Genomic DNA, 57,671 nt, shown 5'->3' on the forward strand with positions numbered 1-57,671 from the left:
CGGACAGCTGCTCGTTGTTGGCATTCACGGTCACGAGCTGGGCATTGAGGTCCTGGTTGGTACGACGGGCGACGTAGTAGCTCCTGGCAGGCGAGTAGAGCATGGCCCCTGCGACGAGGAGCACGCCGACCACCATGAGGAAGCGCACGAGATGGGGCGAGACCGAGCGGGACTCCCCCCGCGCCGCCTTGGCCTTGGCCTTGGCTGTGGCCGTGACGGCGCGCGCCGAGCGGGCCCTGTCATGACGGGATGCGAGCGGCAGGGGCTCGGGGGTGTCCTCGGACGCCTCGGACGTATGGGTGCGCCGGCGGGAGGGACGGCCCTGTGCCCTGCGGGAGTCGGCCTGAGCCTGGCCGGTAGCCTCGCGGGACCCCGGGACGGTCCGCAGCGGCACCGTCGCCGTCCTCGTCACGGGGCGTGCCTGGACACGCGGCATCTCGGCGGTCGAGGCGGCGCCCATGGGGACACGTGCGGCCTGGGAGGCCTTGGCCTTCTCGTTGGTGAGGCTCGTGCGAGGGGTCGGACGGTTGGCACGATGGCGTTGGACGGACGTGGTCGAGTGCGACGCCTGCTGGGGCGTTCTTAGAGCTATGGCGTTGTTGCTGCTCGCACTCATACCGGGGTTCGTTTCTCGTGTGTGTGGTTGAGGTGCCGCGTCCTGCGATTGGCTGCTAGCTTACACCAGTTTGGGGGTCACGCACCTCCAGCGCCTTGGCCCTCTGCCAAAGTTCCTCCAACTTGTCGCGATCGAGGTCGGAGATGTCCCTCTCGTCCGCGGCAGCCATGTGCTCCATGGCAGACCATCTGTTCCTGAACTTCGTGTTGCTCGAGCGTAGGGCCGCCTCCGCGTCGATGCCCTCCTTGCGGGCGACGTTGACGAGCGCGAAGAGGATGTCACCGAACTCCTCCGCCGCCGGCGTGCTCCCCGAGGCCTCCGCCTCGAACTCGCCACGCTCCTCGGCGACCTTGTCCCAGACGCCTGCCGTCGAGTCCCAGTCGAAGCCGCAGGCCGCCGCCTTCTTGGAGACCTTCTGCGCCTCCATGAGGGCCGGGAGCGCCCGTGGCACGTCATCGAGGAGGCCCACCGACCGCTCGGTGTCGTCGCGACGCTCCTCGAGCTTGACGTCGCTCCAGATGCCGGCGACCTCGTCGGCGGAGGTGGCCTCGGCGTGGTCGCCGAAGACATGGGGATGCCTCCGCACGAGCTTCTCGTCGAGCTGCCGGGCGATGTCGTCGATGGAGAACTCGCCGTCGTCGTCGGCTATCTGGGCATGGAGAAGGACCTGCATGAGGACGTCGCCCAGCTCCTCCGAGAGGTGCGCAGGCGCCCCCTCCTCGATGGCGTCGACGGCCTCGTAGGCCTCCTCGACCATGTTCTTCGAGATGGACGCATGCGTCTGGACCTTGTCCCAGGGGCAGCCGTCAGGCTGGCGGAGGCGCCAGATGGTGCGGATGACGGCATCGAGGTCGGGGTGCGTGGTCGGGGCGTCCGCCCGTGCCGCCGTCTCCTGGTCGACCCGAGCGAGCGGGTCCACCTCGTCGGGCTCGGGAGGCTCGTCGACGACGTCGTCCGAGGACGGGTCGGTCGACTCCGAGACGCAGGGACGCGAGGTGGCGGCGCCCACGGGGGCCGCGTACCTGATGCTCCTCTCGAGCACCTTGTCGTCCTGCGACAGGAGCGCGTCGAGGATGTTGTCGGCCAGGATCTCGGTGCCGATCGAGTTGGGGTGCAGGCGCTGGTCGGCCATGAGCCTCTCGTCGTGCGGGAGCGCGGCCCAGCCGTCGATGACCTTGAAGCCCTTGCGCCCCTTGCACTGGCGGCGCAGCATCTTGGCGACCCACGTGAGGCGCTTGCCCGAGGGCATGGCCTCGTCGACGTCGCCCCTCCACAGGGGCGTGAGCATATAGACCGGGATGCCGGGGAAGAGCTTGGCGAGGCGGTCGAAGTACGCCTTGGCGTCGGCCTCGATGCGCTTGGATGAGCCCTTGTGCGCCCAGTCGTTGGTGCCGTACGCCACGAGGATGAGCGTGGGCCTGTGGCGGCGCATGCGGAACATGCCCACGAGGGTGCGCACGTCGAAGTAGTAGCCCGCGATCGCCTGGTTGACCATGTCGAGCCCGAGGCCGCGCGCCACGCGGGCGGGCCAGGACTGCGAGGGGCATCCCACCACGAAGCCCTGCGTGATGGAGTCGCCCAGGGCGAGGAGGTAGTCCCGCTGCGGGGCGGGACGGATCTGGCCTGTCGAGGCGAGGTCGCCCACCGCCAGCGACATGATGCAGGGCAGGTAGATGACGACCTCGAGGTCGTCATGCGAGGGGTTGTCGATCTCGAGGCGGTGCGTGCCGGTCTGTGCCGGGAGGGTGAACACATGCCCGCCGACCATGACGTCGATGCCGTCGAGGACGCCGTTCTCGGCCTCGCCTATCTGGCCCAGCGACCGCACGACGTTGTCATAGGTGGGGTTGTCCTGGTCGAGCGGGCGCGTGACCTTGCATTCGAACGAGATGGCGTCGCCGTCGGTCACGAAGTCTATGGTGATGCCCGCCGTGGCGACCGAGCGCTTGGCGCGGCCGAGCTCGTCCAGGGTCTCCATCTGCGCCGCCGAGAAGCGATACGGCTGCACGAGGCCGTCGTCGCGCCGCTCCAGGCGCATGGCGCCCCGCACGTAGCGCCCCACGGGCACATGGGTCCAGGTGACGTCCTCGTCGGGGTCCCGCCTCTTGCCGAAAGCCATGCTATGCGCGCTCCTCGGGATAGGTGACGCCCCAGTCCGAGCGGAGCTGGGTCATGAGGGCCATGACGTCCGACGAGACGCCCAGGTTGTCGAGCTCCTGCGGACGTCCCGCCACGGCAGCCTCGAGGTCGGCGATCACGTAGGTGAGCGCCTGGTCGGCGGAGCCGGCGCGCACCGTCTCGCGCTCGCCGGTCCCGGTCCAGACGATGTCGGCCGCGTCGGCACGCGGGTACTCCATGACCTCGAGGTAGGCCTTGTCGCACGACACCATGGCGCGCTTGGGCTGCTTGGAGTGGAGCGTGAGCGAGAGGACCACGAGCTGGCCCTCGGCGTTGCGCATCACGATGCCGCTCGACTCGTCCACGCCCGTGGGCGCGGGGTTCTCGAGCGAGACCACCTCGGTGGGCTGGGAGGCCAGGAAGAGGCGGGCCAGCGTGATGGAGTAGACGCCGATGTCGAGCATGGCGCCCCCGGCGAGCGCCGGGTTGAAGAAGCGGTTGGACATGTCGTAGGCCTTGTAGGAGCCGAAGTTCTCCTGCACGAGGTTGACGCGGCCGAAGTCGCCCGCGGCGGCACGGCGCGCGAGCTCCTTGTAGAGGGGCATGTGCAGCACCGTGCAGGCATCCATGAGGACCACGTGGTTGGCCTCGGCAAGTGCGCGCGCCTCGGCGAGCTCGGCGGAGTTCAGCGTGATGGCCTTCTCGCACATGACGTGCTTGCCGGCCGAGAGGGCGGCGCGGAGGTAGGTGATGTGCGTGTTGTGCGGCGTCGTGATGTAGACGGCATCGATGTCGGGGTCGGCGAACAGGCCGTCGATCGTGTCATAGACCTTGGGCACGCCGTGGCGCTCGGCGAAGGATACGGCCTTCTCGTGCGTGCGGTTGGCGACACCCGAGAGCGTACGGCCCTGCGCGGCCAGGGCCTCGGCCATCTGGTTGGCGATGACGCCGCAGCCGAGCACGCCCCAGCGCAGGCAGGGCACGTCGCCCATGGGGTCGACGGGATCTGATGACATGGGAGCCTCCAAGCCGGCGGACGGGATTCATATTGTGCTAGATACCCACCAAGCTGCAAGGATAGCGCTTCGCGTGGGGTTTCACATGCCGTGCGGCCGGGTGCTACTCGTCGTCGCCCCCGGCCTCCTCGAGCACGCCCAGCGCCGCGGCGAGAAGGTCCTCCTCGCCCTTGCGGAAGGGATAGGTGAGCTTGCCCGACTTCGGGAACACCAGGGCCCCGCGCGCCTTGAGCTTGAGCTGCGCCTCGCGGGAGACCTTGAGCCCTAGGTAGACGAGGCGACCGCCGGTGAGCGAGACGGACGTGACGCCCAGCCGGCCCGCACGGATCCGGATGCGCGTGCGGTCGAGCAGGTTCCGCGCGGCGGCAGGGAGCGCGCCGCACCTCTCGGAGAGCTCCTTCTCCAGGACGTCCACCTCGGCGAGCTCGGTCGCGCTCGCCAGGCGGCGGTAGGCCAGCACCCGACGGTCCACGTCGGGCACGTACTCCTCGGCCAGGAAGAAGTCGGCCGGCAGGTTGATGGTGACCTCGCTGACCTCGGCGTCGGCCACCTCGCCACGGGCCTCGGCCACGGCCTCGCCCAGCATCTGGGTGTAGAGGTCGAAGCCCACGCTGGACAGGTTGCCGTGCTGCTCGGCGCCCATGAGCGAGCCGGCCCCGCGGATCTCGAGGTCGCGCATGGCCACGCGCATGCCGCTTCCCAGCTCCTGGTACTCGTTGATGGCGGTGAGGCGGTCGGTCGCCTCCTGGGTGAGCGGCATCTCGCCGGGGAACATGAAGTAGGCGTAGGCCTGCACGCGACCGCGGCCGACGCGGCCCTTGAGCTGGTAGAGCTGCGCCAGGCCCAGGCGCTGCGAGTCCTCGATGATGAGGGTGTTGGTGTGGGGGTTGTCGATGCCGCTCTCGATGATGGTCGTGGCCACGAGGACGTCGATCTCATGCTCCTCGAAGCGCATCATCACGTCCTCGACCTCGGCGGCGCTCATCTTGCCGTGCGCCACGCCCACGCGGGCCTCGGGCGCGGCCTCCATCACCCGCGCGACGGCGTCGTCGATGGTGGTCACGCGGTTGCTCACGTAGTAGACCTGGCCCTTGCGGGCGAGCTCCTCGCGTATGGCCGAGGAGACCACGTCGGGGTCGTACTCCCCCACCGCGACCTTCACGGCGAGGCGTCCCGGCGGCGGCGTCATGATGAGGCTCATGTCGCGCACGCCCGAGAGCGCCATCTGCATGGTGCGCGGGATGGGCGTCGCGGAGAGCGTGAGCACGTCGACCTGCTCGCGCATGTTCTTGAGCTGCTCCTTGTGGGCGACGCCGAAGCGCTGCTCCTCGTCGATCACCACGAGGCCCAGGTCGTGCGGGTTGACGTCGGCCGAGAGGAGCCGGTGCGTGCCGATGAGGACGTCCACCGTGCCGTCGGCGAAGCCCTCCAGGCTCTTGCGCTGTTGCGCCGAGGTGCGGAAGCGGCTGAGCACGGCGACCTTCACGCCGAACGGCGAGAAGCGCCCGAAGAAGGTCTCGTAGTGCTGTTGGGCCAGGATCGTGGTGGGGCAGAGCACCATGACCTGCCGGCCGTCCATGACGCACTTGAAGGCCGCGCGCAGGGCCACCTCGGTCTTGCCGAAGCCCACGTCCCCGCAGAGCAGGCGGTCCATGGGCTTCGCCGTCTCCATGTCGGCCTTGATGTCGGCGATGGCGCTGGCCTGGTCGCCCGTGAGCTCGTAGGGGAAGTTGGCCTCCATGTCGGCCTGCTCGGGCGCGTCGGGCGCGAAGGCATGGCCCGCCACCGCGGCGCGGCGCGTGTAGAGGTCGACGAGGTCGAAGGCCAGGCGCTTGGCGTTCTTGCGCGCCTTGCCGGTGGCACGCGACCAGTCCGCGGTGTTCAAGCGGGTGAGGCGCGGGGTGGCGCCGTCGGGGCCGACGTAGCGCGTGATGCGGTCCACCTGCTCAAGCGGCACGAAGAGCTTGTCGCCGTCGGCGTACTCGAGCAGGAAGTAGTCACGCTCGCGGCCGGCGACCTCCTGGCGCACGATGTCGGCGAACAGGGCGATGCCGTGCGTGGCATGGACCACGTAGTCGCCCGGCTTGAAGGGGAAGGTCACCGTGGTGGGGTCCACGCGGCGATGGGCCTTGTGCTTGGCCATGCGCGCCGTGAGGTCAGAGACCGACAGCACCGCGAGGTGTGCCGAGGGAACGATGATGCCGGCGGGCACCGGAGCGTCGAAGAAGGTCACCTGGGCGCGGTCGAGCAGGTGGGCCTTCCCCTGGGCCGAGGGGTCCAGGACGGAGACGTCGTTCTCGGGGGCGGAGGCGAGCGACTCCGAGAAGGGCACGCCCTCGTCGGTGAAGGTGAGCTCCAGGTGGGCGCGGGCCTGGCGGTCGGGCACGGCGAAGGCCACCGAGAAGTCGTCGGCCACGAACTGGCGGACCCGTCCCAGGAGCTTGGTGTCGGCACCGGCGATGGCAGGCTGGCGCACGGGGAGCTCGGCGGTGACCGAGCCGGCGCCGGCCCGCAGGATCGAGGCGAACGAGAGGCGCTGCTGGTGGCCGAAGTCGAGGTCCTTGGGCGCGGTGTAGAGGCCGTCCAGCGAGACATGGGCCGAACCTGCCATGGCCGAGACCTCGTCGTTGGCACGCTGGCAGTCGTCGAAGAGGGCCCGGGGCTCGGCCAGGACCACGAGCGCGTCGTCCGAGACGTGCTCGATCGGCGTGGCCGAGCCGCCATAGAGCAGGGGCAGGTAGCGGTCGAGCGACGGCGCCGGCATGCGGCTCTCGATGAGCTCGAGGTCGGCGGCCACGTCGGCATCGTCCTGGGCGGGCCGGAAGAGGACCTTCTCGGCACGGGCCACCACGTCGTCGGTCAAAGCGATCTCGCGGCAGGGGCTTATGGTCACGGAGTCGAGCTCGCCGATGGTCTGGCCGGTGGACGAGACCATGCGGCGCACGCGGTCGATCTCGTCACCGAAGAACTCGATGCGCACGGGGGCCGTGGCCTGCGCGGGGAACACGTCCACCGCGTCGCCATGGATATGGAAGCCACCCGGTGCGTCCGCCTCGCCCGTGTCGGCATAGCCCAGGCCCACGAGCAGCGGGCCCACGTCCTCGAAGGGGCACTCGTCGCCCACGGCGAAGGTGCTGCTGGCAAAGTAGCCGGAGCCCACGGGGGGCACGCGGCGCAGGAGGGCGCGGGCGCTCGCGACGACCACGCAGGGCTCGCCAGCCGCCAGTCGCGAGACGGCCCGGCAGCGGGCCCCGATGACGGCACCGTCGGGGGCGACGTCGGCCCAGGGGTAGTCCTTGCGCTCGGGGTAGCGGCACACCACGTCCATGCCCAGCCAGGACGCGAGCGTACGGGCGGCTCGGTCGGCCGCCTCCTCGCCCGAGACCACGAACAGGCACGGACGGGGGCGCTCGGCCCAGACCGAGGCGAGCGCGAGCGGACGGGCGCTCTGCGAGATGGCGAGCGTGGCATCGTTGCCGGCATGGAGCTCCTGCATGAGGGGCACAAGCTCAGGGGCCGAGAGGAACTGACGGGCGACACGGTTTACGAACATGGGGACCTCTCGATGGCGGAGAAGCCCACGGCCGAGTCGACGGCGCGCGGGCGGATGGGTGCCGGTTCATTCTAGCGGGTATGGGCGAGGCCGATGGCTGCCGTCGGGCCGGCGCTCGACACGCGCGACGGCACGGGGCGCAGGGCGTCGCGGGATGCTGCGGACACCGCGGGTACGCGCACATCTCGGGTGGAGGGACTTCTCGGCACGCACGGAATTCTCGCCGCACGGGGCCTCTTCTCCCTTGCACATCTCTCAAGTAATGGACGACCGAGTCCAAGTCGCGATGGTCGACGCGCCTCTCGACTCCCCTGCATCCAGCACTCGGTCGTCCATTACTTGAATTTTTCTGCCGTCGGGCCGAGGTCAGCACGGACGCCCCGGCACGCATCTGACGCCTTTTGCCGATGGGCTCACCATGGCGTATGTCAGGTCTCTTACAATGAGCTGTCAGGTTCACGTCGGGAACCGAGGCCGACCCACCGGCCACCATCGCAGCCGACCAGAACGCACAAGAGACGCCCGTCAGATGGAGGCCCCACATGTCGCCCAGACGCAGGCTCGCAACCCTCACTCTGGTGGTCGCCGCCATCCTCGCGGCCACGATCGCAGCCCCCTCCACCGCACTCGCCGAGGGACGCTCAATCGCCTGCATGGGACGTGACACCGCAGCGGCGACCGTCGCGGACCAGCCCGACGACCTCGTGTGGGAGAGCCTGATGGACCTCCCGACCGGCACGGTCGATGACTCCTACACCACCAAGACGGACGCCCTCGAGGCGACCTCCGACGAGGGTGGCACCACGCTCGTGCTCGTGACGTCGGAGACGCTCTCCTCCGAGGACCTCACCTGCCAACTCGAGCAACGCGATGACGTCCTCTTTGCCGACGAGGACGAGGCGACGGACGCCGAGACGGACGACGACCAGGTCACGACCCAGGGCGACACGACCTCCCAGGATGACTCCGACGTCGTCTCACCAAGCCGCACCTACCTTTCCTACCAGTGGTTCCTCAAGAACACGGGACTCATGGCATCAGGCGTGGCCGGCGCGGACATCGACCTGCCGAGCACCACCACCCGCGGCTCGGGCACCGTGGTCGCCGTGATCGACGGCGGCGTCGACGGCACCAACCCCAACCTTGCGGCCAACATGGTCGACCTCACCACCTACCCCGGGCTCCAGTCCGAGACGGGTTGCGGCACCTGGGGCTACGACGCCACCACCTCGGGGAGCGACCACTCCCAGATCGTCGCCAGCGACCATGCCACCCATATCGCCGGCATCATGGCCGCCTGTGGGACTGGCGGGGTGGAGGGCATTGCCTCCAACGCGAAGATCGTGTCCGTGCAGGCCAGCCCGATGCCGGCCTCCCTCATCAGGGGTTACAACTGGCTGATCGAGGCGAAGGAGGCGGGCCTCAACGTCTGCGCGGCCAACCAGTCGATAGGCATGACCATGACGCGCGCGGTAGGGGCGGCGTACCACGCCCTCTCAGATGCGGACATAGTTCTGACCTGCTCCTCGATGAACGAAGGTACGGACGTCGACGGCATGGGCACCTTCTATGGTCCCACCACCGCGACCAACGTCCTCGTGGTGAATGCGCTGCAGTCCGATGCCATGGCTGCTCCCTACTCCTGCTACGGCCAATATTCCACATGCCTCTTTGCCCCCGGCAGCGCCCTCCTCTCGACCTCCACCGTCGCGGGGTCGACCTTCAACGCGTTCACGGCCGCCGGCAACACGCGCTCCGGCTCCACGGGTACCCAGGCGCTCGTCTACGAGGGGTTCGAGGCGGACTCCTCCTCCCAGGTGGACGGCGACATCGATGGGGGCCTCACCTTCACGCGCGTGACGCTCGACGAGAACGGCGCGCCCGCAGGCACCTCTGCCGAGGCCGCACCTGAGACGTCGTCGGACCAGTGGTTCCTCGGCTCTGGCTCGCTCAAGGTCGAGCAGGACGGTGACGCCTCGGCCGCGCTCCTCTCCGACCCCGTCGACCTCTCGGGCAAGGTCGCGAGCGGCACCACGCTCTACGTCGGCCTCTCCGCCCTCACCGACAAGGGCAGCTCCGGCCTGGCCACGGTGAGCTTCAAGCTCATGGATGGCACGTACTCGAGCCCCCAGAAGGTCTGCCAGGCCCAGTACCAGTGCTGGCGATCGACCACGTCCCTCTCGAGCGTGGACCTGACGCAGGCCCTCCCCGATGACGTGGACCTGGAGCACTTCCAGATGCTCGTGAGCATCGACTTTGACGGGAACACCACCGATGCCACGGCCTGGCTCGACTGCGTGGGCGTGGGATACGGGCGAGAGGCCATGGTCACCGCAACCGGCACCTCCATGGCCGCCCCCACGGTGGCAGGTGCGGTCGCCGTGGTGGCGGCCCAGTACCCCAGCGAGTCCGCGGAGGAGTGGTCCGCCCGCATCAAGGGAGGCACCACCAAGGAGGACCGCCTCGACGACCTCTGCCAGACGGGCGGCACCCTCGACGTGGCGAAGGCCCTCGAGGACCCCGACCCCGTACCCATAGCCATGAGCGTGAGCGGACGCACCGCCACGATGAGCGGCTGGTTCTTCTCGGAGGGGGACACCATCCTGGTCAACGGGACGGACGTGGGTCACGTCTCATGGTCGACCGATGGCGAGGGCCGGACCGTCGCGACCTTCACCCTTCCCGCCGACACCACCGACGGCTACAACAGGTTCGCCGTCACCACCACCTCCGGCAACCAGGGACATGCCTTCCTCGACGTGGGCACGCTCGAGCGCTCGTCGGGCTACGAGGACCTCACCGTCCCGGACGAGACGGATTACTCCGACGCGTCAGGCTCATCATCGCTCGTGGCGACAGACGGCGCGATCTATCTCCTGCAGGTGTCATCGGCGTACACGGGGGCCACACTCCAGCGCTATGACATCGCATCGGACACATGGGGCGATGGCGTCGACGTCCCCGCCATCCCATCCGGCATCACAAGCTATGTGTCATACAACCTGACAGCCATCGGTTCGAAGATCTACCTCATGGAGCAGGTCATGGGTTTCCCGACCCAGTCCTGGCTCTGCACCTACGATTGTGAGAGCGGGACGTGGGCCCAATCGGAGGTCAAGGGGTCAGACCTCTCCACCTTGACGTTGCTCTCGTGGGACGGCAAGCTCTGCCTGGCCAGTCAACACGCGTCAACGGATACCATCACCATCTACGAGGTCGACAGCTCGACCGGCTCCCTCACGGCCCTTTTCGACGTTCCCATGGAGACGGGCGTGTATACGCAGACCAGCATCACCTCACTCGATGACGAGCTGGTACTCTTCGACTCCTATAGCTCCTCCCTGATGGTCTACAAGAACGGGACGGCCACCTCCTACAGCCTCCCCGCGGACGTCGACAAGACGCTCGGGCAGAGCTGCGCCATCATCCCGACAAAGGACGGCATCATGTGCGTGGGGCTGGCCAGGAGGGACGGCACCGTCCAGACCGACACGGCGCTGCTCGACACCGAGACGGGCACGTGGAGCTGGACAGGCAGGCTCTGCTCGTCCCAGCCCCTGGTCAACCCCATATCCGTCATGTATGACGGCAAGGTATACGTGATGGCCCTCACGGGAGACGCGGACGGCATCCTCGTCTTCCGTTCGACGGACGTCAGCACGCCCGAGCCGGACTCACCCACGACCGCGACATCACCTGACTCCCCCGCCGCGACGTCCGTCACGAGCGCAGTGACGCAGGTAGGAGAGGACGTCACGGACGACCAGCAGGCAACGCCCGCGGCCATCCCCCGCACCGCGGACACGACCCTGCCATGGGTCCCCCGTGCGCTCGCCCTGGCAGGGGTGGGGCTCATGGGCATCGCCCTGGCTCGGCGGCGGCCAGCACGAACACGAGGGACACGGCCCCGCTGACGACAAGGGTGACGAACGAGACGATCATGGCTGCACCGGACCGTGTAGCGGCCAGCCTCGTCAGCGAGAGCCAAGCAGCTCGCTGCGCGCGCTCCTCACCGTGACACCGTCAGCCGTATAGTCGTCGCCGACGCGAGCGACGACGGCCCTTCTCTCTGGCGGGACACCGAGCGTCTCCCCCACGGTCCCAAGATGCCGCGCGAACCTCGGACGATACGTCTCGGATGATTTGATCTCCATGAGCTCAGGCGAGGCTGCGTCGGTGAGATCGAGCAGGTCGACCTCGACCTTGCTGTCATCGCGATAGAAACAGAGCTCGGGTTCATCGCCACCGTTGAGATGACGTTTCATGCGCTCTGCGATGACGAGGTTCTCGAACACCGCCCCGAGCATGGGATGAACCAGCAGCTGCTCCAAGGTCTTGATCCCCAGCAGGTAGCAGAGCAGCCCCGTGTCATAGAAGTAGAGCTTGGGCGTCTTGGTGAGCCGCTTTCCCAGGTTTGCGTGGTAGGGCCTGAGCATGAACGTGACATAGCTCGACTCGAGCATCGAGAGCCATGCGCGAGCCGTGTCATGCGAGATCTGCGCCCCCTGCTCGAGCGTCACGTATCTCAGCAGTCTCCCACAGTTGCGCGCGCAGAGCCCCAGAAAGGTCCTGAACGCCGCAAGGTTCCGCACGTCGAGATAGCCGGAGACGTCACGCTCGAGGTAGGTGCTCACGTAGTTCTCGAAGAACGTCCCAAGCGGGAGACCGACGTCATAGATACGGGGGTAGCCGCCCGCGAGCATGAACGCATCACCCGAGAGGGAAGGGTCAGCACGCAGAGCCTCATGATATGAGAGCGGGAGGAGCTTGAGCATGCCCACGCGTCCCGCAAGCGATTGCGTTATCGCCTTGAGCATGAGGAAGTTCTGGGATCCGGAGAGGATGTATTGACCCATGCTCCCACGCTCGTCTGATGCCACCTGCACCATCGAGAAGAGCTCTGGGGCATACTGTGCCTCGTCGATGATGAGGTGATCGGGACGATTCTTGATGAAGCCCACCGGGTCGTCGAGCGCAGCGCCCCTCACCTGAGGATCCTCGAGATTGACGTAGTCATAGCCGTCAAAGACGCTACGCACGAGCGTCGACTTGCCGCTCTGCCGGGGACCCGTCACCGACACGACGGGGAACCAGGTGGCGAGCCCCCGTGCCTGCTCCGCTATGTCCCTCTCGATCATCTGGCATCGCCCCAGTTACCACGAATCACTAGTAGTGACTACCACAATTCACGAGTAGAATATACCACGAATCGCTAGTAGCATAGACCACCATTCACGATTAGCGCAGCTTAATAAGGCTTAAGCAAAAGTATGAGACAAGACGTGCTGTCTCGTACGCTGCTCGGTACGCCGAGCTATATGCGTTCATCCCCAGCGCCGCATACACAGGTCGGTTGCCCGCAAAACATAAAACGGTTCTTCCGCATTCCCTAAAGCGCAATGGGACAGCTAGTAGGTACCTACCGGTACGTGATGAGCGTGTCGTACCTGTCCCCGCCCATGACACCCTGGTTGGGCACGGGGACGGTCTGGACGTTGAGGATGGCGAGGCCCGCCTGCTGGAGCTCAACGAGCACCTGGTTCACCTGGTCGTTGTACTTGGTGTCCGCACCACCCACCGACCCATGGAACGCCTGGCCAAACGAGCGGAACAGCATCACGTGGGTGAGACCGTCGGATGCGGGGACACGGTCGAGCGCCTTCCTTGCGTCCTGCGATGCGACGTTCTCACGGGTCTGCTTACCGAATGCCATCAGAACCACCATCCAATCAAGAGTCGTCTTCCATGTCTACAAGCCAAGGGCCGCAGCCCTCCTAGAAACCTAGCTCTTAAAGGCGAGCGAGAGGATCCCCGCCACGACGGCGAGCGGTGCGATCAGGATATACGCGAGCACCTTCAACATGTCTGCCACCTCCAGCGGTTGAGGTCGTTGTTGCAACCGCATGGTAGATGAGGTGGCGGACATAAACTCAGGGTTGGAAAGTATAGTTAAGCGATGTATCCAACTCTGGACACGCTGATAAGCCCTCGCTTTACCACAGTCATCTGAATTGTGCTGGGCGTAAAGACATCAAATGAGAACTCGTCGAAAGCAGAATCTTCCTTCTCGCCACCATCGAGATTGAGTTCGTCAAACTCGAAGACGTCCAAACCAGCCTCCTTGAGCATGGCCGCAGGAAGCTCATAGTCTTGATCGACCAGTCCAAACACGACTAGCCCCTGCTCGACGCAGAGTGATACAAACAGCCTCTCACCAGCACTATAAAGAAGACCAGCAAAGGTCGATCCTACAAAGCTCCCGATTAGATAACCGAAGATCGGCAGCTCGATAAGCATGGCTTGTCCCACAAAACCTGCAACCAGTGAACAAGTGCTCACGAACAGATCACGCATGAGCCTATCAACCAGCTCGGCACTCTCCATCTGACCCGATGCGACCTTGATGCTGTTCTCAAGCATATCGATGGCAATGACGGACACAGCACCGATAACGCTGGAATCAAGAGCCTTAACCGCTCCACCAAGCAGACCGATTCGAGCGGTCTCGGTAACTGCCGCTGCTACTGAGCCGATGAGAAACCCGTGAGCTCCGCCCGCAACCGCATCAGAGCTGCCCGACTTCAATAGCTCGAGGTCAATCTCCCCAGTGCGAATCAGATGCTCTATTGTCTCGAGCACCGCAGGGGCTGCAGAAAGAGCGGCAGAAATCATCGCAGCAGTCATGCCAGCCTTAACGGAGCTTTGGAGTGTCTCCTTGATGCTGGTAAACTGCGCTGGAGTTAGGCCGTACTTCGCAGGATCGAACCTACCGTTTTTGGTATCAAGAGCCAGCTGCTTTGACTCCATACGCGTCAGCGGCTTCGAGGAATTGCCTTGGTCATCGCGAAGAACGGTGTCAAGGTGATCAAGAGCATCCTTGTAGCGCTTAACTTGCTCGGGACGAGTAGCTTGTTCTTTAGCTATCTTTCTCTCAAGGCTGTCGCGAGCCTCATCAAACTGGCCATCCGCAATAAGCCTAACCATTTTCTTATAAATCGGATCGTTCGGATCGATACCAGCTTGGTCCAAAGCACATTGGGCCGCAGGTTGATGTCTGGCCGCCTGATCGAAGGAGACAGCCTGGGCCTTCGCCGCAGCCTCTCCGTTGCGATAGTACTTCACCTGTGCCTTGGCACCATAGTTCGTTTCAATGTCAGGAGAAGCGAAGTCATGCGAGCGAGGAGCCCATGCCTCATGCGAGGAGCCGTTTCTCAAAGAGTCCATGTTGAAGGTGCGTACGTGCCAGCACTCAGCCAGGTCGCCACTAAGGGTGTCGATTGTCTTTCCGCTCGTCTCGAAGTTTGCCAAGTCCGATTCAAGAGCTGCAATCTCCGTCTCAACCTTTGGGACCCATTCCATATCCTCGGAAGCTTGCTGCGCCGCAGCGGCCGCGTCACAGTTCTTTACGAAGTACTCGTAGCCCTCCCTGAAATCGTCCATGTCCTAGACCTTAAAGAACTTAGGCAATACATCCATGTAGACGATAAGAGTCAGTAGATTGTATTGCTGGTCTTTCGCTAAGTCAGCTTTGAACATATCACCCGCGAAGTCCACGACCTGCTTACCACGTTGGAATGCGCCGCCTGCTAGATTTGCAGCAGCATCTGCCACGGGAGAGAGAGCTTCTAGACCAACCCTTGAAAGTTCACTCCCTACGTCAGGAATGCTCGTTTTCTCAGAGGGGCTGTAGCGAAGGTCAAGCTTCTTCTCAAATCGCTTGCCATACTTCTCGCAGAGCGCGCAGAAGTCCTTGTAGTTGTCCTTATTCATGCTGTTGTTCTCAACATACATGTAGCTCTGAGTCCCAAGCATCCCGCAATGCATACCAGGCTCATAGCAGACGTCCTTGACGTTCGCTCTGACCGTCTTACCAAGATTGGTATCGCCAATGAAAAGCACATGATTCAAGGAAGTCAGCTTGACCAGATTGTCCTGGTATTGCTTACCGTTCCAGATGACAGCCTCAACACCGCCATCCTTTGTGCCCACTTGCTTGTTCTCTTCGTCATCCCGCGCGCTCACAAGTTGCCGAAGATAGGTTGCATACTTCTTCTCCCCGTCTTCGCAGACGATGATGAGCTTGTCCGTCATGCGTCGCTCCTTCACACGATAGATTGATACCTTGCTCGCTACCTTGACATTGATTGTAGGTCACGGCGTGGACCAAAAGCCCCAGGCCTGCTTGATGACGATGCCACTCTCAGCGGAGCGACCATCTAGCTCGACAAGCGCGCAAACGTCGCCATGTATACCCGGATTCGCCATGTCAGAACAACGTCACGAACAAGCTTGGTGCGCGTACCGGGGCATTTGGTGTGGAACCAGGGAGGGGGATGCATTACTCCAACTTTTGCATACGGAGGATCTCGACCGTGTCAGGAGACAGAGACCATACTCGAACTCATCAACAAAGACATCATCATGGCCAATGGCTCTAATAGAAACCGCACCCATCCGCGACGGAGGATCCACGACGGCTGCTACATGAAGGTGTAGTCTGGGCAGCACCGCGACACCGTATATGTACTAAAGGTTGGAGCATGCCATGCCCGACTATGCATATGGAAAGACCAACGACAAAACAAGGCGAGTCAGAGTCCTAATTGAACAAGTCTCGTCTCTGGGAGAATTAACGACGATCAATTTGCCTGCAGCAAGGGCATTGCTCGATGAGATTCAAACCGACTATTCCTCCGTCGATGATGTGTTTGTCTCTTCGGCCAGGAAGATGCTCAGCGACATCGTTTCCGATGGCACGATAGACAATGAGGAGCGAGCCCTGCTCAGGAACCTAGCAGCCACCCTTTCAAATCCCATATCCGATGAGCCCGTTTCATCATTTGACAACCAAGCATTTGTACTAACTGGTGACTTCGAAATGGAAGGCGGCAAAGAAACCGCGAAGGAAATGATTGTTGCCGCCGGAGGGATCATCAAGTCATCTGTGTCGAGAAAGACGCAGTATGTTGTGGTTGGTGCCAAGGGATCGGACGCATGGGGATACGGCAACTTTGGCAATAAGACCAAGGATGCGCTCGATCTCCAGCTTACCGGTAAATCAAACATCAAAATCGTGTCTGAGAAGGCGTTAACAGAGGCGCTAAAGTCCGCCAGTCCGGAGGCCACCAAAGTCCTTCAGGATAAGGCCGAGCTTTTCAAGAAGCAGTGGGAGTCTGCCAAGGTCGTCACGAATGACTTCACTGGGCTTACCGCAGGCCAACAGAGAGCTTTTGACCTTGTAAAAGACGGTCGAAATGTCTACCTTACTGGGCTTGGAGGCACTGGTAAATCATACGTTCTGAATCAGATAATTGACTGGGCACATTCAATAGAAAAGAACGTCATCGTCTGTGCCCCCACTGGCATAGCGGCCCTCAACGTCGGAGGCTCAACCATTCACAGAGCGCTAGGCATCGGGCCAGAGAAGCCTCTAGGAATCAATCCAAATCCCTACATTCCAAAGAACTCGCCCCTAATTGCATGCGACCTTATGATTATCGATGAGATTTCGATGTGTCGTATGGACCTATTCGATTATCTGTCTTTAGCATTGAAGAAAGCAGCAGCCTTGAGACACTCCAGCGGCAGGGAATGCTGCCAGCTTGTCGTAGTCGGCGACTTCTGCCAATTGCCACCGGTAATCCCGAAGCCAGAACAGAAGATTCTCGATGAGAAATATGGCTTTCACGTCAGAGGTGGCTATCCCTTTATGGGCACCGAATGGAGCAGCTGGGACTTTGAAAAAGTTGAGCTGCAAGAAGCCATCAGACAACGCAACGCGAGTTTTGTCGCCGCCCTAAATGCTTGCCGTATGGGAGACCTATCTGGGGTAAGGTGGATTGACGAGCATTCTGCAAGCTCTCCACAGGATGATTCGATTGTCCTTTGTGGGCGGAATGATCAGGCGAACAGAGAGAACGAGCAGCGACTTGAGTTGCTCCCTGAAGAGACCACCCAATACGGGTCAAGAATCACTGGTGAAGTGACAATAAAAGACATGCCCACCTCGCAGACCGTTTCTCTCAAACCGGGCGCGAGAGTAATGGCGTTGGTAAACAACTCTGATGACACCTACATGAACGGAGAACTCGGTACTGTCATCAATTGTTCCAAGAGCGGAGCAACCGTGGATTTCGACGGTACTGGCAAGACGTTCGTCGGCATGCATACCTGGGAGATTACCGAACCATACCTCATCAATGGAAAAACGCGCACCAAGACGATAGGAACCTTCGAGCAAATCCCCCTAAAACTTGCCTGGGCTATTACAATCCACAAGTCGCAGGGACAAACGTTCGATCATGCGATTATCTATCCGGAATGCTGGGATTATGGGCAGCTCTACACGGCGCTTTCGAGACTATCGAGCGTTGATGGATTGTATTTAGTTCATGAGATGAGCGACTCATTCCTGAAGACATCGCCAGATGTGCTCGGCCTTTCTAAACGACTGTTACAGCAGACCGGTAACCGCTGCTCCTGTTCCAACCGCTGAGACCGTTGAGAAGAAGCGCGCCGAATCGATTCGCGCAACGGGCAGGAAAGCATCAATCGATCGGACTAATCCAGCAGAGCAAAGGGACCAGGACAATCTGTTGTCTCTTGGTATGCCTGTTAATGCAGGCCTCAATATCCTGAGCAGGGAGGGGGTTGGCTCTCTGCACGAACTTATTGGGCTAGACGAGAGTGATTTGCTCTCGATGAGGGGGATGGGCCTATCAAAGGTCAAGAACCTTGAGCTGTTCCTCATAGGCAAACAAATCAAAAGACCCAGCTCGACACTCCCGTTGACCAAAGAAGAATACGAAGAATGGTACCGAGAACAAGCTGCCGTAGAATAACAACATCTCAGCTCCTCGCTCCTTGATAGCCGCAACGATTGGAATCTGACATGTCAATCAGCGAAATCGAAGGCAAGTCCTTCTGCTTCTCAAAGAGCATCCTCTCGATTGACCCATTCGAAGGTTATCAACTCGTCGTCAACCATCACGGAGTTCCCTGCAAGTCAGTAACAAGCTCCACCGATTACCTTGTAGTCTCCGATGACATAGTCACAGGGTCGATATCAAAGAAGTATGTCGAAGAGGCAAAGGCTAAGGGCGCTTCCATTCTTGCGGAGTCACAGTTCTTAGACATGGCGGACTTCCATCAATCTCCAGCAGGAACTGCAGACCACTGGATAGTTATCGATGACTACCTGGAGGACGGCAAGGCAGACGTTTCGAATGCCCCCGCGTGGGACAACACGGTTGCCCCCTATAAGCTGTTCATCCAGCACGGAAGCGTCAAAACCACCGACGATGGCGGCTGGAACATCGTGGACTGTGGATTGATTGACCCCATTGGGTATTCTGCGCCGAGCGTTATCAGCAACGAGAACATTACAGGAATGGTCCCTTGGTCAAAGTGGAGTAACGACATTGGTTCGGTCATAGTCAAAGATGCTTATGCGCCCAAATCGTGCGCATTCCTTTTCGATGGCTTATCTCGCTGCTCAAGCATTGACCTATCTGGCATGGACACATCCAATGCCACGAGCATGGTTGCCATGTTCCGCGGATGTGCTTCTATTGGCTACTTCATGACTACTGATCGGTTCAAGACGAGCAACGTCACGGATATGAGTAGCATGTTCTTTGGTTGTATTAGCGCTCGCGTTATTAACTGCATAGGGTGGAGTCTGGCAAAAGTCACAAGTATGACATCGATGTTCGAGAACTCTCCTGCAGCCGTCTTATTTGACGAATCAAACGTCCCAATCCCGCAGCATGTTAAGCAGGATGGTATGTTTGACTCTACTCCCATAGGCGGGCGCTGGATGCGGCGTGCCTAGCTATCACGCCATAATGCTCATAGGGCCCTCTCGTCAATGACCGAGAGCAGCTCTCCGACCGTGATGACCTTAGTCCCATACTCTTTCGCATGCTCTAATTTCGAGGGTCCAGCATTATCGGCAATCGCAAGATATTCAGTAAATTTCCCAACGTTATTCTGGGGATGGGCACCTTTCGCCTTGAGATACTCCTCGATGGAATTGCCAACGTAGCCAGGCACGGCACCTGTAACGACCAACTTCATGCCAATCAAACTGTCAATATCAGCCGGGTTCCCTCTTAGGCCCATAGAGGCGAGTTCGGTTAGCACTTCTTCAATGGTGACATCAGTGCCATGTACATGACCTAGCCCGCTTGGACAAGCTGGTTGATGGCCATAACCCTTCTTCGAAGTCGCCGGAGTTTGCTCGCTCCCCCATTCACATCCAGCTGGCACTCCATACTCAAAACTCATCTTCTCGAAGAGTTCCTTACAGGCCGTTGCATCGCACATGGCATCATGATGATTATCGATTTTGATGCCGTAATGGTCACAGGCAGCCCGAAGCGACCCAACACGCAGGTGCTCTACAGCCATAGGCATCGTGTCAATAAAGGAAACGGAGGGCATAGCAATGCCATATGCTCTAAGGCTCTTCTCAATGTGATGCAAATCGGCCCCAGCAGCATTATGGGCAACGAATGTATACCTCTCTAAACTAATGAGAAAGCTAGAGGTATCGCAGAAGGTCTTCATGTTAGGCTTACCAACGACATCAGCTTTTCTTACTCGATGACAGCGAATGGTCATCGGTTCAAATGCACTTTCTGGATCGATTAGCTGTGTAACGGGCTTGGCAATTCTGTTGAAGTCATTGTCCGTTATTTCATAGGCAAGCTGGCAGATTCTCTGCCCCGAATTAGCTGTCTCATCGTCAAAGAACATGTAACCGTTTGGCATGCTCGTCCTCCAATGGTCTTGTAGCCTCCAAACATTCCCCCACAGGGCTGGTGCACCATGTGAGAGCGAATTGCTTCACATGCCAGAGAACAAGCTTGTGCCTCCCCTAGTCAAACCGTAGGAAAGTACTTAGCAAAGTAAGCTCTCAATGTTGGGTCCTCAACATAGACGTGAGTCCCCAGTATCCCTCGGGTCAACAAGACGTAATAGATGTTCTTGATGTAGCGGTCGAGATCCTTATCCGACGCCGTGGCATAGCCATTCCGATCGTAATAGCTAGCTCGGTTGGATATCGGGATACCGCTCTTTGCATCAATCATCAGGTCGTTCCCGATGATCACGTACGCATAGCTAAGGTCATATCCTTGAATGGAGTGAATACATCCGACCTCATGCGCCACCTGCGGATCATTGATACCACGACCTACCCAGTTGTCATAGGTGCAGTTCCATCGCAGCCCGATGTCATCGATGACGATATCAAGGGCATCTCGGTCTTTCTTCGAGACCCATTTCCACGCATATCCAGCAACCATCCTGCTGAGGTCGTGCACCTCATAATCCTTCTCGAAGCTATCAACAAAGCTACCGAAGTCTTCATGGAGTAGAAGGTCATATCCCTCGAAGTGTCGATGACTAGAGCACTCGCCATCGAGTATCTCCTGGATGTACTCGAGATAGACCTTCCCGCCCTTCACGCGCATCTGGCTCTCGAGCTCAATTGGGCTCTCAACGGCTTTGCCCAACGTGCTCTTCACGGCATCGCTTCCGAGACATGAGGGGCCAATGCTCTGCAGAGGATCGTAGAAGAAAATCGGGAGTTTCGCTTGATCAATGATCCAGTCCATTTGTGTCGCCTGCTTGGGTAGCCCAAGCTCCCTGTTGACATCATCATAGTTTCCAAACTGGGTGCCCAGGTTCGTGCGACGTTTCAGCTTGTGAGCTTCGTCAACCAGCAGAATATCGAAGCTCTTCTCACCATCTGCCTTATAACCCATACTTGGTTTCACGAGATCCATCGGCCCGATAATATCTGACGAGTTAAGGCCACTCACGTTAGCCAAAGACTTCTGCAACGTCTTTTTAAGCGATGTCACTGGTTCAACGACGCGGACGTTCATGCCCGCATAACGAGGATTATCGCGTAGCGTCTTCAGGAGATACGTGGCCAGTACTGTCTTGCCCGTACCCGGCATCCCCTCGACCACAATGGGTTCCGCATTCTCAAGCCCGGTGTCTATGGCACAAAGTATCTTGTCTAGTGCTGACCGCTGATCAATGGTCAGACCTTTGAACGGAGAGTACTTGAACACCTCGGACTCCTCAATCTCCGAGATGCTGTGCTCAGCAAGATCCAGCCCGCGCAAGTCCTCCCATAGCTCTCCGAACATATCCTCGTACTCAGCCTTACTGAAGTAATTTGTGTCTGTCATCCCATCATTTTTGTTAGTGAGCGTGTACCTACCATCCGCATGCATGTAGCCGATGAGACGATGCTCATAGTCGGTAATGACAGACGCATTGAACTCATCGTTGTAGATGATGTTCACGGTCTCGAAGTCGCGCTTCTCCTCATTCGCACCGTGTTGGCCCATTCTAGTCACCACGCTCGTGGTCTGACCAACATATGCGGTGTCCTCATTGGCAAGGATATAGACCATTGGCCAGTTGAAGACCTTGTCCTCTGCCAGGTCGAGGGTTGCATAACTAATCTGCTCACCGTAGTGGAACGGGCATCTATCAATAAGGAACGGCGAGCCTTTGGGACGTTCGGCCGTCTCGCTTGTAGGTATGGTTATCACAGCTCGTCGCACTTCCTCGAATTGTCTTGCTGCTCTCAGAGGAACGCTTCCCGTTGCCCGTCATCATCTTATCGCAGAGATCGCTTACCTCGCAGGCCAAGAACGCATGCTTGGTCACTGTCCTTGCCGTCGCACCAACCATTAAGCAATCCTTAACAGTTGCCCTTCTCAGCTATTGAGCAATCCTCAACAACTACCCCTCACAGCCTGTCGCCGAGCCGCCACCTGAAGTACTCCAGCTCAGCCTCCGTGTGGAACCAGTGCTCCCCGCCTGCCTGCTGGGTGAGCTCGCAGCCGAACCTCTCGGCGAAGGCATGCACCACGTCGTACTCGCACATCGTGTCACCCTCGCCGCGCAGGATGTGGGTCTCGTGCCCCCACGCGGTGACGGGATGGTCCCTCACGTACTCGTAGTACGGCCAGTACAGGGGCTCGATGTCGTTGTCCACCGAGACCTGCTGCCTGAAGTCCTTCTCGGTGATGTGGCAGTAGCCCATGATGTTGTGGATGATGCGCTCCATGTTGGTGACCGGCGAGAGGAACCACACCCGGGCGATATCCGCCTTGGCAAACGCGAGCAGCTCGAAGTGCGCCCCCATGCTGCAGCCGAACAGCGAGACCTCGCTCGCGCACGCACTCGTTAGGCATGAGGGGGGTCCGTCTCGTACACGCGCTCGCCATGGCACGGCAGGTCGAAGCTCAGGACCTGGTAGCCCCTGATCGTCGCCTCCTGCGCAAGCACCGAGATGCAGTCGTCGATCTAGGAGGAGTGGCTGCCGTGCGCCGCGATGATCATGCGCCCGCCCGGCTCGCCCCAGAGTATCGAGGGGATGCCGTCGATCTTCAGCTTGTCCAGGTTCATGGTGCTCCTCTCTCGCGCGGTCAGGTATCAAGGATTCCTTGACAACTGGGTTGGCCTGTCTCGGCAACCTTTGAGGATTCCTCAATGGTTGCGCGTGAGCTGTCGCCCATGTGACCTCACGCGTGGGCTCAGGCTAACCTACTCACGAGTAGGTTAGCGAGGGAACGACCACCTGAGAGTGGGCCAGCTAACACTGCGGGTCGAGCCGTCTTCGGTTTCTTCCAATAGTGTGATTCTCCTCACACTATCCCTATGGATTAGTGTGACTGCCATCACATAATTGGAAGGAATGACAACTCGCTCGAATGTATGGACATGGGCGCTTCCCGGCGGCGGGAGTGACAGAAACCACTCACTTGGCAGCCTCGCAACACGCTTTTTCGTTTCCGCGCCGGTATAGACTGTTTGGGGGTGCGGAAACGAAATCTTGTGCGTTGCTACGGACATGCATTGGCTGGTAACGGTCGGCAGCTGCCGCGCTACCACTGCGCGCCCTCGAAGTAGGCGTCCATCTGCGACTCGAAGCCTGTGGTGACGCTGGCTGGCACGGCGGCCTCCACCGCCTGCTCCACTATCTGGAAGCGGTCGCTCGCAAGCTGCGCGTTGGTGCCGCTCGCCTGATGCGTGCCGTCCGCATAGTGGGCCTCGATGGCCTCGACGGTGCCGCCCATGACGCCGGCCTGCGAGAGGTCCTGGGGAAGCGCCGCAAAGTCCGCGCGCGTGATGGTACCCTCGATGGATTCCACGGCGACCTCGATGCGAGTGCCGTAGTTGGTGAGCGGGGTGCCGCTGGGCGTGCTCGTGAGCGTCACCAGCGTGCCCGAGCTTGGGTAGGCGGGCGTCGCCTGCGCCCACGGCCACGAGCAGGCACAGCAGCCCCCTCCCCTACGCCCGCCTGAACTCCATCGCCGGGTACGCCTCGCGAGCCTCTGCCGGTACGTCGGACGGGTAGGCCGTCGCATCCGAGAGGGTCCCCGGTGTGCCCGTGGACCTCGCCGCCTGGATGGCCCAGTGCGGTACCTTCAGACGTGCCAGCTCCCGCGCGATGGTGGTGATGTCCTCAGGCGCGAGCACGTCCGGGTGCCAGGTCGTGCGCGCTTCCATGTCCACGTGCGCCGCCAGGACCAGCCCGAGCGACTCGCGCGCTGCCTCGCCTGACCCTGCCTTTCCCGTGACCTGCGGGTACTTGTCCCATGGCGCCTTCACGTCGAAGCCGACCCAGTCCACCAGCGGCAGCACCTGCGCCAGCCTCTCCGGCCAGGCACCTCCGGTGTGGAGCCCCACCTGGAACCCGCGGTCGCGCGCGAGGCGCATCGCGTCGGCGAGCCGTGGCGCCGCGAGCGGCTCCCCGCCCGAGAACACCACGCCGTCGAGCAGCCCTTGCCTGTGGTCGAGCAGGTCGACCAGGTCAGCCGTGGAATACGCCACCGACGACAGGTCCCAGAGCTCGTGGTTCTGGCAGTAGGGGCACCGCCACGGGCACCCTGCCAGGAAGCAGACACAGGCGAGCTTGCCCGGCCAGTCCACCGTCGAGAACGACGTGATCCCCGCGATCGGGAGCTGTGGCAGCGCCGCCGCGTCCGGGGTCCCCTCAGCTGTCTGATCCATTCGACCACTCCCCTTATGACGACGCGGCCGGCAGGTCTCCCCGCCGGCCGCGTCGTCGATGATGCCCTATGCCTACCTGCCGCAGCAGCAACCCGGCTCGACGAACTCCACGCGCTCGTGGAACTCGCCCTTCTTGCCGGTGTTGAAGAACGACACCGGGCGGTAGTATCCCATCACGCGCGTCCAGACCTCGCAGGGCTGGCGCTCGTCGTTCTCGATGCGGACGCCGTCCACCACCGTGCCCGTGCTCTGAAGCTCTTCCTTGTTGACCATGATGGCTCCTCTCAACTGCTATCTATTATATCCCATTTATGCCACGCCCGCGCGTCGCCCAGGTCCCCCACCGCAGCGCGCCTTGTCCCTACGACCCGACGACCGTGCCCTTCTCGGCCTCCTCGGCCTGCTCGAGCTTCTTCTGCTGGGCGAGCTCCTCGTCGCAGATCGGGCAGTACTTGTGCTCGCCCGCGATGTAGCCGTGCTTGGGGCAGATGGAGAACGTGGGCGTGATCGTGATGTAGGGCAGGCGGAACTGCTCGAGCGAGCGCTTGACCAGCTGGGCGCAAGCCTCCTCCGAGCTCACGCGCTCGCCCATGTAGAGGTGGAGCACCGTGCCGCCGGTGTACTTCTTCTGCAGCTCCTCCTGCTCGGAGAGGGCCTTGAAGGGGTCGGTGGTGTAGCCCACGGGCAACTGGCTCGAGTTGGTGTAGTAGGGCTCGGCGGGCGTGCCTGCCTGGAGGATGTCGGGGTAGCGCTTCTTGTCCTCGCGGGCGAAGCGGTACGTGGTGCCCTCGGCGGGCGTGGCCTCGAGGTTGTAGAGGTGGCCCGTCTCCTCCTGGAAGTCGACCATGCGGGCGCGCACGTAGTCGAGGATGTCGATGGCGAGCTGGCGGCCCTCGGCGTCGGTGATGTCATGGGCGTCGTGGGTGTAGTTGCGGACCATCTCGTTGATGCCGTTGACGCCGATGGTCGAGAAGTGGTTGCGGAGCGTCCCCAGGTAGCGGCGCGTGTAGGGGAACAGGCCCGTGTCGATGAGGCGCTGGACCTCCTTCCGCTTGAGCTCGAGCGAGACCTTGGCCAGCACCAGGAGGTCGTTGAGCTCGCCCGTGAGGCCGTCCCAGTCGCCGGCGTGCTTGTAGCCCAGGCGCGCCATGTTCATGGTGACCACGCCGATGGATCCCGTCTGCTCGGCCGAGCCGAACAGGCCGTTGCCGCGCTTGAGCAGCTCGCGCAGGTCGAGCTGGAGCCGGCAGCACATGGAGCGGACCATGTTGGGCTCGAGGTCGGAGTTCACGAAGTTCTGGAAGTAGGGCAGGCCGTACTTGGCCGTCATCTCGAACAGGCGCTTGGAGTTCTCGGACTCCCAGGGGAAGTCCTTGGTGATGTTGTAGGTGGGGATCGGGAAGGTGAAGACGCGGCCCTTGGCGTCGCCCTCGGTCATGACCTCGATGAAGGCGCGGTTGATCATGTCCATCTCGGGCTGGAGGTCGCCATAGGTGAAGTCCACCGGCTCGCCGCCCACCAGGGGCACGTCGCCCGCGATGTCGTCAGGGCAGGTCCAGTCGAAGGTGAGGTTGGAGAACGGCGTCTGGGTGCCCCAGCGCGAGGGCACGTTCATGTTGTAGACGAAGGCCTGCATCTCCTGCTTGACCTCCTCGTAGCCGAGGTGGTCGACGCGGACGAACGGTGCGAGGTAGGTGTCGGTGGACGAGAAGGCCTGCGCGCCCGCCCACTCGTTCTGGAGCGTGCCCAGGAAGTTCACCATCTGGCCCATGGCCGCGCCCAGGTGCTTGGGCGGGGCGGACTCGACCTTGTTGGGGACGCCGTTGAAGCCCTCGTTCAGCAGCGTGCGCAGGCTCCAGCCGGCGCAGTAGCCCGACAGCATGTCGAGGTCGTGGATGTGCATGGAGCCCGAGCGATGGGCCTCGCCCACCTCGGGCGGGTAGATGTGGGAGAGCCAGTAGTTGGCGATGACCTTGCCCGAGACGTTCAGGATGAGGCCGCCCAGCGAGTAGCCCTGGTTGGCGTTGGCGTTCACGCGCCAGTCCGCGCGCGAGAGGTACTCGTTCACGGAGCTGGTGACGTCGACGTAGGTCTCGCGGTCGCGTCGGGCCTGGCGGCGCTTCTCGCGGTAGACGATGTAGGCACGGGCCGTCTCGAAGTAGTTGGCCTGGACGAGCGTCTGCTCGACGATGTCCTGGACCTCCTCGATCTTGGGCGTGGCGCCCTCGAAGCGGTAGCCGATGACCTTGACGGCCTGGTTGGCCAGCTCCATGGCCTCGCCGGCCTCGAACTCGTCCGTGGCCTCGCCGGCCTTCTCGATGGCGGCGCAGATCTTGTCTGGGTCGAAGTCGACGAGCTCGCCGTCGCGCTTGATGATGGACTGAGGCATCTTCCAGGTAGCTGGATCCGGTGACATGTGACCTCCCACGGCGTGATGCGTATCGGGTGCGGATGACGTGGGTCAAGCGCGTAGTGACCACATTACCTAGTGTGCGGCAGCTTTGCAAGATACCACAATTTGTGTTTTTGCCCGTGATATGGACGAGACGAGAAGGTGCTGCGTGGGGCCCGGGTCCGACAATTTCGCGAACGGTGCGGAAGGCGTGAGGTGACCGCTGGCGGCGGCAGACGGCCCGCGAACGGCAGCGCAAGGCGGCGGCAGGGCAGGTCCCCCGCACCCCGCAGGTGCCGCCGAGAGGGACCCTACAGCCCGGCCACCACGTCGGCCACGGCACAGGTCGCGCCGTACGAGACGCCGTCGCCTGTACCCAACAGCCGCACGCCGGCATCCCACAGCGCGCGCAGGCAGGCCTCGACGTCCGCGTCGCCGAGGGGCCAGGAGGGGTGTCCGTCCTCGACGCCCTCCACCGCTCCCGCAGACGGTCGGCACACCACGCGCACGTGCGCCTCGTGCGCGGCGTCGACCACGGCAGGCGCCAGCCTCGCCAGCACGTCGGCAGGAACGCCGTCCACGCCCACGGCATCGGCGCCTGCGCTCGCGAGCGCCGAGAAGGTCTGCGCGAGCGGCTCGCCGTAGCCGAGGCATCCCTCGGCGTCGCAGGTGAGGCTCACGCACACGGGCAGGTCGGGTGCCGCCTCGCGGCAGGCGTCGAGCGCGGTGCGTGCGTCCAGGGCCGATGCCATCGACGAGACCATGATCGCGTGCACGCCCGGTGCCAGCGCGCCCACCAGCTCCGCATAGGCCGCACGGGCAGCACCCCGCTCCCTGATGCCGCAGGGGCCCACCTCGCCCATCACGAAGCGCGGGCCGCCCGAGCGTGCGCAGCGCAGGGCCGATGCCACCACCGTGCCCACGTCCACGTGCACCCCCGCACGCCCGAGCGCAGGCGCCGTGGCCTGGGCCGTCGCCGTGAGGGCCACGTCGGCCCCCGCGTAGCGGTAGAGCTCGTGGATGTGCGAGACCGTCTCGGGCTCGTCGACGAGCCAGGCCGCGGCCGCGACGTCCTCCGCCCCGGCCTGGCGCGACAGCGGCTCGGCCATGGTGCCGGCGAACGCGAGCGGCGCGTCATCGTCTCCCGCGAGGATGCATCCCAGCTCGAAGGCCGCCTGGTCATCGGCGTCCACGGAGGCGGCGCGGCCGCGCCAGGCCTCCTCGCCACGCTCACTCTGCGTCAACGGAGAGTCCCTGCCCTTCGAGGTAGTCGATCCAGCGCAGCATCGTGTCGTGCGAGAGGGCGTGCTCCATGAGGCAGGCCTCCGCGTCGGCCGTCCCAGGCTCGACGCCGAGGTCCGAGACGAGGAAGGCGCGCAGCATGCGGTGGCAGCGCCAGACGTCGGTCGCCAGCTCGTCGCCCTCGGGCGTGAGCGTGACACGGCCGTAGCGTGCCTGCTCCACGAGGCCCCGCTCCTTGAGGGCGCCGAGCGCCTTGGTGACGCTCGCCTTCGACACGTCGAGCTTCTCGGCCACGTCGACGGAGCGCACCTCCGCCGAGCCCGTGTCGAGCGCGATGCGATGGATGGCCTCGAGGTAGTCCTCGTTGGCCTTGGAGAGGTCGTGGCTTGTGGTCTCTTCTCTCATGCTGCTCCTTCGCCCCCCTCAGAGGGTGGTGCCGTCGAGGCCCTCGTCCATGGTGTCAGGCCCTTGCGGGTCCTCACCGGCATCGATCCGCTGCATCATCAGCGCCAGCTCGTCGGGGTCGGCGATGACGTAGGAGACGCCGTCGATGGTGCTCGTGGTGGAGGGTATGTTGGCAGAGCTCACGTCAGTCGAGGTGTCGATGCCCTTGAGCGAGAGGGCGAGCCCCGCTATGTCGGCGACCGTCATGTCGGTCGAGACCATGTCGGTCGTGGCGTTGACCACGCTGATGAGGGTGACGGGGTTGGCCTCGGCCTCGAGCTGGCCGAGCATGGCGGTCATGAAGAGCCGCTGGTGGCGCATGCGGGTGTAGTCGCCGTCCGCGTAGGCGCGCGAGCGGCAGAACGTGAGCGCCTGCGAGCCATTGAGGGTCTGGGTGCCCGTCTCGATCACGTCCTCGCCGGCCTTCGCATCGTCGATGCGGTCGGGGACGTCGAGCGTGACGCCGCCCATCGCGTCGACCACGTTGGAGAAGCCGTCGAAGGAGACCTCGACGTAATGCGAGATCTTGACGCCGCACAGGTCGTCGACGGCCTCGACCACGCCCTGGGCCCCGCCGTAGGCATAGGTGGCGTTGATCTTGCAGGTCTCGCCGTTGTAGGTGACCTTGGTGTCACGCGGGATGGACACGAGCGCCACCTTCTTGGTGGCGGGGTCGATGCGCGCGAGGATGATGGTGTCGGACCGGTAGTCCGTCTCGCCGGGACGGCCGTCAGTGCCGAGGAGAAGCACGTAGTAGGGCTGGCCCGGCGTCGTGGAGACGAGCGTGGAGCGCAGGTCGTCCGTGATGGTGTCGGACGAGAGGCGCATCTGGACCGAGACGCCCCAGGCACCGAGCGCCACGACGCCGACCACGAGGACGGAGACCGCGGCCACGACGACGCCATGGAACACGCCGCGGTGACGGCTCTTGCGCGCGGAGCGCTCATGGTAGGTCGAGGCGTTCGTGCGGCTATATGAGTCGAACCCCGAACGCGTATGTGACCTGCTGTGCCTTGACATGGGACACCTCCCTCGCGAAGCCTCTAGTCCTCGTCTGCGGATGCCACGTCGCAACGCTCCACGTGGGCCCCCAGCGACTGGAGCTTCTCGGTGAAGTGCTCATAGCCACGGTCGATGTGATAGACGTCCGACACCGTGGTGATGCCGTCGGCCACGAGGCCGGCCATGACGAGCGAGGCACCGCCACGCAGGTCAGGCGAGCGGACCTCGGCGCCCGAGAGGTGCGGCACGCCACGGACGATGGCATGGTGACCCTCGATGCGCACGTCGGCACCCATGCGGATGAGCTCGCCGGCGAACATGAAGCGGTTCTCGAAGACGTTCTCGGTGACGATGCACTCGCCGTCGGCCACGGAGAGCAGGCACATGGCCTGGGCCTGCATGTCGGTGGGGAATCCCGGGAAGGGCAGGGTCTGGATGTCGACGGGCTTGATCGCGCCCGTGCGGCTCACGACGCAGCCGTGGTCCTCCCGCGTGACGTCGATGCCCATGAGCTCGAACTTCTTGAGCACGAGCCCCAGGTGCACGGGGTCGAAGCCCGACACGCGCATCGGCTGGCCGCAGAGGGCCCCCATGGCCAGGAACGTGCCAGCCTCGATGCGGTCGCCCACCACGCGGTGCTCCACCGGGTGGAGGTCGCCCACGCCCTCGACCTCGATGATGGGGCTGCCGGCGCCACGTACGTCGGCGCCCATCTGGTTGAGGAGGTTCGCGAGGTCCACGATCTCGGGCTCGCGGGCGGCGTTCTCGATGGTGGTGGTCCCCTTGGCATGGACGGAGGCCATCATGAGGTTCTCGGTGGCGCCCACGCTCGCGAACTCGAGGGTCACGTCGGCACCGATCACGCCCTCGGGTGCCGTGGCATGGATGTAGCCGTGGTCGATCTCGAACTTCACGCCGAGCGCCTCGAGGCCCAGGATGTGCATGTCGATCTTGCGGGCGCCGATGTTGCAGCCGCCGGGCATGGCCACGATGGCATGGCCGAAGCGCGCGATGAGCGGCCCCAGGACGGCGGTGCTCGCACGCATCTTGTCGACGAGCTCGTAGGGCGTCTTCCACTTGTCGACGGACGAGGTGTCGATCTCGAGCGTGTGCTCGTTGTCCACCTTGACCGTGGCGCCGAGGCGCTTCAGGACCTTGCCCATGATGTGGACGTCCGAGATGTTGGGCACGTTGGTCAAGGTCGTGACGCCAGGGGCCATGATGGTGGCCGCCATGAGCTTCAGGGCGGAGTTCTTCGCCCCTTCGACGACGACCTCGCCGCCGAGCGGGTACCCACCCTCAACCTTGATGACGTCCATGCGACCTCCGACTTGGCTCCTAGGCTACGTGCGCCCCAACCGGTCAAGTGTAGACGATGCCGAGCCGAGCTCAAAGGAGTAGCACCTACGCGACACAGACGGGCACGGCCAGGCCCCCATGGGCGAGGCCGGTGCAAGGCGGCAGGGGTCCGTGCCCGTCCCTATCGGCCCAGGAGCTCGTCGAGCTTGGCGCGCGTCGCCGGGTCGAGCCGGTCGCCCAGCGTCATGCGCGAGAAGGTGCGGTCGGCCAGCTCGGTGGCCGCGTCGTCGGTGGCATCCGAGACCTGCGAGATGAGCGCGGCGCTCGAGAGGCGCGTCACACCCTCGCCGCGCACCGTGGCCTGCACGGCCAGGTCGGACGTGATCACCGTGACGGGATGGCCGGCTCGGCGCTCGCGCGTCGCCGCAGCCTCGATCACGGCGTCGGCGGTCTCACCGGGGCGCGAGAAGACCAGGCGCACGCCGGCCTCATGGATCTCGGGACGCTCGGGGTCGAGGTTGCCGCCCCCGTCATAGACGATCACGGCCTGGTAGCGTCCCTGCGCGAAGGCCGCGACGTCGGCCACGAGCGCCTCGCGCGCCCGTGAGAACGGGTCGTTGGTGCGGCCACGCGTGTCCAGGTGGAGGTCGTCGTCGGCATCGCGCTCGTCCTTGAGGTCGAGGTAGCGGTTGGTGCCGTGGATGACGTTGTAGCCATCCACCAGCAGGAGCTCGAGCTTGGGGGCCCGCGGGCGTCTCCGCGCCATCAGAGGTGCGCACCGCCCTCGTCGGCGAAGGTCCTTCTCATCCACTCGTACGAGAGGACCGTGGCGGCCTGCGCCACGTTGAGCGACTCGACCCGGCCACGCTGGGGGAGCCTGCAGGTGAAGTCGCAGTGCTCGAGGACCAGGCGAGAGATGCCCTCGCCCTCCGAGCCCATGACGAGGGCCACGCGTCCCTCGAGCGGAGCCTCCCAGACCACCTGGTCGGCATGCTCGGTCGCGCCGCCCGCCCAGAAGCCGGCGTCCTTGAGCTGGTCCAGGGCGTTCGCGAGGTTGGGGACCTGCGCCACGGGCATGTGCAGCACGGCCCCGGCGCTCGTCTTGTAGGCGGCGGCCCCCACGCTCACCGAGCGCGCCTTGGGGATGACCACGCCCGCGGCGCCCACGACCTCGGCAGAGCGGACGATGGCCCCGAAGTTGCCCTCGTCGGTGACGTGGTCGAGCACGACCACCAGGGCAGGGCCGTTCCCGGCCGCGGAGATGATGTCGGCAAGCTCGGTGTACCTGAAGGGCGCGGCCTTCGCCATCACGCCCTGATGGGCCCCATGGCTCGAGAGCGCGTCGAGCTGCGAGCGCGGCACGCGCTCCACCGCGACACCGGCGGCCTCCGCGCGTGAGACGAGCCTCGCCAGGCGCGTGTCGCCCTCGGAGTCCGCCACGAGGAGCCGTGAGAGCGGGAGGCCTGCCGTGAGCGCCTCGCCCACGGCGTTGCGGCCCTCGATGTAGTCGCGGGCGGGGGCATGTCCTGCGGAGCCGCGACCCTGCGTGCGAGGTCCGCGACCCGTGCTCGTGCCGCCACCATGGCCCTGCGGGCGCGCACCCTGCCTCGGGCCTGCGCCCTGGCGCGGGCCACGCGACTTGGGAGCGGCGCCCTGTCGGCTGCCCGCACCCTGCTTGGAACCGGCAGGCTTGCGTGCCCCGCCGCGTGGGCGCGACCCGCCCTTGCCTGATGACTTGGCTCCCATATGGCTACTTCCCTGCCGCCGGCTTGAGCCGTGCCCCGGCCGCCGTGTCCTCGACGACGAGGCCCAGCGCCTGGATGCCGTCGCGGATGGCGTCCGCGCGCGGCCAGTCCTTCTCGGCACGCGCCTGGGCACGTGCGGCGAGCAGGGCCGTGGCGGCGTCGTCGGCGTCGTCCCCCGTGAAGCCTGCCTGCGCGCAGGCCAGGTCCACGAGCTCGTGCGGGAGGGTCGTCTCGGCCACGCGCACCGAGTCGATGCCCAGGACGCCGAGCAGCTCCGCGATCGTGTCGGACGCGCGCAGCACCGCCGAGCAGCACAGGTCGGCGCCCGACTCGTCCAGGTAGGTGTTCGCCGTGGTCACGAGCCCGAACACGGCCGCGAGCGCACCGGCGGTGTTGAAGTCGTCGTCCATCTGGCGCACGAACTCCTCGCGGCAGGCGCGCACGGCGTCGCCCAGCACGTGGTCCGCGTCACAGACCGTGTGGTCGGCGCTGCTCGACGACTCGGCCGCCCAACGGAGGTTGGCGACCGTGCCGCGGATGCGCTCGAGCGTGCCCAGGGTGCCATCGAGCCTCGAGAACGAGAAGTCCAGCGGCGAGCGGTAGTGGGTCTGCAGCATGAGCAGGCGCACGGCATCGGCCGGGTACTTGTCGAGCACCTCCTTCAAGGTGTAGAAGTTGCCCAGGCTCTTGCTCATCTTCTCGCCGTCCACGCGCAGCATCCCCGTGTGCATCCACACGTTGGCGAGCTTCTCGTGCCAGCAGCACGTGGCCTGGGCGCTCTCGTTCTCGTGGTGCGGGAAGACCAGGTCGGACCCGCCGCCGTGGATGTCGATGGGCGTGCCCAGGTAGCGATGGATCATCGTGCAGCACTCGGTGTGCCACCCGGGACGGCCCGCCCCCCATGGGGAGTCCCAGCTGGGCTCGCCGGGCTTGGCCGCCTTCCAGAGGGCGAAGTCGAGCGGGTCGTGCTTGTCGGAGTTCTCCTCGATGCGCGCGCCCACCATGAGGTCGTCGACGTTGCGCCCCGAGACGGTGCCGTAGGTGGGGCAGCTGCGGACCGAGAAGTACACGTCGCCCGAGGCCACCGCATAGGCGTTGCCCTGCTCGATGAGGCTCGAGACCATCTCGATCATCGGGCCGATCTCGTGCGTGGCGCGCGGACGGATGTCGGGGTCGAGGACGTTCAGGCGCCGCATCTGGGCGATGAAGGCCTCCGAGAACTCGGTGGCGACCTCCTCTGCCGTGCGGCCCTGCTCGTTGGCACGGTTGATGATCTTGTCGTCGACGTCGGTGAGGTTCTGGGCGAAGGTGACCTCGTAGCCCTTGTACGAGAGGTACCTGCGGATGACGTCGAACGAGAGGAACGTGCGGCCGTTGCCGATGTGGATCTGGTCGTAGACCGTGGGGCCACAGACGTACATGCGGATCCTGCCGGGCTCGATGGGCTCGAGCTCCTGCTTCTTGTGCATCTGGGTGTTGTAGACGAGCATGCTCACTCCTTGCCTCGGCCGGGCGCCCCGGTCTCGTTGTCTGCCTGCGTCGTCGCAGATGCCGGGGCATCCGTGCCCACAGGCTCGCCGGTGAGGCGGGCCACCAGGGCCTCGAGCTCGCTCACGCGGGCCGAGAGGGCGTCGACGGTCTGGTCGAGCGGGTCGGGGAGGTACTCGCGGTGCTCGGTGTCCTCGCGCTGCTCGATGGCCTTCTCGATTGTAGCGGCGTCGGAGGTGTCAGGGCAGGGCAGGGCCTCCGTCGCACGGCGCACACGCACGCCGCCCGCCGTGGTGACGTGGCCCGGCACGCCCACGACGGTGCAGTCGGACGGCACGTCCCGCACCACCACGGCGCCCCCGCCCACCTTGCAGCGGTCGCCGAGGAAGATGTCGCCCAGCACCTTGGCGCCGACCCCCACCGTGACGCCGTTGCCCAGGGTGGGATGGCGCTTGCCGTGCTGCTTGCCGGTGCCGCCCAGGGTGACGCCCTGGTAGAGCATGCAGTCGTCGCCGATGATGGTGGTCTCGCCGATGACGATGCCCATGCCGTGGTCGATCACGAACCTGCGCCCGATGGTGGCACCAGGATGGATCTCGATGCCATAGCGATGGCGCGACAGGGTCGAGAGGCTGCGCGCGAGCAGGTGGTGCCCCGCCTCCCAGAGCCTGTGCTGGCGACGGTATGCCCAGATGGCACGCATGCCAGGTGAGTTGAGGTAGATGGAGAGGTCGCTCGTGGCGGCCGGGTCATGGGCCCGGAAGGCCTCGATGTCCTCGCGATGCTTCTTAAACATGGCTTCCTTCGTATGGGGCTGCTGGTGGTGATGGTACGCCATCCGACAAGAACAGGCACGCCGGGCGGGACTGCGCCCACGGTGGCATGGCTGACGTCACGCCCGCGTCTCGTCGAGCAGACAGACCGCCCAGGCCGCGATCCCCTCGCCGCGCCCCGTGTAACCGAGGCCCTCGGTGGTCGTCGCCTTGATGCCCACATGATCAGGCGGGACGCCGAGCGCACGCGCGACGCGGTGGCGCATCTCGTCCCGGTAGGGGGCGAGCTTGGGCGCCTGGGCGGCGATCGTACAGTCGCAGTCGGCGAGCTCGAAGCCATGGGTCCGGGCGATCTCCATCGCCTTCGAGAGGAGCACGAGCGAGTCGGCGCCCTCGTAGGCGGGGTCGGTATCGGGGAAGAGCTGGCCTATGTCGCCCAGGCGCGCGGCGCCCAGGATGGCATCGGCGATGGCATGCACGCAGACGTCGGCATCGGAGTGGCCGAGGAGCCCTCGCTCGTAGGGGACGTGGACGCCACCGAGGACGAGCTCGCGACCCTCGACCAGCCTGTGGACGTCGAAGCCGTGACCGATGCGCATCTAGCGGCCCCCCTCGTCCGCGAAGGCGCTCGAGAGGCGGGCGTGCAGGACCGCCTCGACGAACGTGAGGTCCTCGGGCACCGTGAGCTTGATGTTGTCGCGCTGGGCGGCCACCATGGCCACGCGCCCTCCCATGCGCTCCACGAGGCTCGCGTCGTCCGTGCCCACGTAGCCCTCCTTGCGCGCCGCCTCGTGCGCGGCGCGGGCGACCTCGCGCCTGAACACCTGCGGCGTCTGGGCGCACCAGTAGACGGAGCGGTCGGGGGTGGCCACGACCACGCCGTCCTCGACGAGCTTCAGGGTGTCGATGGAGGGCTGGCCGCACACGGCACCGGCCAGCGTGACGTCCTCGCGCACACGGGCGCACGAGGCCTCGATGGTCTCGACCGTGACGAGCGGGCGGGCGGCATCGTGGATGGCCACATACGAGAAGCGCGTCGGCACCGCGTGCACGCCGGCGCGGGCGGAGTCCTGCCGTGCCTTGCCGGCAGCCACGAGCATGACCGGCACCGAGAGCGTGATGGGGGCCACGACCTCGTCGGCGAAGGCCTCCATGGCGTCCTCGGGGCACACGAGCACGATGGCGCCTATCGAGGGGGCTCGCCCGAAGGCCATGAGCGACCACGAGGCCACGGGAAGGCCAGCCACGTCGACGAGCAGCTTGCCCCGCGGGTCGCCGAAGCGCTCGCCGGAGCCACCGGCCACGATGACGGCGCAGGTGTCACCTGGTACGGCGAGGTCCTCCACGAGCTGGGGAGCTGGTGAGGGGCAGACCTGCATCATTCCTTCTTCCCCCACATGCGGTACAGGCTGTCGGCCAGGATCGTGGGGTTCTTGACGCCCAGCTCGTCGAGGCGGCTGGGGTTCTGCTCGACGTCGTCGAGGATCTCCTGCAGGCTGCCGTACTCGTCGACGAGCTTGTCGGCCATGCCCTCGCGGACCACCGAGATGCGCGACAGGGTGCGCAGCCCCAGCGGCGCCATGACGGAGTCCTCGGTGAGGTCGTCGAAGCCGAGCAGGTGGGCCACGCGCTTGGGCGAGCGGAGCTGGTCCGCCTCGGTGTCGTGGAACTGCTTGCGGATGGAGGCCGCGGCCTCCTCGGAGGAGTCATGGGCGTAGTCGCGGATCATGAGGGTGTACTCCTCGTCCATGTCCCCCACGAGCTGGCTGCGCTGCATCTCGACCGTGCGGCCCGACGTGCCCAGCTCGGAGATGCACGAGTCGAGCTCGTCGGCAGCCGTCATGAGCACCTCGAAGTACGAGAAGATCGTGGCGATGTCGCCCAGGGTGACGTAGTTGTCGAGCTCGAGGGACGTGAGGCGCAGCAGGTTGCGGTCAAGCGACTGACGCGTGGTCTGGAGGGTCACGAGCAGCTGGTTGACGTTGGTCATGACCTCGGCCACCGTGCGGAGCTGGTGCGAGTGCCCGCCGAGGTACACGTTCACCACCTGACGGCGCTCCGACACCGAGATCACCGTGGCGTCGGTGAGCAGGCTCATGCGCGCCGCCGTGCGGTGGCGCATGCCCGTCTCGCTGGTGGGGAGCGACGGGTCGGGGTTGAGGTGGAAGTTGGCGCGGAGGATCTGCGTGAGGTCCTTGTCGATGACGATGGCGCCGTCCATCTTGGAGAGCTCGAAGAGGCGGTTGGCCGTGAAGGAGATGTTGAGCGGGAAGCCGTCGTTGCCCGCGGCGAGGACGGCCTCCTCGTCGCCCACGCAGATGAGGGCCCCGAGGTGACCCGCGATGATCATGTCGAGCGCAAGCCTGAGGGCGGTTCCCTGGCGCCGTGCGCCTGATGGCCTTCTCAAGCCGCTCCGCGGCCTCGCTGTCCTCCACGGGCGTTGCCTCCATGCGCGCACCTCCACCTTAGGCGGGGATGCGCCCCGCCAGAGTCGTCGTCTCCTGCCATCATACGCCCGCCGAGCGGGACGTTCCCCGTCGCGTCCGCAAGCAGCACCTATAAAGTGCCGAACCGCCTGCACGGCGGGGAGGCGTCACGCCTCGGAGGCTGCCGCCCCGTCGGATGTCGACGCGGCCGGGAGGCCTGCGGCACCCGTCGACGGGCCTTCGCCGCCCGACGCCAGCGTCTGGCGATGGCGAGGCGCGGGGATGGTCCCGGTGCCATGGGTGAAGACGATCTTGCCGTCGGAGACGTCCACCTCCACGATGTCGCCCGGCTTCCACTCGCCCGAGAGGAACTCCTCCGAGAGCGGGTCCTCGATGAGGGTCTGGATGGCGCGGCGCAGGGGGCGCGCCCCGTAGGTCGGGTCGGAGCCCTCCTTGGCCACGAGGGCCTTGGCGGCATCGGTGAGCTCGATGGACATGCCCTGCTCGACCAGGCGGTCACGCAGGTCGGCGACCATGAGGTCGACGATGGACTTGAGCTGCTCGTCCGTGAGCGACTTGAAGACCACCACCTCGTCCACGCGGTTGAGGAACTCGGGACGGAAGAGCTTCTTGAGCTCGGACGTCGCGCGCTGCTTGATCTCCTTGTCGGACAGGCCGTGACCGCCCTCGCCGCCGAAGCCCACGGTGGAGGTCTGCGCGATCTCGCGCGCGCCCACGTTGGACGTCATGATGATGACGGTGTTGGAGAAGTCGACCTTGCGGCCCTGGCCGTCGGTGAGGCGTCCCTCGTCCAGGATCTGGAGCAGGATGTTGAAGACGTCAGGATGGGCCTTCTCGATCTCGTCGAAGAGGACGACCGAGTAGGGCTTGCGGCGGACGGCCTTGGTGAGCTCGCCGCCCTCGTCATAGCCCACGTATCCCGGGGGCGCACCCACGAGCTTGGAGACGGCGAACTTCTCCATGAACTCGGACATGTCGAAGGTGATGAGGGCGTCCTCGCTGCCGAAGAGGAACTCGGCGAGCGACTTGGCGAGCTCGGTCTTGCCCACGCCCGAGGGGCCCAGGAAGACGAACGAGCCGCCCGGACGACGCGGGATCCTTGAGGGGGCTGCGGCTGCGGCGGATGGCACGCGCCACGGCCGAGATGGCCTCGTCCTGGCCGATGACGCGCTCGTGCAGCACGTCCTCGCAGCGCAGGAGCTTGGAGGCCTCGGCCTCGGTGAGGTTGGAGACGGGCACGCCCGTGATGGACGAGACCACGTCCGCGATCTCGGGCTCGTCCACGGTGACCACGTTGGCGTCGAGCTTGGCGCGCCAGGCCGCCTCGAGCTCGTCGCGCTTGGCCGAGAGCTCCTTCTCGCGGTCGCGCATGGAGGCGGCACGCTCGAACTCCTGGGCGGAGGCCGCCTGGGCCTTCTCGTCGCGGACCTTCACGAGCTCCTCGTCCACCTGGGCTATCTCGGGCGGGAGCACCATCTTGTGCACACGCGTGCGCGCGCCGGCCTCGTCGATGACGTCGATGGCCTTGTCGGGCAGGAAGCGGTCCTGCACGTAGCGGTTCGAGAGCGTCGCCGCGGCCACGAGGGCCTCGTCGGTGTAGCGCACGTGGTGGTGCTCCTCGTAGCGGCCACGCAGGCCCTGCAGGATCTTGATGGTGTCGTCCACGGAGGGCTCGTTCACGAACACCGGCTGGAAGCGGCGCTCGAGCGCGGAGTCCTTCTCGATGTGCTTGCGGTACTCCTCGGCCGTGGTGGCACCGATGACCTGGATCTCACCACGCGAGAGGGGCGGCTTCAGGATCGAGGCCGCGTCGATGGAGCCCTCGGCAGAGCCGGCGCCGATGATGGTGTGGAGCTCGTCGATGAACAGGATGTCGTCCTTGGACTCGGCGACCTCGTTGATGACGCGCTTCAGGCGGTCCTCGAACTCGCCGCGGTACTTGGAGCCGGCCACGAGGGCCGCCACGTCAAGCGTCCAGATCTGCTTGCCGCGCAGCACGTCGGGCACGGTGCCCGAGGCGATGAGCTGGGCCAGGCCCTCGGCCAGCGCGGTCTTGCCCACGCCAGGGTCGCCCAGGATGAGCGGGTTGTTCTTCTGACGGCGGGCGAGCACCTGCATGATGCGCTCGATCTCGGCGTCACGACCGATCACCGGGTCGAGCTTGCCGTCGGCGGCGAGCTTGGTGAGGTTGCGTCCGTACTCCTCGAGCATGGACTTCTCGTCGTCACCGCCGCCCATGCCCTCGGGGCCGATCCTGACCTCGGCCACGGTGGGCTTGGGCTGGGAGGTCTCGGGGTTCTGGTCCATGAGCTCGTTCACGGCGCTGCGCACCGCGTCGCCCGAGACGCCCATTCGGGAGAGCGCCTCCATGGCCACGCCGTTGCCCTCGCGCACGATGCCCAGGAGCAGGTGCTCGGTCGAGATGTAGGTCTGGCCGTGGGTCATGGTCTCGCGGTAGGCACCCTCGAGCACGCGCTTGGCACGCGGCGTGAACGGGATGTGGCCGCCAGGCACGGGCTCGGCCTCGCGCTCCGTGATCTCACGGACGGTGGCGGCCGTCTCGTCGTAGGTGACGTCGAGCTTGGCCAGGGCCTGGGCGGCGATGCCGTCACCCTCCTTGATGAGGGCGAGCAGCAGGTGCTCGGTGCCCACGTACATCTGACCGAGCTGACGAGCCTCGTCCTGGGCGAGCGACATGACCTTGCGCGCCCGGTCGGTGAACTTCTCGAACATGGGGTTCCTCTATTCCGCCTGGGGGCGCTTGCGCGAAGGAGGACAGGAGGACCTGGTCGCGCCGCACCGCCCACGCCGATTGTCTGGGTGGCTTCGGTACCACTCTACCCTTCGGACCCATGTGGCTTACATGCGCAAGCAGAAGTTCGCAGAACGCGATACGGCGACGTGGGCCGGTGGCCGCGTTGCACGACGCTTTCGACCGGCGGCTCCTCTTGGCCTTACGCCTCGGGACGCATGTGCGGGAAGAGGAGCACGTCCCTGATCGAGGCCTGGTCGGTGAGGAGCATCACCATGCGGTCGATGCCGAAGCCGATGCCGCCCGCGGGGGGCATGCCGTACTCGAGCGCGCGGATGAAGTCCGTGTCGTAGCCCATGGCCTCGTCGTCACCGTGGGCCTTGGCCTCCATCTGGGCCGCGAAGCGCGCCTCCTGGTCGACCGGGTCGTTGAGCTCGGTGAAGGCGTTGGCGTACTCATGGCCCGCGATGACGAGCTCGAAGCGGTCGGTCAGGCGGTCGTCCTCGGGCTTGCGCTTGGCCAGGGGCGACACCTCCACGGGGTAGTCGCACACGAAGGTCGGGTCGACGATGGTGCACTCGACCAGCTCGTCATAGAGCTCGAACACGAGCTTGCCGGCGCCCCAGTCGTCCTTGCAGGGGATGTCGTGGGCCTCGGCCAGCTCGCGCAGGTGCGCGACCGGCGTGTCGAGCGTGACCTCCTCGCCCACGACCTCGCTCACGAGCTCGCACATGGGGCGGCTCTGCCAGGTGCCCGACAGGTCGATGTCGGTCCCCTGGTAGGTGATGTGCTCGCCGCAGCCCGCCGCCTCGGCGGCCGCGCGGAAGACGCCCTCGGCGAGCTCCTTCATGCCCGAGAGGTCGGTGTAGGCGCAATAGGCCTCCATCGAGGTGAACTCGGGGTTGTGGGTGAGGTCCATGCCCTCGTTGCGGAAGCAGCGGCCGATCTCGCAGACACGGTCGAAGCCGCCCACGAGCAGCCGCTTCAGGGGGAGCTCCGTGGCGATGCGCAGGTAGCACTCGGTGTCGAGCGCGTTGTAGTGGGTCACGAAGGGCTTGGCGTTGGCCCCGCCCATGATGTCCTGCAGGATGGGCGTCTCGACCTCGTAGTAGCCCTGGGCGTCCATGTAGTGCCTGATGCCGGACACGATGTGGAAGCGCCGCACGAACGTCTCGCGCACGTCGTCGTTCACGATGAGGTCGACGTAGCGCTGGCGGTAGCGGGTCTCCTTGTCGGTGAGGCCATGGAACTTGTCGGGCAGGGGACGGCACGACTTCGAGAGGAGCGTGAGGGCCGTCGGGCTCACCGAGAGCTCGCCGCGGCGGGTGCGCAGCACGCAGCCCTCCACGCCGATGATGTCACCGAGGTCGAGCTGCCCCAGGAGGTCCCAGGCGGCGTCGCCCAGGACGTTCTTGCGGCAGAACAGCTGGATGGTGCCCGTGGAGTCCTGGAGCACGAGGAAGGCGATCTTGCCCTGGTTCCGGAGGGCCCTGATGCGGCCGGCCACGCGGAACGAGTCCGTGGTGTCCTCGCCGTCGGCCAGCGCGGCGTAGCGCTCGGTCAGCTCGCCCGCGTGGGCCGTGACGTCGAAGTTGCGCGGATAGGGGTCGATGCCCTCCTCGATGAGGGCGGCACGACGGCCCAGGCGGACCTCGCGCTCGTCTGCGACCGACTCCGTGGCCTGCGTCCCCTGGTTGTCCGATGCCTCTGCCATGTGCCTCTCCTTGTGCCTTGCCGCGGATGCGGCAGCCGTCTCATGCCATGCCTCGCGCCGCGTCCACGCGTGAGAAGTAAAAGCGCGCCTCACCCGCATGCTGCGAGGGAGACGCGCCGTCCGTGTCTGGGGGTGCGCCCTAGCGCGTGATCTTGATGACCTTGTAGCTGTTCGTCTTGCCGGAGGGGGTGACGACGTCGAAGGTCTCGCCCTTCTTGTGACCGATGACGGCCGCGCCCACGGGGCTCTCGTTCGAGATGCGGTGCTCGAGGGAGTTGGTCTCGGTGGTGCCCACGAGGGTGAACTCGATCTTCTTGCCCTTGGCGTCCTCGAGGGTGATGGTGCAGCCGATGGAGGCCACCATGCTGCGCTTGGTGCCGCCGGCGTCGGCCGAGACCGTCGCCGTGGCAAGGATCTTGCGGATCTCGGCGATGCGGGAGGCGTTCTTGGACTGCTCCTCCTTGGCATCGTCGTACTCGGAGTTCTCGGAGAGGTCGCCGAAGTCGCGGGCGACCTTGATGCGCTCGATGATCTCTGCGTCCTTCTCGCCCTCGCGGTAGGCGAGCTCGTCGACGAGCTTGTCGCGGCCCTCGGGGGTAAGGATGATTTCGCTGTTCGCCATGTTCAACTCTCTGTTCGTCGTGCTCGGTCAGGAGATGTGCAGCCCAGCGGAGCTAGGCCTCGGGGTGCAGGGGGGCGCCGCACTTGGTGCAGAAGTCGGCGGAGGCGGCGTTCTTGGTCCCGCACTTGGGGCAGAAGCAGGACTCCTCGTCAGAGGCGGCCTCGCCGTCGGCAGGCTTGTCCTCGGCAGCGGAGGCGTCGGAGTCCTCGGCCGGGGCATCCGCGTCCTCCTCGGCGACGACCTCGACGGCGTCGTCCTTGTCGGACTTCTTGCCGTCCTTGCCGTCATCGCCCATGCCCTCGCGGATGTTCTTGACGGTCTTGCCCACGGAGGCACCGAGCTTCGGCAGGTTCTTGGGCCCGAAGATCACGAGGATGATGACGAGGATGATGACGAGTTCGGGAATACCCAATCCAAGAATCATTGTGTTCCCTCCAGTAGGGGTCATTTCTAAGGTCCGGGCTGGACGCCCCGACGTGTGAGCTTCTAGAACAGACGATAGTATAGCCGAGTGACGTCTTGTGCCACAATCTAAACTCCGTCTACCCACCTTTGCACATGACGAGGTCATCCTTGGCTCAGGTTCTCATCATCGCGAGCGCCATCGGCCTGGCGCTCCTCCTCTTCGGCAGGTTCGCGCTGCCGCGCCTGCTCGAATGGCGCGGCGTGCACCTCACCCGCCACACCAGGTTCGGCATGGCGCTCGTCTTCGACTCGACCGACGCGGACGGCACGCCCATCCGCCTGCTCAACGTGGGCGGGACCTTCCAGTCGGTCTCGTACGTGAGCGACGAACTGTGGTGCGAGCTCGTGTGCGCCTATCACCGCACGTTCGCCCAGGTGCTCGAGATGGCGCCCGCCGTGCACACGGCGGCGGTGCTCGGCGGGGGCGGCTACTCGTTCCCCAAGTACCTACTCACGCACGATCCCTCGGTGCAGGTGTCCGTGGTCGAGATCGACCCCGCCGTGACCGACCTGGCACGGCGCTACTTCCTCCTCGACCGCCTCGAGGCCCTGCCCGGCGTGGCAGGACGCCTCGACCTCGTGTGCGACGACGCCTGGGGATGGCTGCGCGCCCATGACGAGCCGCTCGACCTCATCGTGAACGACGCCTTCTCGGGAGGCCACCCGCTCGGGGCGCTCGCCTGCGACGAGGGCGCCCGCCTCATCCACGGGCACCTCTCGCCAGAAGGCATCTACCTGGCGAACGTACGCTCCAAGCTGGAAGGTCGCGCCTCGCACGTGCTCGTGGACACCGCCGACGCCTTCGCCCGCGAGTTCGCCCATGTCTATGTCTTCCCCGAGCGTGCCGACGAGCCCGACAAGATCAACAACAACGCGTTGGTGGCCTGCGACGTCGAGCTGCCTTGCAACGGTGCCTGGACGGGAGCCATCGACCTGGCCGAATGGCAGGACCAGGCCTGACGAGAATGACGGCGCCGCCCGAGAGGCAGCGCCGTCCCCGAGTCGTCGTCCCTCTCGGCGGCCTAGTGCACCAGGCCGGCAGCCTCGTCGCAGGAGCAGGTGCGCTCGGTCGGCAGCGCGGGGACCATGACCTCGAGAAGCTGGCGGACCCGCCCGAGGTTCTCGCCGAAGACGCGCGTGACGTCATCGGCCTTGACGGCCTCATACTTGCCGAGGCCTGCGTCGTAGTCGGTCACGAGGCAGACGCCGCAGTAGCAGATGCCCAGCTCACGGGCGAGCCACGCCTCGGGGTACTGGGTCATGTTGACGCAGCTCCAGCCCATCTTGGTGAACCAGGCGCTCTCGGCCGCGGTGGAGAAGCGCGGCCCCTGGATGGTCACCACGGTGCCCCCGTCGTGCACGGTGATGCCGAGCTTGCGGCAGCCCTCGACGGCGGCGGCGCGCATCGCGGGGCAGTAGGGCTCGGCCGCGGAGAGGTGCTGCACGCCGAGGCCGGCCTCGTGCGTGAAGAAGGTGTCGGCGCGGTCCTTGGTGCGGTCCACGAACTGGTCGGGCACCACGAAGTCGCCGGGATGGATGTCGAGCGAGAGCGAGCCCACCGAGCACGGGCCGATGACCTGCGTCACGCCCAGCTCGTGCATGCCCCACATGTTGGCGCGGTAGTTGACCTCCGAGGGTGCGTAGGTGTGCTTGTGGCCATGGCGCGGCAGGAAGGCGACGCGACGGCCGCCGATGGTGCCGATGGTGTAGACGTCCGAGGGACGCCCCCACTTGGTGTCGAGGCTGACCTCCTCGGCGTCGCCCTCGAACAGCTCGTAGAACCCGGAGCCGCCGAAGATGCCGATCTCTGCCTGGGGAAGCCCGTCCAACTCGTCTGCCATGGTGTTCCTCTCGTCGATGCGTGTCCGTGCGTGTCCGGATAGATGGTACCGCTTGCCTCGCGGCTCGCGCGGGGCGCGCGGGGCGCCGCTCACTCGTTCCAAGGGGCCTTGCTGCCGTCACTCCTGAGCAGGACCTCGCCGTCGCACGACGTGGCCGTCAGCGCCTGCGCGATGCTGGCGTAGACGTCGTCCTTGTCCTTCTCCATGATGCGCTGCAGCTCGTACTGGGTGGCGAGGCTGTCGGTGGGGGCGACGGACCGCACGATCCTGATCTCGACATGCTGGCGCTCGAGGGTCGAGATGAGCTCGCGGATGCGGTCGGTGGCGCTCACGTCGATGTGCCTCACGCCCGTGACGTCCGCGATGACGAGGCGCGTGTCGGGCCCGACCTGGCGCATGAGCTCGCCCACGAGGGCCCCCACGTTGGCGAACGAGAGCGACTGGTCGAACCGGTAGATGACGACGCCGTCGACCGGGGCCACCGTGCCGTCGTGGGCGTCGAGCCTCGCGAAGTCGCCCGTACCGGCCCCCGCGCCCGCGTCGGCGCCCGACGAGGCCACCACGCCCATGAGGCCATGCTGCGGGTTGTGCCTGCGGTAGACCAGGCAGGCGAACGACAGGACCACGCCGAGCACGACGGCCCAGATGGTCCCCAGGAAGAGGACGCACACCGCCACGGCGAGGAACACCCAGAACTCCAGGCGGATGTGGCGGCCGAGACGACGGATCTTCCTGAACTCGACGGTGTCGACCATCGCCGCGATGACGATCGCCGCCAGGATCGTCGAGGGCATCGCATAGAGCAGCGGGGCCAGGAACAGGACCACCGCCAGCACGGTGACGGCAGCGATGAGCGAGGTCATCTGCGTGCGCGACCCCGCCGACGTGCCGGCGGCCGAACGCGAGACGCTCGCCGAGCAGGCCGCGCTGCCGCAGAGGGCCGAGATGACGTCGGCCACGCCGAAGGCCGCAAGCTCACGGTTCTCCTGGGGCTGGAAGCCCTCGCGCATGGCGAAGGTGTTGACGCAGAGCAGCGACTCGGCCGCCACCACGAAGGCCAGCGTGATGCCGTGCGCCAGCACCTCGGGAAGCCGTGAGGTCACGAACTGGGGCAGCTCGAAGGTGGGCAGGCCCGTGGAGATGCTGCCGAGCACGGCCACGCCCTGTCCCTGGAGGTCGAACGCCTGGCTTGCCACGATGCCCACGACCACGAGCACGAGCGAGAGCGGGAAGTGCGGGCGGAGCCGCTTGCAGACGACGAGCGCCGCGAGCGACGCGAGGCCGATGCCACAGGTCACAGGGTTTGCCTGGGGAAAGCTCGACACCACGGCGACCACGTTGGCGATGAAGTCGTCGCCGGTGGTCACGGTCGTGCCGATGAGCTTCGGGACCTGCGTCACCATGATGAGCACGGCCACGCCCGTGATGAAGCCCACCATGACGGGGATGGGCACGTAGTCCATGAGCTTGCCCAGGTGCAGGAGCGCGAACAGGATGAGGAAGCCGGCGGCCACGAGCGTGATGAGCGGGACCATGCGGACGGCATCGGCAGATCCCAGGGTGATGCCCATGGCGATGAGGGCCGAGCCCGTGGTGGCACTTGCCGCGGAGTCCATGCCGAAGACGACGCCCGGCGTGCCCGTGGCGAGCGCATAGACGATGGCCGGGAAGACCGAGGCATAGAGCCCATAGACCGGGGGCAGGCCGGCGATCTGCGCGTACCCCATGGCGACGGGGATCGAGAGGGCCGCCACGATGAGGCCGGCGATCGCGTCATGGGGAAGGTCCGAGACCTTGTAGCCGCGGAGCGAGGGGAACAGGGAGACGTGCACCCGGGCCTTCGCATCCGTACCGTGTCCTGCCTGCCGTGCCGATGTCGCCATGGCACCCCCATCCCGCTGTCTGGAGACGAACTGCATATCAGCGAGTGTACGCCTTGGCCGGCACCAGGAGGCCTCGGATGGGAGGCGGGCAGACGGCTGGCAGCTCAGCCCTCCGGCGCCTGGTCCCTCTCGTCACGGCCGAACACCCAGGTGCGCTGCACGTTGTAGTTGAGGAAGAAGAGGCAGAAGTCCACCAGGAGCTTGGCCACGCGCTCGTCCATGCCCAACCCCGTGCTGCACAGGTAGACCCCCAGGCTCGAGAGCAGCGCCACGAGGGCGGCCAATGCCAGGTAGCGGGCCGCCGCGTGTCGCCTGCCGCCGGAACGGTCGAAGACCAGGTGACGGTTGAGGTTGTAGTTGATCGTGATCGAGGCGGCTCGGGCCACGTAGGTCCCGATGAGGATGCGCTGGTAGTCCATGCCAGGCATGAGCGGTTGGAGGACGGCGAACAGCAACCAGGCCAAGCCCTGGTCCACCGCCGTGCAGGTGATCGACGACGCCGCGAACCGGAGGAAGCGACGCGAGATGGTATGGCCCCCTACCTGCATGTCCCTCTCCCCTTGCCGATGTGCGAAGACCGATGCGGACACCCGAGAGTGTAACCCCGCGGGCCCTCCCTCAGGACAGCCGGACGGCATCGCCCAGCAGGAGCTCGACGTCCGACGCGACCACGACGTTGTTGTCGGCGACCTCCGGCTCGTCGGCCCCGCACGGCAGCACCCACACGTGCGAGAGGCACGTGCCCAGGGCGACGGTCGCATCGTGCAGCGGAGCCGACTCCCGGCCCTCGAGGGCCGAGACCACGTTGGCCTCGTAGCAGCCGCCCGCCCGCATGCAGGCCCGCGCCGCACCCAGGCCGTCCGGCCCCAGCAGCTCCGAGACGGGCCGGGCACCCCAGAACGCGTCATCGACCACGAGGTCATAGGTCGCGTCGCAGGACTCGAGGTAGCGCAAGGCGTCATCCTCCACGATGCGCAGCCGCCCCAGGCCCTCGCGCGCGCAGAGCCCCTCGAGTCGGTCGAGGTAGAGATGATGCCGCGCCAGCTCGGTCACACGCGGGTCGACCTCGACCACGTCGATGGAGACCCGGGGATAGGTCGTCAGCAGGTGCTTGGGCCAGGCATAGCCGCCCCCGCCCAGCATGAGCACGTGCGCGTCCGCCGGCAACGAGGCCAGCGGCCGGTCGAAGAGCTCGTGATAGGGAAACACCAGGTCTGCCCAGGCATCATAGAGGTAGGTGGCAGACTGGTAGGTACCCGAGACCTCAAGCACGCGGATGGGCCGGCCGACGTCGTCGGTCGTCTCGGTGACATGTGGGCGCGGCGGGCGTCTGGCCATGGTGCCTCCCCGTTCATGATTGATGCCATGACGATAGCAGGATGTGGCACGCGGCAGCCCCCGACAGGACGCGGGACACGCCGACCCACCGTGATTCCCGTGACAGCGTCGCGCCCGTTTGGGCATAGCCCCCTGTGACCATCCGCGGCAGGCATCTGCCATCACAGAGGAGCGACCCATGCAGGACACGATTCCGACCAGCAGCGACGAGGGCAAGGACACCACCGCGACAGGCGAGAGGAACCCCTCGTCAGGTGGTTCCTCTCGATGGGCTGACGTGCCCGAGGCCGCAAGCGCCTCGCTCACATGGACGGCAGGCGACCGGCCGCTCGACTACACCGCCTGCGCCTCGCACCTCGACGTGACCGCCGACGACGGCTCGCCCATCGGCAGGATGTTCTCGCTCTCCTACGTGGCCACGACCGATGGCGCGCCCGACCCGACACGCCCCGTGACCTTCTGCTACAACGGCGGGCCGGGCTGTGCCTCCGTGCCCGTGAACTTCGGCGGGATCGGGCCACGCTGTGTCGTGACCTCGGGCCTTGACCACCTCTCGTCCCCTGCCCAGGTAAAGGACAACCCCTATACGCTGCTCCCCTCCAGCGACCTCGTGTTCCTCGACGCGCTCGGCACGGGCTGGTCGACGGTGGCCGACGGCGTGGACACGGGGAAGGTCTTCGGCATCGACGGGGACGCGGATGCCTTCGCGCGCGCCATCGAATGCTGGATCGAGCGCAACGGACGCTGGTCCAGCCCCGTGTACCTGTTCGGCGAGTCATACGGCACCGTGCGCAACGCCGTGCTCATGCGCCTGCTGGGCGAGCGCAGCGTCCCCGTGGCGGGCGTGGTCATGCTCTCGGCCATCTTCGACTGGGCCCAGACCCTGCCTGGCAACGACCTCTACTACGAGGGGATGCTGCCGGTCTATGCCGCAGCCGCCCAGCACTTCGGCCGCGCCGGCCAGGGCAAGGACGTCGACGCCTGGTACGACGAGGCCCTCGGCTTCGCCGAGACCGACTACGCCCAGGCGCTCATCCTGGGCGACCGCTGCGATGCGGCCCAGAGGGAGCACGTGGCGCAGCGAGTCTCGGAGCTCTGTGGGGTCTCGCGCGGCTTCGTGCTCGAGCGCGACCTCCGCATCGAGCTCGATGACTTCAGGCGCGAGCTCCTGCGCGACGAGGGTCGGGTGTGCGGACGGCTCGACATGCGCTTCTCGTCGGACGCCCCGTCGCACGTGCAGGTCGACTCCGGCTTCTTCGAGGGCGAGGACGCCGCAGACGATGCCGTGGAGTCGGCCTGGACGGCGGCCTTCCGCGACTTCGTCTCACGCGAGCTCGGCTACCGACCGCACCGTCGCTACCTCAACGACAACTACGAGGTCGTCGGCAAGAACTGGCGTTGGGAGCACGAGGAGCCCGGCGTGGGATTCAAGGTGCCCGCGCCCAACGTGGCCGTGGACATCGCGTGCGCCCTCAAGCGCAGCCCCACCACCCGGCTCGCCATCCTGGGCGGTCGCTACGACGCCGCGACGCCGTTCTGGAACGTGCGGCACGACATGGCGGACCTGTTCCTCTCGGACGAGCTCAAGGGCAACATCACCTGGAAGCGCTATGGCTGCGGGCACATGGCCTACGTGGACGTCCCGACGCTCGAGGCCATGGCGGCAGACCTCGCCGCGTTCTACGCAGGACGCTGAGGGCCGCAGGCGCGTCTGCGGCTGCGTCTCCCATGCGGTGCCGCAGCCGCGCATCCCGTCCCGAAGACCTCGCGAGCGCCCGCATCCTCCCCCGACCTGTTACACGAGCGCCCGTGTTCGGCAGGATTCTGTTACACAACCCGACCAGTTCGGCAGGATTCCTGCGAATCGGACGAGTTGTGTAACGGATGGCCCAGGGGAGGGCGCGCATCTGGCCTCGACACGAGGCCCGGTCAGCCGAGAAGGACGTCCCGCCGCCGACGGCCATCGATGCCGCCGCACGCGGAATTACCGAATTCCAGGCACCTCGAACCCACCGTCTGCATCCATATGACCAAAGTATGACCGACATATGGCCGCGAACAAAAAAGGTCGCCGGCTTACGCCGACGACCTGTGCTTTCGTGGTCGGGATGACTGGATTCGAACCAGCGGCCTCTGCGTCCCGAACGCAGCGCTCTACCAAGCTGAGCCACATCCCGATAGCTCAAACATCCTAGCAGATGGATGGGTCGGTGTCACGCCATCTCGCGGGGCCCGTGATCGATGGGTGATGCGGACCTCGCCCACCAGCCCCGGCCCTGCGCGGCCGCGACCACCCGGGCAGCCACGTCGGCACCCTCGCAGACGGCGAAGCATGTGCTGCCGGACCCGGTCACATGCGCGGCCCGTGTCCCGACCTGCCGCGCGAGCCAATCCCGGACCTCGCGCGTGACGGGGTCGAGGAGGCATGCGGCAGGCTCGAGGTTGTTGGCGATCGCGGCCACCACGCCGTCGGCGTCGCCCGCCACGAGAGCGGCGAGCATCGGCCCGATCGGAGCCGCTGCCGGAGGGTCCTTGTCGAAGGCCGCATAGGCGGCTGGGGTCGAGACCCCCTCCCCCGGAGCTCGCACGAGGGCGAGGTGGAGGCTGCCGAGAACCTCGGAGGCCTCGGGATAGGTGCGCTCGAGCACGTCACCGGCACCCGACAGCCAGGCGGCCGGCCCATAGAGGAAGAAGGGCACGTCGGCACCCACCGTGCGCGCCGCCTCGGCGAGGAGCTCGGTGCGACCGCCAAGGTCCCAGAGCCGGTCGAGGGCGAGCAGCACCGCCGCCGCGTCGGACGAGGCACCACCCGTGCCGCTCCGTGCCGGGATGCGCTTCCGTACGTCCACGCGGACGCACGGGTCGTGCCCGGTCGAGCCGGCAAGGGCTTGCACGGCCTTGTAGCAGGTGTTCCCCTGGACCGGGCAGCCAGCGTCGGGGTCGCAGACGACCTCGGTGGACATACCGGGCATGAGCTGCGTCACCGTGACGTCGTCATACACGTCGACGGCGCACATCACGGAGTCCACGCGGTGGTAGCCTCGCGCATCCCGCTGAGGGCGGACGCCAAGATAGAGGTTCACCTTGGCGGGCGCCTCGAAGGTATAGGACGCTCGGCTGGCCATGAGACCTCCTGGAGACTACTCTTCCTCGAGGTCCTCGTGGGGGCCGAAGTCGAACAAGCGCTCGCCCGTGGCCTCGTCGAACAGCTCGACCGTGCCCGTGAGCACGTCGACATACTGGTAGGACTGACGTGCCTTGCGGCCACGACGCTCCTCCACCTCGACCACGAACAGCGAGGGGTGGACCTGCGCGAGGGTGCCGGTGCGCTCGACGATGCGGGAGCGTCCCATGTTGGCCTTCACACGCAGGCGCTGGCCTTGAATCTCCTCGAGGCCATCGTGAATCTGGTCGACTCGGTTGACGGTTGGGGTCTCGTTCTCCATGCCACGTTCCTTAGCGAAGAGGCTTTTCAGCCTGTTGTTTCAGTCGAACGTCTATAGTAGTTCGCGCGCGTATGCCCCTCAAGGCAGGCGCTCGAGATACCACGACATAAGCACGACCGGGCCACGCGGAGGCCCGCATCCAAGAGGTAGGAGAACCATCATATGAACGAACAACGACTCACGAACGTGCTGAAGAACCTCGACGACATGGGCCTTGAGCAGGCTCTCATCGTGGACCCCCTCTCCATCAAGTACCTCTGCGGATACTTCACCCGCCCGATGGAGCGCTTCCTCGGGCTCTATGTGGCGCGTGGCTCGGAGCCCGTGCTCTTCTGCAACAACCTCTTCCCTGACGCGAGCGCCTGCTGCGACCACGTGGTCACCTTCTTCGACACCGATGACGTCATCTCGCTGGTCGCCGCCACAATCGACCACGAGAGGCCCCTCGGGGTCGACAAGGACCTTGCCGCCCGCTGGCTCATCCCCCTCATGGACGCGCATGCGGCGAGCGGCTTCGTCCTCGCAAGCAAGGCCGTCGACGACGCCCGCACCCTGAAGGACGCCCACGAGGTCGACCTCATGCGTCGTGCCTCGGCCATCAACGACGAGGCCATGGGCTGGCTCGTGGAGCAGCTCCACGAGGGCGTGACCGAGCACGACATCGCGAGCCGCCTGGACGACAGATACCGCGAGCTCGGCGCGCAGGGCAACTCCTTCGCCCCCATCGTGAGCTTCGGCGCCAACGCCTCCGACCCGCACCACGAGCCCGATGACACCGCGCTTGCCAAGGGCGACGTGGTCCTCTTCGACGTGGGGTGCCAGGCCGACGACTACGTGAGCGACATGACCCGCACGTTCTTCTTCGGCGCCGAGCCGTCGGATCGCGACCGCGCGGTCTTCGACCTGGTGGCCAAGGCCAACGCGACCGCCGAGGCCATGATCGCCCCCGGGGTCACCTTCGCGCAGATCGACGCGGCGGCCCGCGACGTCATCGACGCCGCAGGCTACGGGCCCGACTTCAACCACCGCCTGGGCCACCAGGTCGGCCTCTCGGTCCACGAGCCGGGCGACGTCTCCGCGGCCCACGACGAGGCGGTGCGCCCCGGTCAGTGCTTCTCGATCGAGCCGGGCGTCTACCTCACGGGCGAGATGGGCGTCCGCATCGAGGACCTCGTCTGCGTGACCGAGGACGGCTGCGAGGTGCTCAACCACTATCCCCACGACCTGCGCGTGCTCGCCTAGGTCGCATGCAGGCAGAGAGATGACGAAGGGGAGAAGGACGTATGTCCTCCTCCCCTTCGTGGCATCGCCTCGGGGCGCCTGCGGCTACTTGCCCTCGCAGAGCGCGTAGGCCTCCTCGTCGACCACGGCGACGCAGTTGGTGTGCAGCTGCAGGATCGACGCCGGGACCTTGGGGGTGACGGGGCCGAAGGCCATGTCGTAGACAGCCTGCGCCTTGTCCGCGCCGCTTGCCGCGATCACGATCATGCGCGCGTTCATGATGGTCTGCACGCCCATGGTATAGGCCTGGCGGGGAACGTCGTTGGGGTCGTCGAACAGGCGGCTGTTGGCCTCGATGGTACTCTCGGTGAGGTCCACGCAGTGCGTGCCCTTCGAGAAGGCATCGTCGGGCTCGTTGAAGCCGATGTGCCCGTTGCGGCCGATGCCCAGGAGCTGCAGGTCACAGTAGCCGGCAGCCTCCACAAGCGCGTCATACGACGAGCAGGCGTCCTCGACGTCGGGGTTGGCCCCGTCGGGCACATGGACGTTATCGGGGTCGATGTTGATGTGGTCGAAGAAGTTCTTGTGCATGAAGAAGTGGTAGCTCTGCGGATCGCTATGCGTGAGGCCGCGGTACTCGTCGAGGTTGTAGGTCTTGACCTGCGAGAAGTCGACGTCGCCCTTCTCGTACCACTTGATGAGCTGCTCGTAGGCGCCGATGGGGGTGCTCCCCGTGGCCAGGCCCAGGTTGCAGTCCGGGTCGAGGATGACCTTCGCCGAGATGATGTTGGCCGTCTTGCGGCTCATGTCGGCATAGTCCTTGCAGCGAATGATCTTCATGGTGTTACCTCCAGCTCCGGCCGCATCGGCGGCTCCCGACGGTCATTCTCTCTCTGATTTAGAGAATACCCGTTTGAGCTGGGGAAACTGGCACAGAATCATAGTACCAGTTGTAATACCAGTGCCTCGAGCGCATGGAAGCGGTGCGAGATTGAGTTCTTCTCGTCGGCAGTGAGCTCGGCCATGGTCTTGCCCGGCGTATCCGCAGGCAGGAAGAGGGGATCGTAGCCGAAGCCGTGGTCGCCCCTGGGGGCGTGGCCCACCGTTCCCTCGCAGTCGCCCTCCCCTGCCAGGTAGGTCCCATCGCGCCGAACGAGCACCACGCACGAGTGGAACCGGGCCGTCCGGTCCTTGTCGGCGATACCAGTCAGCTCGTGGAGGAGCTTCTCGTTGTTGGCGGCGTCGTCACCGTGCACGCCCGCCCAGCGGGCGCTCATGATGCCGGGGGCACCGTCGAGGGCGTCGACCACGAGGCCCGAGTCGTCGGCCACGGCGAGGTCGGCGTCGACCTCGGCCAGGGCCGCACGTGCCTTGATGAGGGCGTTGTCACGGAAGGTGTCACCGTCCTCCACCGGGTCGGGAAAGCTCCCGAGCTCCCCCAGGGCCACGAACCTCGCCCCGGGCATGTGGGGGCCGAGGATGGCCTCTATCTCGGTGACCTTGTGGGGGTTGCCCGTGGCGACCACGATGGTGGTCGGCGTGCCGGACGTGGTGCTGTCGGTGCGTGACACGCTCATGACGGCTCCCTTGCGACGTATTCCCTTATGCCGAGAAACCCGTGACCTCGTCCTGGAGCGCCACGAGGCGCGCGATGCCGGACTGCCCGAGGTCGAGCAGGTGGTCGAGGGTCGCCCGGTCGAAGGTGGAGCGCTCGCCGGTGCCCTGCACCTCCACCATGCCGCCATCGGGCGCGCCGACCAGGTTGAGGTCGACCTCGGCGTGGGAGTCCTCGGGATAGTCGAGGTCGAGCAGGCACTCGCCGCCCACGACGCCCATCGAGATGGCCGCGACCTGGCGTGTGAGCGGGAGACGCGGCAGCTGGCCCTTCTCGACGAGGGCGGCGAGGGCGTCATGGAGCGCCACCCAGCCACCCGTGACCGAGGCGGTCCGGGTACCGCCGTCCGCCTGGATGACGTCGCAGTCTATGGTGATGGTGCGCTCGCCCAGGGCCCGGAGGTCGCAGGCGGCGCGCAGGCTCCGGCCCACCAGGCGCTCGATCTCCATGGAGCGGCCCTTGCGCTTGCCGTACTCGCGCTTCGAGCGGGTGTTGGTCGAGGCGGGGAGCATCGCGTACTCGGCCGTGACCCACCCCTGGCGGCTGCTCTTGCGCCAGGCAGGAAGCGTCTCCTCCACCGTGGCCGTGCAGAGCACGCGCGTGTCACCGAACTCCGCCAGACAGCTGCCGCTGGCGTTCTTCATGACGTCGCGCGTGAGCGTGACCGGACGCATCTCGTCTGCGGCGCGCCCATAGCTACGGGCACGCGTCTCGTTCGTGTCGCTCATCGCCTAGTCCTCCTCGTCCTCTATGTCGCCGGAATCGGCCAGGGCCTCCAGGTCCTCCACGTCCACATGCTCGATGGAGGCCAGGGCGTGGCCGAAGATGAAGCCCCCCGCCACCGCGAACGACGTGATGTCGTCCGAGGTCGTGGCGAACCGGTAGTCAGGCACGTGCGCGGGCTCCGCGAGCTCGCCGCGGCGCGCGAGCGTGTCGGCCACCTCACGGCAGGTCTCCTCGGCCGAGCTCACGATGCGGACGCCTGGCCCCAGCGCCCGCTCGATCTGGTGGGCGAGGAGCGGGTAGTGGGTGCAGCCGAGCACCACCGTGTCGACGTCACGGCCGACGAGCGGTGCGACGTCCTCCTCCACGATGGCGCGGACCTCGCTGGTGTCGAAGATGGCCTTGTCGCTCATCCAGTCCTCATGGAGGTGCCGCCCTCCGGCGAGCTCGTCCTCGACGATGCTCACGAAGCGAGGGGCGGCACACTGCGTCACCCGCACGCCTGCGTCGAGGCCGTGGATGGCACGCACGTAGGCATGGGAGCGGACCGTCCCCGAGGTCGCCAGGACGCCCACGCGCCTGGTGTGCGTGGCCTGGACGGCGGCACGTGCGCCCGGCTCGATGACGCCGATGACGGGCACGTCGAGGCTGCGCTGGAGGACGTCGAGGCCTGCGGCCGTCGCGGTGTTGCAGGCGATGACCACGAACTTCACGTCCCGCTGCTCGAGCCATGCCCCCACCTGGCGCACGAACAGGCGGACCTCCCCCTGGTCACGGGTGCCATAGGGGCAGCGCTTCGTGTCGCCCACGTAGGTGATGGACTCCGCCGGCAGGGCGTGGGCCACGGCACGCGCCACCGTCAGCCCGCCAAGGCCGGAGTCGAAGATGCCTATGGGCTTGTCACAATCGCACATGATGTCTCTCAGTCGACGATAAGAACCATCCTACCGCTCGCGAGGGGATGCCATGGGCCCTCCATGGCGCGAGCGCAAGCGGGGGCGCCTACCTCGGATGGCAGGCACCCCCACGAAAATGCCTTGGTGGGCGATGAGGGATTCGAACCCCCGACCTTGTGCGTGTAAAGCACCTGCGCTAGCCACTGCGCCAATCGCCCCTCATACCTGCGTCGTTGCCGGAACAGGCTGCGGTAAGTGTACCACGGGGGCAGGCCCTCCGAAGAACGCATGCGCTTCTCGGGGTAGGCACGTATACTGGTGCCCATGGATATCACACTCGCTTCTCTCACACACCTGCTCGACGACGAGGGCCTGCTCGCCCACAGCTCCTGCGACCCCACGCCCGTGTCAGGCGTCACCTTCGACTCCCGCGACGTGACCCCGGGAGACCTCTTCGTCTGCAAGGGCGTCGCCTTCCGCCCGGCCTTCCTCGAGGCCGCGCTGTCGGCTGGTGCCGTCGGTTACCTCGCGGACGAGTCCCACGCGGCCGAGCTCGCCGCCCTGGCCCCCGACGTCCCTGCGCTGGTCGCGCACGACGACACGCTGCGCCCTGCCATGGCCGATGCCGCCGCCGAGGTCTATCGGCACCCCGACCGCGACGTCCGTGTGGTGGGCATCACCGGCACGAAGGGCAAGTCGACCGTGGCCTACCTGCTCAGGGGGATCCTCGACGGCGACGACCCCTATTCGACCTGCGGCATCACGGGCTCGATCGAGACCTTCGACGGCCTGGAGCGCTTCGAGAGCCGGAACACCACGCCCGAGGCACCCGAGGTCTTCCGCCACATCGCCCACGCCCGCGACGCGCACCTCCCCTTCATGCTCATGGAGATCTCGAGCCAAGGGCTCAAGTACGATCGGGTCCGTGGCCTCTCGCTCGAGGTCGGGGCCTTCCTCAACATCGGCCGTGACCACATCTCCCCCGTCGAGCACCCAACCTTCGAGGACTACTTCGCCAGCAAGCTCAGGATCTTCTCGCAGAGCGAGGTCGGCATCGTCAACCTCGGCTGCGACCACCTGGACAGGGTCCTCGCCGCCGCGGGAGCCTGCGAGCGGGTCATGACCTTCTCCGTGGATGCCCCAGGCCCCGTCTGCGGGACCGCCCCCGACGTCTGGGCAACGGACGTCCATCCCTCGCTCGGCTTCATCTCGTTCACCGCGCATACCCCCAGCTGGACCTCGCAGGTCATCCTGGGGATGGGAGGCCTGTTCAACGTCGAGAACGCGCTGGCGGCCATCGCGATCTGCGAGGTCCTGGGCATCGGCCAGCAGCGGGTGCGCGAGGGGCTCTCGAGGGCGAAGGTCCCCGGACGCATGGAGCTCGTGGAGTCCGGCGACGGGCAGTGCGTCGGCGTCGTCGACTTCGCGCACAACGAGATGTCCTTCGAGAAGTTCTTCACATCCATCAAGCAGGAGTATCCCGCCAGGTCCGTGGTGGGCGTGTTCGGCGCGCCTGGGAACAAGGCCGAGGAGCGTCGCACGCAGCTGCCCGCGGTGGCGTCGCACTACTGCGACCACATCGTCTACACCGAGGACGACCCCGCGCGCGAGGCCCCCTCTGACATCTGCGCCCAGCTCGTGGCGGCCACCCCGGCAGGGCAGTCGTACGAGGTCGTGCTCGACCGCACGGACGCCATCAGGCGCGCGGTCGACATCGCCCGCGCCGGACGTGCCGCCGGGCAGGAGGCCGTCGTCTGCGTGCTTGCCAAGGGCAACGATGATTGGATCAAGCGCGGCACGACGTTCGAGCCCATGGTGCCGGACGCAGAGGTCCTGCTCAAAGCCCTGCGTTCGACCGAGAGCCTCTAGATCCGAAGGAGTCCCACATGTCGCACCTGCTCTTCCCCACGGCAAGGCCCGCCGGCGAGATGGCCGAGCGCCTTCGCAAGGTCCGCTACGTCATCTCTGACGCCG

At 65.4% G+C, this 57,671-nt stretch carries 46 protein-coding genes, 2 tRNA genes and 3 pseudogenes (2 of these 51 only partly in view); 8 read left to right on the top strand and 43 right to left on the bottom strand.

Going from position 1 to position 57,671, the window contains the following annotated elements:
* From LKE50_01275 to mfd, 5 genes and pseudogenes are all read right to left on the bottom strand, one after another.
* Positions 1–616 carry the 5' portion of a septum formation initiator family protein gene (locus LKE50_01275; GenBank protein ID MCH3967271.1) on the bottom strand. Its footprint begins 227 nt before the window's first position, so the window shows 616 of its 843 coding nt (coding positions 1–616); the start codon lies at positions 614–616; its stop codon lies off the left edge, out of view.
* A 55-nt stretch (positions 617–671) separates the two neighbouring features.
* Positions 672–1,535, bottom strand: a complete 864-nt coding sequence (gene mazG, locus LKE50_01280) for a nucleoside triphosphate pyrophosphohydrolase (GenBank protein MCH3967272.1) — start codon at positions 1,533–1,535, stop codon at positions 672–674.
* A 231-nt stretch (positions 1,536–1,766) separates the two neighbouring features.
* A pseudogene (locus tag LKE50_01285) lies at positions 1,767–2,273 on the bottom strand (SGNH/GDSL hydrolase family protein).
* A gap of 463 nt (positions 2,274–2,736) precedes the next feature.
* A complete protein-coding gene (locus tag LKE50_01290; protein MCH3967273.1) occupies positions 2,737–3,750 on the bottom strand; it encodes a Gfo/Idh/MocA family oxidoreductase in 1,014 nt (337 codons plus the stop codon).
* 103 nt (positions 3,751–3,853) lie between these two features.
* Positions 3,854–7,303, bottom strand: a complete 3,450-nt coding sequence (gene mfd, locus LKE50_01295) for a transcription-repair coupling factor (protein ID MCH3967274.1) — start codon at positions 7,301–7,303, stop codon at positions 3,854–3,856.
* A 542-nt stretch (positions 7,304–7,845) separates the two neighbouring features.
* Here mfd and LKE50_01300 point away from each other — a divergent pair.
* Positions 7,846–11,217 (top strand): S8 family serine peptidase, encoded by a 3,372-nt coding sequence (locus LKE50_01300; protein ID MCH3967275.1) that lies wholly within the window; start codon positions 7,846–7,848, stop codon positions 11,215–11,217.
* Between the two features lie 60 nt (positions 11,218–11,277).
* On the opposite strand, the gene LKE50_01305 is transcribed toward LKE50_01300, so the two are convergent.
* The 4 genes from LKE50_01305 to LKE50_01320 all read right to left on the bottom strand — a co-directional run bounded on the left by LKE50_01305 (position 11,278) and on the right by LKE50_01320 (position 15,394).
* Positions 11,278–12,441, bottom strand: coding sequence for an ATP-binding protein (locus LKE50_01305; GenBank protein MCH3967276.1), 1,164 nt, complete (start codon positions 12,439–12,441; stop codon positions 11,278–11,280).
* A gap of 281 nt (positions 12,442–12,722) precedes the next feature.
* Positions 12,723–13,016 (bottom strand): hypothetical protein, encoded by a 294-nt coding sequence (locus LKE50_01310; GenBank protein MCH3967277.1) that lies wholly within the window; start codon positions 13,014–13,016, stop codon positions 12,723–12,725.
* A 236-nt stretch (positions 13,017–13,252) separates the two neighbouring features.
* The gene (locus tag LKE50_01315; protein ID MCH3967278.1) at positions 13,253–14,743 is read right to left on the bottom strand and encodes a hypothetical protein; all 1,491 of its coding nucleotides are present in this window, start codon (positions 14,741–14,743) and stop codon (positions 13,253–13,255) included.
* 3 nt (positions 14,744–14,746) lie between these two features.
* Positions 14,747–15,394 carry a hypothetical protein gene (locus LKE50_01320; GenBank protein MCH3967279.1) on the bottom strand — a complete coding sequence of 216 codons (648 nt, stop codon included), beginning with the start codon at positions 15,392–15,394 and terminating at the stop codon, positions 14,747–14,749.
* Positions 15,395–15,848: 454 nt separating this feature from the next.
* Here LKE50_01320 and LKE50_01325 point away from each other — a divergent pair, with 454 nt between their 5' ends.
* Both LKE50_01325 and LKE50_01330 read left to right on the top strand, forming a co-directional pair.
* Positions 15,849–17,798: an AAA family ATPase gene (locus LKE50_01325; protein ID MCH3967280.1), complete on the top strand. Its 1,950-nt coding sequence runs from the start codon at positions 15,849–15,851 to the stop codon at positions 17,796–17,798.
* 396 nt (positions 17,799–18,194) lie between these two features.
* Complete coding sequence (locus tag LKE50_01330) at positions 18,195–19,136, top strand: BspA family leucine-rich repeat surface protein (GenBank protein ID MCH3967281.1); 942 nt, start codon at positions 18,195–18,197, stop codon at positions 19,134–19,136.
* 17 nt (positions 19,137–19,153) lie between these two features.
* Here LKE50_01330 and LKE50_01335 read toward each other — a convergent pair whose 3' ends face one another.
* From LKE50_01335 to tatA, 22 genes and pseudogenes are all read right to left on the bottom strand, one after another.
* Positions 19,154–20,077, bottom strand: coding sequence for a hypothetical protein (locus tag LKE50_01335; protein MCH3967282.1), 924 nt, complete (start codon positions 20,075–20,077; stop codon positions 19,154–19,156).
* Positions 20,078–20,187: 110 nt separating this feature from the next.
* The gene (locus LKE50_01340) at positions 20,188–21,879 is read right to left on the bottom strand and encodes a DUF2075 domain-containing protein (GenBank protein MCH3967283.1); all 1,692 of its coding nucleotides are present in this window, start codon (positions 21,877–21,879) and stop codon (positions 20,188–20,190) included.
* Positions 21,880–22,079: 200 nt separating this feature from the next.
* Positions 22,080–22,478, bottom strand: a complete 399-nt coding sequence (locus LKE50_01345) for a hypothetical protein (protein ID MCH3967284.1) — start codon at positions 22,476–22,478, stop codon at positions 22,080–22,082.
* A gap of 742 nt (positions 22,479–23,220) precedes the next feature.
* Entirely contained in the window at positions 23,221–23,553 is a 333-nt protein-coding gene (locus LKE50_01350; protein MCH3967285.1) for a hypothetical protein, read from the bottom strand.
* 73 nt (positions 23,554–23,626) lie between these two features.
* The gene (locus LKE50_01355; protein ID MCH3967286.1) at positions 23,627–24,349 is read right to left on the bottom strand and encodes an anaerobic ribonucleoside-triphosphate reductase activating protein; all 723 of its coding nucleotides are present in this window, start codon (positions 24,347–24,349) and stop codon (positions 23,627–23,629) included.
* 72 nt (positions 24,350–24,421) lie between these two features.
* Positions 24,422–24,622: an anaerobic ribonucleoside-triphosphate reductase gene (locus tag LKE50_01360; protein MCH3967287.1), complete on the bottom strand. Its 201-nt coding sequence runs from the start codon at positions 24,620–24,622 to the stop codon at positions 24,422–24,424.
* An 88-nt stretch (positions 24,623–24,710) separates the two neighbouring features.
* Positions 24,711–26,765 (bottom strand): ribonucleoside triphosphate reductase, encoded by a 2,055-nt coding sequence (locus LKE50_01365; protein MCH3967288.1) that lies wholly within the window; start codon positions 26,763–26,765, stop codon positions 24,711–24,713.
* Positions 26,766–27,052: 287 nt separating this feature from the next.
* Positions 27,053–27,985 carry a homocysteine S-methyltransferase family protein gene (locus LKE50_01370; protein ID MCH3967289.1) on the bottom strand — a complete coding sequence of 311 codons (933 nt, stop codon included), beginning with the start codon at positions 27,983–27,985 and terminating at the stop codon, positions 27,053–27,055.
* Entirely contained in the window at positions 27,972–28,388 is a 417-nt protein-coding gene (locus LKE50_01375; GenBank protein MCH3967290.1) for a metal-dependent transcriptional regulator, read from the bottom strand. The genes LKE50_01370 and LKE50_01375 overlap by 14 nt, the downstream gene beginning before the upstream one ends.
* Positions 28,389–28,406: 18 nt before the next feature.
* The gene (locus LKE50_01380) at positions 28,407–29,447 is read right to left on the bottom strand and encodes an LCP family protein (GenBank protein ID MCH3967291.1); all 1,041 of its coding nucleotides are present in this window, start codon (positions 29,445–29,447) and stop codon (positions 28,407–28,409) included.
* A 23-nt stretch (positions 29,448–29,470) separates the two neighbouring features.
* The gene (gene murA / locus LKE50_01385) at positions 29,471–30,748 is read right to left on the bottom strand and encodes a UDP-N-acetylglucosamine 1-carboxyvinyltransferase (GenBank protein ID MCH3967292.1); all 1,278 of its coding nucleotides are present in this window, start codon (positions 30,746–30,748) and stop codon (positions 29,471–29,473) included.
* Between the two features lie 161 nt (positions 30,749–30,909).
* Entirely contained in the window at positions 30,910–31,494 is a 585-nt protein-coding gene (locus tag LKE50_01390; protein ID MCH3967293.1) for an NYN domain-containing protein, read from the bottom strand.
* Positions 31,494–32,474, bottom strand: coding sequence for a 23S rRNA (guanosine(2251)-2'-O)-methyltransferase RlmB (rlmB, locus tag LKE50_01395; protein ID MCH3967294.1), 981 nt, complete (start codon positions 32,472–32,474; stop codon positions 31,494–31,496). Before rlmB ends, LKE50_01390 begins: the two co-directional genes overlap by 1 nt.
* 4 nt (positions 32,475–32,478) lie before the next feature.
* Entirely contained in the window at positions 32,479–33,963 is a 1,485-nt protein-coding gene (cysS, locus tag LKE50_01400; GenBank protein MCH3967295.1) for a cysteine--tRNA ligase, read from the bottom strand.
* Between the two features lie 2 nt (positions 33,964–33,965).
* Positions 33,966–34,757, bottom strand: a complete 792-nt coding sequence (cysE, locus tag LKE50_01405; protein MCH3967296.1) for a serine O-acetyltransferase — start codon at positions 34,755–34,757, stop codon at positions 33,966–33,968.
* Between the two features lie 96 nt (positions 34,758–34,853).
* A complete protein-coding gene (ispF, locus tag LKE50_01410) occupies positions 34,854–35,333 on the bottom strand; it encodes a 2-C-methyl-D-erythritol 2,4-cyclodiphosphate synthase (GenBank protein MCH3967297.1) in 480 nt (159 codons plus the stop codon).
* Entirely contained in the window at positions 35,334–36,116 is a 783-nt protein-coding gene (ispD, locus tag LKE50_01415) for a 2-C-methyl-D-erythritol 4-phosphate cytidylyltransferase (protein ID MCH3967298.1), read from the bottom strand.
* Positions 36,113–37,184, bottom strand: a pseudogene (gene disA, locus LKE50_01420) (DNA integrity scanning diadenylate cyclase DisA). Before disA ends, ispD begins: the two are co-directional and overlap by 4 nt.
* A 143-nt stretch (positions 37,185–37,327) precedes the next feature.
* Positions 37,328–39,914 (bottom strand): annotated as a pseudogene (locus LKE50_01425) (ATP-dependent Clp protease ATP-binding subunit).
* Positions 39,915–40,135: 221 nt separating this feature from the next.
* Positions 40,136–41,647: a lysine--tRNA ligase gene (lysS, locus tag LKE50_01430; GenBank protein ID MCH3967299.1), complete on the bottom strand. Its 1,512-nt coding sequence runs from the start codon at positions 41,645–41,647 to the stop codon at positions 40,136–40,138.
* Between the two features lie 139 nt (positions 41,648–41,786).
* A complete protein-coding gene (gene greA, locus LKE50_01435) occupies positions 41,787–42,269 on the bottom strand; it encodes a transcription elongation factor GreA (protein ID MCH3967300.1) in 483 nt (160 codons plus the stop codon).
* A gap of 52 nt (positions 42,270–42,321) precedes the next feature.
* Positions 42,322–42,693 carry a twin-arginine translocase TatA/TatE family subunit gene (gene tatA, locus LKE50_01440; GenBank protein MCH3967301.1) on the bottom strand — a complete coding sequence of 124 codons (372 nt, stop codon included), beginning with the start codon at positions 42,691–42,693 and terminating at the stop codon, positions 42,322–42,324.
* A 149-nt stretch (positions 42,694–42,842) separates the two neighbouring features.
* Between tatA and LKE50_01445 the strand changes: the two genes are divergently transcribed.
* Positions 42,843–43,694 (top strand): fused MFS/spermidine synthase, encoded by an 852-nt coding sequence (locus LKE50_01445; protein MCH3967302.1) that lies wholly within the window; start codon positions 42,843–42,845, stop codon positions 43,692–43,694.
* A 62-nt stretch (positions 43,695–43,756) separates the two neighbouring features.
* Here LKE50_01445 and LKE50_01450 read toward each other — a convergent pair whose 3' ends face one another.
* The 4 genes from LKE50_01450 to LKE50_01465 all read right to left on the bottom strand — a co-directional run bounded on the left by LKE50_01450 (position 43,757) and on the right by LKE50_01465 (position 47,796).
* On the bottom strand, positions 43,757–44,575 hold the full coding sequence (locus tag LKE50_01450; GenBank protein MCH3967303.1) for an S-methyl-5'-thioadenosine phosphorylase: 819 nt from the start codon (positions 44,573–44,575) through the stop codon (positions 43,757–43,759).
* A gap of 89 nt (positions 44,576–44,664) precedes the next feature.
* A complete protein-coding gene (locus LKE50_01455; protein MCH3967304.1) occupies positions 44,665–46,458 on the bottom strand; it encodes a SulP family inorganic anion transporter in 1,794 nt (597 codons plus the stop codon).
* A gap of 104 nt (positions 46,459–46,562) precedes the next feature.
* Positions 46,563–47,006 (bottom strand): GtrA family protein, encoded by a 444-nt coding sequence (locus tag LKE50_01460; GenBank protein ID MCH3967305.1) that lies wholly within the window; start codon positions 47,004–47,006, stop codon positions 46,563–46,565.
* 70 nt (positions 47,007–47,076) lie between these two features.
* On the bottom strand, positions 47,077–47,796 hold the full coding sequence (locus LKE50_01465) for a fused MFS/spermidine synthase (GenBank protein ID MCH3967306.1): 720 nt from the start codon (positions 47,794–47,796) through the stop codon (positions 47,077–47,079).
* Positions 47,797–47,974: 178 nt separating this feature from the next.
* On the opposite strand from LKE50_01465, the gene LKE50_01470 reads away from it, so the two are divergent.
* Positions 47,975–49,492: a peptidase S10 gene (locus LKE50_01470; GenBank protein MCH3967307.1), complete on the top strand. Its 1,518-nt coding sequence runs from the start codon at positions 47,975–47,977 to the stop codon at positions 49,490–49,492.
* A gap of 404 nt (positions 49,493–49,896) precedes the next feature.
* Here the strand turns inward: LKE50_01470 and LKE50_01475 are convergent.
* The 3 genes from LKE50_01475 to LKE50_01485 form a co-directional block, all read right to left on the bottom strand.
* Positions 49,897–49,973: transfer RNA gene (locus tag LKE50_01475), tRNA-Pro, on the bottom strand.
* A 36-nt stretch (positions 49,974–50,009) separates the two neighbouring features.
* Positions 50,010–50,921 (bottom strand): 4-(cytidine 5'-diphospho)-2-C-methyl-D-erythritol kinase, encoded by a 912-nt coding sequence (gene ispE / locus LKE50_01480; protein MCH3967308.1) that lies wholly within the window; start codon positions 50,919–50,921, stop codon positions 50,010–50,012.
* Between the two features lie 15 nt (positions 50,922–50,936).
* Entirely contained in the window at positions 50,937–51,242 is a 306-nt protein-coding gene (locus LKE50_01485; GenBank protein MCH3967309.1) for a Veg family protein, read from the bottom strand.
* A gap of 162 nt (positions 51,243–51,404) precedes the next feature.
* Here LKE50_01485 and LKE50_01490 point away from each other — a divergent pair, with 162 nt between their 5' ends.
* Positions 51,405–52,484, top strand: coding sequence for a Xaa-Pro peptidase family protein (locus LKE50_01490; GenBank protein ID MCH3967310.1), 1,080 nt, complete (start codon positions 51,405–51,407; stop codon positions 52,482–52,484).
* A gap of 84 nt (positions 52,485–52,568) precedes the next feature.
* Here the strand turns inward: LKE50_01490 and nagB are convergent, their stop codons facing one another.
* The 5 genes from nagB to LKE50_01515 form a co-directional block, all read right to left on the bottom strand.
* A complete protein-coding gene (nagB, locus tag LKE50_01495; protein ID MCH3967311.1) occupies positions 52,569–53,303 on the bottom strand; it encodes a glucosamine-6-phosphate deaminase in 735 nt (244 codons plus the stop codon).
* Positions 53,304–53,401: 98 nt separating this feature from the next.
* Positions 53,402–54,040 (bottom strand): RdgB/HAM1 family non-canonical purine NTP pyrophosphatase, encoded by a 639-nt coding sequence (gene rdgB / locus LKE50_01500; GenBank protein ID MCH3967312.1) that lies wholly within the window; start codon positions 54,038–54,040, stop codon positions 53,402–53,404.
* A gap of 25 nt (positions 54,041–54,065) precedes the next feature.
* Positions 54,066–54,806 (bottom strand): ribonuclease PH, encoded by a 741-nt coding sequence (rph, locus tag LKE50_01505; protein MCH3967313.1) that lies wholly within the window; start codon positions 54,804–54,806, stop codon positions 54,066–54,068.
* A gap of 3 nt (positions 54,807–54,809) precedes the next feature.
* A complete protein-coding gene (gene murI / locus LKE50_01510; protein MCH3967314.1) occupies positions 54,810–55,715 on the bottom strand; it encodes a glutamate racemase in 906 nt (301 codons plus the stop codon).
* 124 nt (positions 55,716–55,839) lie between these two features.
* Positions 55,840–55,915: transfer RNA gene (locus tag LKE50_01515), tRNA-Val, on the bottom strand.
* Between the two features lie 106 nt (positions 55,916–56,021).
* Here LKE50_01515 and LKE50_01520 point away from each other — a divergent pair.
* Together LKE50_01520 and LKE50_01525 are read left to right on the top strand one after the other, a co-directional pair.
* Complete coding sequence (locus LKE50_01520) at positions 56,022–57,566, top strand: UDP-N-acetylmuramoyl-L-alanyl-D-glutamate--2,6-diaminopimelate ligase (protein MCH3967315.1); 1,545 nt, start codon at positions 56,022–56,024, stop codon at positions 57,564–57,566.
* A 17-nt stretch (positions 57,567–57,583) separates the two neighbouring features.
* Positions 57,584–57,671 carry the 5' portion of an HAD hydrolase family protein gene (locus LKE50_01525; protein ID MCH3967316.1) on the top strand. 827 nt of this gene lie beyond the right edge of the window, so only the first 88 of its 915 coding nucleotides appear in the window; its start codon is at positions 57,584–57,586; its stop codon lies beyond the right edge, outside the window.

Source organism: Atopobiaceae bacterium, from assembly GCA_022483015.1.
Lineage (GTDB): Bacteria > Actinomycetota > Coriobacteriia > Coriobacteriales > Atopobiaceae > JALCUE01.

Excerpts from the sequence above, each read along its gene's own strand:
- LKE50_01290 (MCH3967273.1), bottom strand. The coding sequence starts at position 3,750 with ATGTCATCAGATCCCGTCGACCCCATGGGCGACGTGCCCTGCCTGCGC.
- mfd (MCH3967274.1), bottom strand. The coding sequence starts at position 7,303 with ATGTTCGTAAACCGTGTCGCCCGTCAGTTCCTCTCGGCCCCTGAGCTT.
- LKE50_01300 (MCH3967275.1), top strand. The coding sequence starts at position 7,846 with ATGTCGCCCAGACGCAGGCTCGCAACCCTCACTCTGGTGGTCGCCGCC.
- LKE50_01305 (MCH3967276.1), bottom strand. The coding sequence starts at position 12,441 with ATGATCGAGAGGGACATAGCGGAGCAGGCACGGGGGCTCGCCACCTGG.
- LKE50_01310 (MCH3967277.1), bottom strand. The coding sequence starts at position 13,016 with ATGGCATTCGGTAAGCAGACCCGTGAGAACGTCGCATCGCAGGACGCA.
- LKE50_01315 (MCH3967278.1), bottom strand. The coding sequence starts at position 14,743 with ATGGACGATTTCAGGGAGGGCTACGAGTACTTCGTAAAGAACTGTGAC.
- LKE50_01320 (MCH3967279.1), bottom strand. The coding sequence starts at position 15,394 with ATGACGGACAAGCTCATCATCGTCTGCGAAGACGGGGAGAAGAAGTAT.
- LKE50_01325 (MCH3967280.1), top strand. The coding sequence starts at position 15,849 with ATGCCCGACTATGCATATGGAAAGACCAACGACAAAACAAGGCGAGTC.
- LKE50_01330 (MCH3967281.1), top strand. The coding sequence starts at position 18,195 with ATGTCAATCAGCGAAATCGAAGGCAAGTCCTTCTGCTTCTCAAAGAGC.
- LKE50_01335 (MCH3967282.1), bottom strand. The coding sequence starts at position 20,077 with ATGCCAAACGGTTACATGTTCTTTGACGATGAGACAGCTAATTCGGGG.
- LKE50_01345 (MCH3967284.1), bottom strand. The coding sequence starts at position 22,478 with ATGGGGGCGCACTTCGAGCTGCTCGCGTTTGCCAAGGCGGATATCGCC.
- LKE50_01355 (MCH3967286.1), bottom strand. The coding sequence starts at position 24,349 with ATGGATCAGACAGCTGAGGGGACCCCGGACGCGGCGGCGCTGCCACAG.
- LKE50_01360 (MCH3967287.1), bottom strand. The coding sequence starts at position 24,622 with ATGGTCAACAAGGAAGAGCTTCAGAGCACGGGCACGGTGGTGGACGGC.
- LKE50_01365 (MCH3967288.1), bottom strand. The coding sequence starts at position 26,765 with ATGTCACCGGATCCAGCTACCTGGAAGATGCCTCAGTCCATCATCAAG.
- LKE50_01375 (MCH3967290.1), bottom strand. The coding sequence starts at position 28,388 with ATGAGAGAAGAGACCACAAGCCACGACCTCTCCAAGGCCAACGAGGAC.
- LKE50_01380 (MCH3967291.1), bottom strand. The coding sequence starts at position 29,447 with ATGTCAAGGCACAGCAGGTCACATACGCGTTCGGGGTTCGACTCATAT.
- murA (MCH3967292.1), bottom strand. The coding sequence starts at position 30,748 with ATGGACGTCATCAAGGTTGAGGGTGGGTACCCGCTCGGCGGCGAGGTC.
- LKE50_01390 (MCH3967293.1), bottom strand. The coding sequence starts at position 31,494 with ATGGCGCGGAGACGCCCGCGGGCCCCCAAGCTCGAGCTCCTGCTGGTG.
- rlmB (MCH3967294.1), bottom strand. The coding sequence starts at position 32,474 with ATGGGAGCCAAGTCATCAGGCAAGGGCGGGTCGCGCCCACGCGGCGGG.
- cysS (MCH3967295.1), bottom strand. The coding sequence starts at position 33,963 with ATGCTCGTCTACAACACCCAGATGCACAAGAAGCAGGAGCTCGAGCCC.
- cysE (MCH3967296.1), bottom strand. The coding sequence starts at position 34,757 with ATGTTTAAGAAGCATCGCGAGGACATCGAGGCCTTCCGGGCCCATGAC.
- ispF (MCH3967297.1), bottom strand. The coding sequence starts at position 35,333 with ATGCGCATCGGTCACGGCTTCGACGTCCACAGGCTGGTCGAGGGTCGC.
- ispD (MCH3967298.1), bottom strand. The coding sequence starts at position 36,116 with ATGATGCAGGTCTGCCCCTCACCAGCTCCCCAGCTCGTGGAGGACCTC.
- lysS (MCH3967299.1), bottom strand. The coding sequence starts at position 41,647 with ATGGCAGAGGCATCGGACAACCAGGGGACGCAGGCCACGGAGTCGGTC.
- greA (MCH3967300.1), bottom strand. The coding sequence starts at position 42,269 with ATGGCGAACAGCGAAATCATCCTTACCCCCGAGGGCCGCGACAAGCTC.
- tatA (MCH3967301.1), bottom strand. The coding sequence starts at position 42,693 with ATGATTCTTGGATTGGGTATTCCCGAACTCGTCATCATCCTCGTCATC.
- LKE50_01450 (MCH3967303.1), bottom strand. The coding sequence starts at position 44,575 with ATGGCAGACGAGTTGGACGGGCTTCCCCAGGCAGAGATCGGCATCTTC.
- LKE50_01455 (MCH3967304.1), bottom strand. The coding sequence starts at position 46,458 with ATGGCGACATCGGCACGGCAGGCAGGACACGGTACGGATGCGAAGGCC.
- LKE50_01460 (MCH3967305.1), bottom strand. The coding sequence starts at position 47,006 with ATGCAGGTAGGGGGCCATACCATCTCGCGTCGCTTCCTCCGGTTCGCG.
- LKE50_01465 (MCH3967306.1), bottom strand. The coding sequence starts at position 47,796 with ATGGCCAGACGCCCGCCGCGCCCACATGTCACCGAGACGACCGACGAC.
- LKE50_01470 (MCH3967307.1), top strand. The coding sequence starts at position 47,975 with ATGCAGGACACGATTCCGACCAGCAGCGACGAGGGCAAGGACACCACC.
- ispE (MCH3967308.1), bottom strand. The coding sequence starts at position 50,921 with ATGGCCAGCCGAGCGTCCTATACCTTCGAGGCGCCCGCCAAGGTGAAC.
- LKE50_01485 (MCH3967309.1), bottom strand. The coding sequence starts at position 51,242 with ATGGAGAACGAGACCCCAACCGTCAACCGAGTCGACCAGATTCACGAT.
- LKE50_01490 (MCH3967310.1), top strand. The coding sequence starts at position 51,405 with ATGAACGAACAACGACTCACGAACGTGCTGAAGAACCTCGACGACATG.
- nagB (MCH3967311.1), bottom strand. The coding sequence starts at position 53,303 with ATGAAGATCATTCGCTGCAAGGACTATGCCGACATGAGCCGCAAGACG.
- rdgB (MCH3967312.1), bottom strand. The coding sequence starts at position 54,040 with ATGAGCGTGTCACGCACCGACAGCACCACGTCCGGCACGCCGACCACC.
- rph (MCH3967313.1), bottom strand. The coding sequence starts at position 54,806 with ATGAGCGACACGAACGAGACGCGTGCCCGTAGCTATGGGCGCGCCGCA.
- murI (MCH3967314.1), bottom strand. The coding sequence starts at position 55,715 with ATGTGCGATTGTGACAAGCCCATAGGCATCTTCGACTCCGGCCTTGGC.
- LKE50_01520 (MCH3967315.1), top strand. The coding sequence starts at position 56,022 with ATGGATATCACACTCGCTTCTCTCACACACCTGCTCGACGACGAGGGC.